This window comes from Streptomyces sp. NPDC107454 (genome assembly GCF_055582885.1).
The window spans coordinates 57672-113171 of record NZ_JBVJPA010000016.1 but is presented as its reverse complement, the minus strand read 5'-3'; the positions used below and the strand labels follow the sequence as shown (position 1 = coordinate 113171).

The 55500-nt window shown below is 71.0% G+C and carries 53 protein-coding genes, 3 tRNA genes and 1 other RNA gene (1 of these 57 cut by a window edge); 23 read left to right on the top strand and 34 right to left on the bottom strand.

Features of this window, described 5'->3' with window-relative positions:
* On the top strand, positions 1 to 334 hold the end of the coding sequence (locus ACZ69M_RS36560) for a calcium-binding protein (protein ID WP_470056809.1). Its footprint begins 365 nt before the window's first position; only the last 334 of its 699 coding nucleotides appear in the window; its start codon lies off the left edge, out of view; its stop codon occupies positions 332 to 334.
* A gap of 166 nt (positions 335 to 500) precedes the next feature.
* Here the strand turns inward: ACZ69M_RS36560 and ACZ69M_RS36555 are convergent, their stop codons facing one another.
* Positions 501 to 1163, bottom strand: a complete 663-nt coding sequence (locus ACZ69M_RS36555; protein WP_470056808.1) for a hypothetical protein — start codon at positions 1161 to 1163, stop codon at positions 501 to 503.
* Between the two features lie 334 nt (positions 1164 to 1497).
* On the opposite strand from ACZ69M_RS36555, the gene ACZ69M_RS36550 reads away from it, so the two are divergent.
* Positions 1498 to 2598 carry a BRO-N domain-containing protein gene (locus ACZ69M_RS36550; RefSeq protein WP_470056806.1) on the top strand — a complete coding sequence of 367 codons (1101 nt, stop codon included), beginning with the start codon at positions 1498 to 1500 and terminating at the stop codon, positions 2596 to 2598.
* A 108-nt stretch (positions 2599 to 2706) separates the two neighbouring features.
* On the opposite strand, the gene ACZ69M_RS36545 is transcribed toward ACZ69M_RS36550, so the two are convergent.
* Positions 2707 to 3186 carry a MarR family winged helix-turn-helix transcriptional regulator gene (locus tag ACZ69M_RS36545; protein WP_352050461.1) on the bottom strand — a complete coding sequence of 160 codons (480 nt, stop codon included), beginning with the start codon at positions 3184 to 3186 and terminating at the stop codon, positions 2707 to 2709.
* A 111-nt stretch (positions 3187 to 3297) separates the two neighbouring features.
* On the opposite strand from ACZ69M_RS36545, the gene ACZ69M_RS36540 reads away from it, so the two are divergent.
* The 10 genes from ACZ69M_RS36540 (at position 3298) to ACZ69M_RS36495 (ending at position 14949) form a co-directional block, all read left to right on the top strand.
* A complete protein-coding gene (locus ACZ69M_RS36540) occupies positions 3298 to 3666 on the top strand; it encodes an HGxxPAAW family protein (RefSeq protein ID WP_470056804.1) in 369 nt (122 codons plus the stop codon).
* An 85-nt stretch (positions 3667 to 3751) separates the two neighbouring features.
* Positions 3752 to 4621 carry a DUF2797 domain-containing protein gene (locus ACZ69M_RS36535; RefSeq protein WP_470056802.1) on the top strand — a complete coding sequence of 290 codons (870 nt, stop codon included), beginning with the start codon at positions 3752 to 3754 and terminating at the stop codon, positions 4619 to 4621.
* A gap of 149 nt (positions 4622 to 4770) precedes the next feature.
* Complete coding sequence (locus ACZ69M_RS36530) at positions 4771 to 5124, top strand: antibiotic biosynthesis monooxygenase family protein (protein ID WP_470056800.1); 354 nt, start codon at positions 4771 to 4773, stop codon at positions 5122 to 5124.
* A gap of 127 nt (positions 5125 to 5251) precedes the next feature.
* Positions 5252 to 6193 (top strand): amidohydrolase family protein, encoded by a 942-nt coding sequence (locus tag ACZ69M_RS36525; RefSeq protein ID WP_470057040.1) that lies wholly within the window; start codon positions 5252 to 5254, stop codon positions 6191 to 6193.
* A gap of 135 nt (positions 6194 to 6328) precedes the next feature.
* Positions 6329 to 7069, top strand: a complete 741-nt coding sequence (locus ACZ69M_RS36520) for a response regulator transcription factor (protein ID WP_054235077.1) — start codon at positions 6329 to 6331, stop codon at positions 7067 to 7069.
* Positions 7066 to 8676, top strand: coding sequence for a sensor histidine kinase (locus ACZ69M_RS36515; protein ID WP_470056798.1), 1611 nt, complete (start codon positions 7066 to 7068; stop codon positions 8674 to 8676). Before ACZ69M_RS36520 ends, ACZ69M_RS36515 begins: the two co-directional genes overlap by 4 nt.
* Positions 8677 to 8690: 14 nt before the next feature.
* Complete coding sequence (locus ACZ69M_RS36510) at positions 8691 to 10223, top strand: bifunctional glycosyltransferase family 2/GtrA family protein (RefSeq protein WP_470056796.1); 1533 nt, start codon at positions 8691 to 8693, stop codon at positions 10221 to 10223.
* Entirely contained in the window at positions 10220 to 12496 is a 2277-nt protein-coding gene (locus ACZ69M_RS36505) for an ArnT family glycosyltransferase (protein ID WP_470056794.1), read from the top strand. Before ACZ69M_RS36510 ends, ACZ69M_RS36505 begins: the two co-directional genes overlap by 4 nt.
* Positions 12497 to 12618: 122 nt before the next feature.
* Positions 12619 to 14124 carry an MFS transporter gene (locus ACZ69M_RS36500; RefSeq protein ID WP_470056792.1) on the top strand — a complete coding sequence of 502 codons (1506 nt, stop codon included), beginning with the start codon at positions 12619 to 12621 and terminating at the stop codon, positions 14122 to 14124.
* Positions 14125 to 14175: 51 nt separating this feature from the next.
* Positions 14176 to 14949, top strand: coding sequence for a TetR/AcrR family transcriptional regulator (locus ACZ69M_RS36495; protein ID WP_470056790.1), 774 nt, complete (start codon positions 14176 to 14178; stop codon positions 14947 to 14949).
* Between the two features lie 33 nt (positions 14950 to 14982).
* Here the strand turns inward: ACZ69M_RS36495 and ACZ69M_RS36490 are convergent, their stop codons facing one another.
* From ACZ69M_RS36490 to ACZ69M_RS36475, 4 genes are all read right to left on the bottom strand, one after another.
* Positions 14983 to 15453: a PPOX class F420-dependent oxidoreductase gene (locus ACZ69M_RS36490; RefSeq protein ID WP_403700401.1), complete on the bottom strand. Its 471-nt coding sequence runs from the start codon at positions 15451 to 15453 to the stop codon at positions 14983 to 14985.
* 41 nt (positions 15454 to 15494) lie between these two features.
* Positions 15495 to 16316 (bottom strand): YceI family protein, encoded by an 822-nt coding sequence (locus ACZ69M_RS36485; protein WP_470056788.1) that lies wholly within the window; start codon positions 16314 to 16316, stop codon positions 15495 to 15497.
* Between the two features lie 106 nt (positions 16317 to 16422).
* On the bottom strand, positions 16423 to 18882 hold the full coding sequence (locus tag ACZ69M_RS36480) for an MFS transporter (protein ID WP_470056786.1): 2460 nt from the start codon (positions 18880 to 18882) through the stop codon (positions 16423 to 16425).
* Between the two features lie 90 nt (positions 18883 to 18972).
* On the bottom strand, positions 18973 to 19464 hold the full coding sequence (locus ACZ69M_RS36475; RefSeq protein ID WP_352050472.1) for a MarR family winged helix-turn-helix transcriptional regulator: 492 nt from the start codon (positions 19462 to 19464) through the stop codon (positions 18973 to 18975).
* A 462-nt stretch (positions 19465 to 19926) separates the two neighbouring features.
* On the opposite strand from ACZ69M_RS36475, the gene ACZ69M_RS36470 reads away from it, so the two are divergent.
* Complete coding sequence (locus tag ACZ69M_RS36470) at positions 19927 to 20124, top strand: hypothetical protein (RefSeq protein WP_352050473.1); 198 nt, start codon at positions 19927 to 19929, stop codon at positions 20122 to 20124.
* Between the two features lie 45 nt (positions 20125 to 20169).
* Here ACZ69M_RS36470 and ACZ69M_RS36465 read toward each other — a convergent pair whose 3' ends face one another.
* The 9 genes from ACZ69M_RS36465 to ACZ69M_RS36425 all read right to left on the bottom strand — a co-directional run bounded on the left by ACZ69M_RS36465 (position 20170) and on the right by ACZ69M_RS36425 (position 25667).
* Positions 20170 to 20460, bottom strand: coding sequence for a hypothetical protein (locus ACZ69M_RS36465; protein WP_308435117.1), 291 nt, complete (start codon positions 20458 to 20460; stop codon positions 20170 to 20172).
* 495 nt (positions 20461 to 20955) lie between these two features.
* Entirely contained in the window at positions 20956 to 21864 is a 909-nt protein-coding gene (locus ACZ69M_RS36460) for an RNA polymerase sigma factor SigF (protein WP_470056784.1), read from the bottom strand.
* 244 nt (positions 21865 to 22108) lie between these two features.
* Positions 22109 to 23008 carry an RNA polymerase sigma factor SigF gene (locus ACZ69M_RS36455; protein WP_470057039.1) on the bottom strand — a complete coding sequence of 300 codons (900 nt, stop codon included), beginning with the start codon at positions 23006 to 23008 and terminating at the stop codon, positions 22109 to 22111.
* A gap of 195 nt (positions 23009 to 23203) precedes the next feature.
* Positions 23204 to 23497: a Dabb family protein gene (locus ACZ69M_RS36450; protein WP_470056782.1), complete on the bottom strand. Its 294-nt coding sequence runs from the start codon at positions 23495 to 23497 to the stop codon at positions 23204 to 23206.
* 40 nt (positions 23498 to 23537) lie between these two features.
* Complete coding sequence (locus tag ACZ69M_RS36445) at positions 23538 to 23717, bottom strand: hypothetical protein (RefSeq protein WP_067377012.1); 180 nt, start codon at positions 23715 to 23717, stop codon at positions 23538 to 23540.
* A gap of 183 nt (positions 23718 to 23900) precedes the next feature.
* Positions 23901 to 23985: transfer RNA gene (locus ACZ69M_RS36440), tRNA-Ser, on the bottom strand.
* Between the two features lie 62 nt (positions 23986 to 24047).
* Positions 24048 to 24479 (bottom strand): tRNA adenosine(34) deaminase TadA, encoded by a 432-nt coding sequence (tadA, locus tag ACZ69M_RS36435; RefSeq protein ID WP_352050509.1) that lies wholly within the window; start codon positions 24477 to 24479, stop codon positions 24048 to 24050.
* A 175-nt stretch (positions 24480 to 24654) separates the two neighbouring features.
* The gene (locus ACZ69M_RS36430; protein WP_168501149.1) at positions 24655 to 25197 is read right to left on the bottom strand and encodes a tRNA adenosine deaminase-associated protein; all 543 of its coding nucleotides are present in this window, start codon (positions 25195 to 25197) and stop codon (positions 24655 to 24657) included.
* Between the two features lie 311 nt (positions 25198 to 25508).
* Entirely contained in the window at positions 25509 to 25667 is a 159-nt protein-coding gene (locus tag ACZ69M_RS36425; RefSeq protein WP_470056779.1) for a hypothetical protein, read from the bottom strand.
* A gap of 291 nt (positions 25668 to 25958) precedes the next feature.
* Here ACZ69M_RS36425 and upp point away from each other — a divergent pair, with 291 nt between their 5' ends.
* Positions 25959 to 26594 carry a uracil phosphoribosyltransferase gene (gene upp / locus ACZ69M_RS36420; RefSeq protein ID WP_054235115.1) on the top strand — a complete coding sequence of 212 codons (636 nt, stop codon included), beginning with the start codon at positions 25959 to 25961 and terminating at the stop codon, positions 26592 to 26594.
* A gap of 167 nt (positions 26595 to 26761) precedes the next feature.
* On the opposite strand, the gene ACZ69M_RS36415 is transcribed toward upp, so the two are convergent.
* Positions 26762 to 27406, bottom strand: a complete 645-nt coding sequence (locus tag ACZ69M_RS36415) for a LytR C-terminal domain-containing protein (RefSeq protein WP_470057036.1) — start codon at positions 27404 to 27406, stop codon at positions 26762 to 26764.
* A gap of 198 nt (positions 27407 to 27604) precedes the next feature.
* Entirely contained in the window at positions 27605 to 27901 is a 297-nt protein-coding gene (locus ACZ69M_RS36410; RefSeq protein ID WP_003999914.1) for a type II toxin-antitoxin system VapB family antitoxin, read from the bottom strand.
* A gap of 105 nt (positions 27902 to 28006) precedes the next feature.
* On the opposite strand from ACZ69M_RS36410, the gene ACZ69M_RS36405 reads away from it, so the two are divergent.
* Positions 28007 to 29611, top strand: a complete 1605-nt coding sequence (locus ACZ69M_RS36405) for a helicase HerA-like domain-containing protein (protein WP_470056777.1) — start codon at positions 28007 to 28009, stop codon at positions 29609 to 29611.
* Between the two features lie 164 nt (positions 29612 to 29775).
* Here ACZ69M_RS36405 and ACZ69M_RS36400 read toward each other — a convergent pair whose 3' ends face one another.
* From ACZ69M_RS36400 to ACZ69M_RS36380, 5 genes are all read right to left on the bottom strand, one after another.
* A complete protein-coding gene (locus ACZ69M_RS36400) occupies positions 29776 to 29922 on the bottom strand; it encodes a hypothetical protein (protein ID WP_470056775.1) in 147 nt (48 codons plus the stop codon).
* A gap of 71 nt (positions 29923 to 29993) precedes the next feature.
* On the bottom strand, positions 29994 to 30335 hold the full coding sequence (locus ACZ69M_RS36395) for a hypothetical protein (RefSeq protein WP_470056773.1): 342 nt from the start codon (positions 30333 to 30335) through the stop codon (positions 29994 to 29996).
* A 126-nt stretch (positions 30336 to 30461) separates the two neighbouring features.
* Entirely contained in the window at positions 30462 to 31106 is a 645-nt protein-coding gene (locus tag ACZ69M_RS36390; protein WP_470056771.1) for an HdeD family acid-resistance protein, read from the bottom strand.
* 139 nt (positions 31107 to 31245) lie between these two features.
* Positions 31246 to 31830 (bottom strand): HhH-GPD-type base excision DNA repair protein, encoded by a 585-nt coding sequence (locus tag ACZ69M_RS36385; protein ID WP_470056769.1) that lies wholly within the window; start codon positions 31828 to 31830, stop codon positions 31246 to 31248.
* 36 nt (positions 31831 to 31866) lie between these two features.
* Complete coding sequence (locus tag ACZ69M_RS36380) at positions 31867 to 32592, bottom strand: siderophore-interacting protein (protein WP_470056768.1); 726 nt, start codon at positions 32590 to 32592, stop codon at positions 31867 to 31869.
* Positions 32593 to 32670: 78 nt separating this feature from the next.
* Here ACZ69M_RS36380 and ACZ69M_RS36375 point away from each other — a divergent pair, with 78 nt between their 5' ends.
* Complete coding sequence (locus tag ACZ69M_RS36375; protein ID WP_470056766.1) at positions 32671 to 35421, top strand: GNAT family N-acetyltransferase; 2751 nt, start codon at positions 32671 to 32673, stop codon at positions 35419 to 35421.
* Between the two features lie 133 nt (positions 35422 to 35554).
* Positions 35555 to 37513: a copper resistance CopC/CopD family protein gene (locus ACZ69M_RS36370; protein WP_470056764.1), complete on the top strand. Its 1959-nt coding sequence runs from the start codon at positions 35555 to 35557 to the stop codon at positions 37511 to 37513.
* A gap of 56 nt (positions 37514 to 37569) precedes the next feature.
* On the opposite strand, the gene ACZ69M_RS36365 is transcribed toward ACZ69M_RS36370, so the two are convergent.
* The 7 genes from ACZ69M_RS36365 to ACZ69M_RS36335 all read right to left on the bottom strand — a co-directional run bounded on the left by ACZ69M_RS36365 (position 37570) and on the right by ACZ69M_RS36335 (position 42513).
* Positions 37570 to 38673, bottom strand: a complete 1104-nt coding sequence (locus ACZ69M_RS36365) for a CU044_5270 family protein (protein ID WP_470056762.1) — start codon at positions 38671 to 38673, stop codon at positions 37570 to 37572.
* Positions 38670 to 39326 carry an RNA polymerase sigma factor gene (locus ACZ69M_RS36360; RefSeq protein ID WP_470056760.1) on the bottom strand — a complete coding sequence of 219 codons (657 nt, stop codon included), beginning with the start codon at positions 39324 to 39326 and terminating at the stop codon, positions 38670 to 38672. Before ACZ69M_RS36360 ends, ACZ69M_RS36365 begins: the two co-directional genes overlap by 4 nt.
* Before the next feature lie 58 nt (positions 39327 to 39384).
* Entirely contained in the window at positions 39385 to 40320 is a 936-nt protein-coding gene (locus tag ACZ69M_RS36355; RefSeq protein ID WP_470056758.1) for a phosphorothioated DNA-binding restriction endonuclease, read from the bottom strand.
* Between the two features lie 70 nt (positions 40321 to 40390).
* Positions 40391 to 40993 (bottom strand): GtrA family protein, encoded by a 603-nt coding sequence (locus ACZ69M_RS36350; RefSeq protein WP_470056757.1) that lies wholly within the window; start codon positions 40991 to 40993, stop codon positions 40391 to 40393.
* Between the two features lie 146 nt (positions 40994 to 41139).
* On the bottom strand, positions 41140 to 41817 hold the full coding sequence (locus ACZ69M_RS36345; protein WP_470056756.1) for a hypothetical protein: 678 nt from the start codon (positions 41815 to 41817) through the stop codon (positions 41140 to 41142).
* A gap of 127 nt (positions 41818 to 41944) precedes the next feature.
* Complete coding sequence (locus ACZ69M_RS36340) at positions 41945 to 42310, bottom strand: hypothetical protein (protein ID WP_470056754.1); 366 nt, start codon at positions 42308 to 42310, stop codon at positions 41945 to 41947.
* A gap of 115 nt (positions 42311 to 42425) precedes the next feature.
* Positions 42426 to 42513, bottom strand: a tRNA-Ser gene (locus ACZ69M_RS36335).
* A 71-nt stretch (positions 42514 to 42584) separates the two neighbouring features.
* Between ACZ69M_RS36335 and ffs the strand changes: the two genes are divergently transcribed.
* From ffs to ACZ69M_RS36305, 6 genes are all read left to right on the top strand, one after another.
* Positions 42585 to 42683, top strand: an RNA gene (ffs, locus tag ACZ69M_RS36330) — signal recognition particle sRNA small type.
* A gap of 94 nt (positions 42684 to 42777) precedes the next feature.
* Positions 42778 to 45099, top strand: coding sequence for a DNA polymerase III subunit gamma and tau (locus ACZ69M_RS36325; protein ID WP_470056752.1), 2322 nt, complete (start codon positions 42778 to 42780; stop codon positions 45097 to 45099).
* Positions 45100 to 45197: 98 nt separating this feature from the next.
* The gene (gene purD, locus ACZ69M_RS36320) at positions 45198 to 46475 is read left to right on the top strand and encodes a phosphoribosylamine--glycine ligase (protein ID WP_470056751.1); all 1278 of its coding nucleotides are present in this window, start codon (positions 45198 to 45200) and stop codon (positions 46473 to 46475) included.
* Between the two features lie 329 nt (positions 46476 to 46804).
* A complete protein-coding gene (locus tag ACZ69M_RS36315; protein WP_470057034.1) occupies positions 46805 to 48661 on the top strand; it encodes a hypothetical protein in 1857 nt (618 codons plus the stop codon).
* Between the two features lie 186 nt (positions 48662 to 48847).
* Entirely contained in the window at positions 48848 to 50401 is a 1554-nt protein-coding gene (locus ACZ69M_RS36310; protein WP_470056749.1) for a N,N-dimethylformamidase beta subunit family domain-containing protein, read from the top strand.
* A 74-nt stretch (positions 50402 to 50475) separates the two neighbouring features.
* The gene (locus ACZ69M_RS36305) at positions 50476 to 51375 is read left to right on the top strand and encodes a phosphoribosylaminoimidazolesuccinocarboxamide synthase (RefSeq protein WP_470056747.1); all 900 of its coding nucleotides are present in this window, start codon (positions 50476 to 50478) and stop codon (positions 51373 to 51375) included.
* Between the two features lie 61 nt (positions 51376 to 51436).
* On the opposite strand, the gene ACZ69M_RS36300 is transcribed toward ACZ69M_RS36305, so the two are convergent.
* From ACZ69M_RS36300 to ACZ69M_RS36280, 5 genes are all read right to left on the bottom strand, one after another.
* Positions 51437 to 51509: transfer RNA gene (locus tag ACZ69M_RS36300), tRNA-Gly, on the bottom strand.
* A 22-nt stretch (positions 51510 to 51531) separates the two neighbouring features.
* Positions 51532 to 52134 carry a response regulator transcription factor gene (locus ACZ69M_RS36295; RefSeq protein ID WP_060898434.1) on the bottom strand — a complete coding sequence of 201 codons (603 nt, stop codon included), beginning with the start codon at positions 52132 to 52134 and terminating at the stop codon, positions 51532 to 51534.
* Between the two features lie 89 nt (positions 52135 to 52223).
* On the bottom strand, positions 52224 to 53540 hold the full coding sequence (locus ACZ69M_RS36290) for a sensor histidine kinase (protein WP_470057032.1): 1317 nt from the start codon (positions 53538 to 53540) through the stop codon (positions 52224 to 52226).
* 20 nt (positions 53541 to 53560) lie between these two features.
* On the bottom strand, positions 53561 to 54397 hold the full coding sequence (locus ACZ69M_RS36285) for an ABC transporter permease (protein WP_470056745.1): 837 nt from the start codon (positions 54395 to 54397) through the stop codon (positions 53561 to 53563).
* Entirely contained in the window at positions 54394 to 55476 is a 1083-nt protein-coding gene (locus ACZ69M_RS36280) for an ABC transporter ATP-binding protein (protein ID WP_470056743.1), read from the bottom strand. Before ACZ69M_RS36280 ends, ACZ69M_RS36285 begins: the two co-directional genes overlap by 4 nt.
* Positions 55477 to 55500 lie beyond the last annotated feature (24 nt).

Here is a 55500-nt window from a genome sequence, read left to right as displayed (position 1 = left end):
CGACCTGCCCAACGTCCTGATCGGCACCCCGGCACGAGACGCGATCTTCGGGCTCGGCGGTGGCGACACCATCAACGGGCTGGGCGGCGACGACCTGCTGTGCGGCGGTGACGGCAGCGACGCCCTTACCGGGGGCGACGGCAACGACCGCATCGAGGGCGGCAACGGCAGTGACGTCCTCCAAGGCGCCGCCGGAAACGACACCCTCCTCGGCCAGAACGGCAACGACGCCCTCGACGGCGGACCCGGCACGAACACCAACGACGGTGGGCCCGGCATCGATTTCTGCGTCCGCCCCTCCACCGGTGCAGGCGCCACCCAATGCAACCCCTAGCGCAAACCGTTTGAAGGCAGCCGCCGGGCGTGTCGTACCCAACGGGGCCAGATGCGCAGACGGCGCGCAGGCGGTCCAGAGGCCCCGGAGGGATCCGGGGCCTCCGGCGTTCGGGGAGTACGGGCTGTCGGTTCGGTCGTGGTCGGAGCGCTCGGTCTTGCGGGGGTCAGTCGGCACGGGGGGCGTGGGTGTGCGGGTTGTGGACGCTCGCGAGGAGTTGCCGGTACGTCTCCTGCATGGGCTGCTCCTTCCCCTTCGGGCTGAGAGAGATCATCTGGACGAAGTGGGCGTCGCCGGCGATCAGGCGGGCGGAGCCCGTAGCGCCGTCAGGGGCGGACAGACGCGCGTCGAGGCCCGGCTGGCCGTCGACCTTGATCTTGTGGACGCCGGTGCTGGAGAGCTTGTGCTCGGGGGACCGGGCGACCGTGTTGAAGCCGTCCACCAAGCCCTGAAGAGCGTCGTCGAGCTCCCCCTTGGCGCAGGGCAGGTCGAAGACCGCGAAGACGATGACTCCGTTATCGGTCCTCACCTTGTAAAGGCGGCCGTTCATTCCGTCCACGGCCTGGGTGAACCGCATGACCTTGGGCTTTCCGGGGAGCCGGAACTTGATGCCGCTCACGGCGTCGGTGGTCTCCACCCACTGCTCGGCGGAGGCGGGGCCGCCGTGCTGACGGTGAACGTCGTGATCGGAGGCGACCGTGGTGACGGTGGCCGTGTGCGGTGCCGCCGTGGCGGCCATCGCGGTGCTGGGCAGCACCGCGCCTCCGGCGATCACGGTGGTCGAGGCGGTGAGCAGCAGAAGTCGCTGGAAAGGGGAACGGCGAGTCATGGAAATTCACATCCCGTGGAATTGGGGAGGGGGGGACAGCAGGTTGATGAAGGGTCTGCGAATTACGGGTTTCCAGCCGCGCATCGCATATGTCCATTAGGCCCGGCCCTTGGAATCGGGTCATGCCCCTGAATCACGTGACGCGAGAAGTCGGGACTTGACCGATGCCGTCGGTCCGAGCACAATCCCCGGCCCGCACGCCGTCGCGCCGGGCTTTCCGTGTGAGGGCGCTTGCGGGGAATCGATCCTGCTGTCGCCCATCGAGTGAACGTCATTGATTTCTACGGGAGTTGCATGCTTCCTCGCCTATTTTCCGGCGTGGAGGTGATGCTCGATGTACGAGCAGGACGCGATCGACGTCAATGACTTCGTGTTCGCGGCGACGGGGGCGCGGGTGCGGAGGCTGACGCCGGCCGAGGGGGAGCACTGGTTCCCGGCGGCGGACGTGGCCAAGGATCTCGGCTACGCCAACACCCGCCAAGCCCTTCTCTGGCATGTTGCGGAAGATTGCCAGCAGAGCCTCGAGGATCTTGCACGAAGCGTCTATGGAGTAGACGCATTGAGCAAGATTGCAGGTCACGGGCTCAAGAAGTCGATGAAGATGGTGAATCTGAAGGGGCTCGTCAGACTGGTCAACGGGTGCACCAAGCCCGAGTGCGAGCCCTTCAAGGCCTGGGTGGCCGAGGTCGTCGTGACCATCCAGCGCGACGGCTGCTACGAACTCGAGCAGGCCCCCGTACAGCCCGCCTCCGGCGGTGGCGTCGCCTATGTCGTGCCCCAGGAGGTCGCCGATGCCATTGTGCGGCTCGAGGAGCGGAATATTCGGGCGGACGAGGAGTTCGCGGCACGGGCCGCGGCCCGGAACGAAATGCTGGCCGAGCGCAATGCACTGATGGCCGAGAGTAATCGGCTGGCGGCTCAACGGGAGCAGTTGATGGCTGAGAGGAATCAGCTGTTGCGGGAGTCGAACGGCGACCGGAGCGCCATGGCCCGGAGCCGGGGCGCGATGGCGCGCAGTCAGGAAATGATCATTCGGGGTCAGGAGGTGATCGCTCGCGGCCAGGAGGCGATTGCCCGGAGTCAGGACGCGATGGCGGCGGCCCTGGGACGCGTGGCCGAGTCGTTGGACCGGATCGCGGGGCGGATGGGGGCGGCCGACGGGGGCGGGAAGCCGCCGGTGATGACTCCGCAGGAACTGCTGGCGGGGTGGCAGGCGAGGAATCTTGTCGTCACCGCGGATGTGCACGCCGTGGCGGCGTATCTCGCGCCCGCCCTTGTGCGGGGGAAGGCGCAGTACCGGCTGGAGGACATCGCCGGGCGAACCGGGCTGACGGTGGAGCGCGTGCACGACAGTGTGCGGATGCTGCTGAAGCGCGGATGCATGAAGCAGAGCGGGTGCGCGGCGGACGGGGCGCCGGTGTACGTGCTGCCTTAGGAGGACGCCGGGGGATGCCGGGGGCGTCGGACGAAGGAGAAGGGCCCGAAGTCGCATCCCATACTTGCGGCTTCGGGCCCTCCCCACGTTAGGTGAAGGCGCGCCGGCTCATTCGCCCTTCCGTAGCTCCTCCAGGTATTCGCCCATCAGCCTTCCCGTACGGGTGAACCAGTCGTACAGGACCGCGATTTCGGCGGGCGAGTAGTCGGAGAAGAGTTCGGTGACACGGGCGTAGTGCGGCTCGTAGAGGGCCTTGACGCGGGCGACCGCGTCCGGGTTCGCGGCCACGCGGACGCGACGGCGGTCGTCGGGGTCGGGACGGCGGGTGACGTAGTCGGCGCGTTCGAGGCGGTTGAGGATCCCCGTGACCGCGCCCGTCGTGACATGGGCCCGCTCCGCGAGGTCGCCGGCCGTGAGCAGCGTGTCGCCCGCCTCCAGGACGAAGCCGAAGCACGTGAGGTCGGTGACGTTCAGGTTCAGCCGCTGGGCCATCTCCTGCTGGCCGATCATGCCCGTCGCGATGAGGTGGTCCATGGCGCTCAGCGCCTGGGCCGGAGTCGCGGGTGGGCGCGGCGTGCCCTGCTGCATGGGCATTTCCCTTAGTGCGTGAGATGTTTCTGGGGTAGATTTCTTAGCGTATGAGGGATTCTAGTCCCTCACATCACGAAACTCCGCTGTTCGGACAGAGGGAGGCAATACGTGAGCAAGCATGACGAGGGGCACACCCTCGCGGGCTGGATCGGATTCGGGATCGCCACGGTGGGGGTGGCGGGCATCGGGCTGGGGGTCTGCGCCGACAACGCCCTCGGCGAGTGGGGCGGGCTGGCGGTCGTGGCCGCGAGCGTGCTGGTCACCTGGGTGCTCCATCTCGCCGGGTGGGGCAAGCCGCCCGGGCGACGGCCGACCTCGGAGTGGGGACTGCGGGTCAGGGACCGAGGCGCGCGGCAGGGGCACCCCGGGTGTGTGGGGTGCCGGCTGGCGGGGCGCGGGCGGCCCGCGAACAGGTCGGACGTGGCTGTCGGCGGTAGGCCTGTGAGTGGTGAACCCGTGACCGAGTCCGCCACCTAGACGGCTGCCCGCATCCAGACGGCGGCCCGGGAGGCGGCGTGATCACCGGCCCCGTTGTCGGTGGCAACGCCTACGCTCGTGAGTGATGGCACAGACGTGGAGATGTTCGGGTCTGCGATGGTCGCCGGACGGCCCCGTGCTGATGTGGGGCGGCGGGCGCGGCAGTGCGCTGTCCCGGGGGAAGCGGGTGGCCTTTGGGGTGGTGGACGGGGGCGTACGGACCTGTGTGGGAGCGCGGGGGAATGCGTGTCCCGTGCGGGCGGTGGTGTCGGCGCGGAGTGCGGGGGCCCGCTGTGAGGAGTGCGCGCGGCTGGACCGTGCGCACTCCGTGGCCGCCGACACGATGCCCGACGACCCGCGGCCCTACCGCGTGTACCTCGCCTGGTTCGGGCCCGGCATGGTCAAGGTCGGGATCACCGGGGCCGCACGCGGGTCGGCCCGGCTGCTGGAGCAGGGGGCTGTCGTCTTCAGCTGGCTGGGGCAGGGGCCGTTGATGGCGGCGCGGCGGACCGAGGAGCTGCTGCGGGCGGCGCTGCGGGTGCCGGACCGGATCCCGTACGCCGAGAAGCGGGCGGTGCGGGCCGCGCTGCCGGGGGCGGCCGGGCGGCTCGAGGAGATCCGGGAGCTGCACGCGCGGGTCATGGAGCTCGAAGGGTGGCCCGAGTCCCTGGAACGGGCGCCCTTCCAGGCCGTCGATCACACCAGGGTGTTCGGGCTCGAAGGGCTCCCGCCCGCCGTCGGTGCCGTGAGCGAGCTGGTCGCGGGCGGTGCGGTGAGCGGGGAGCTGGTCGCCGCGGCCGGGCCCGATCTGCATCTGGCGACCGGGCGCGGGGTCGTCGTGGTCGATACGCGGCTCATGACCGGGTGGGAGCTGACCGCCGTCACGGGTGAGCAACTGACGTTTCCTGTAAGGGAGTGGGAGGACAGGAGTGTGCGGCAGGACGGGCTCTTCTGAGTGCCCGGGTCGGAGTGCCCGCCTGTGGGTGCCCGAGTCCGAGTGTCCGAGCGGATGCCGTTCTCCGCGGGTCAAGAGATGGATCCCTCTTGGATCCCGTTCGGAAAGGACCTGGACGAATGGGGACACGCGGCCCGACAGTGGATCACATGAGCGATCACTCCGTCACACCTGTCGCAGCCTACGAACCCCCCTACTACGCCGCCGTGTTCACCTCCGTCAAGACCGACAACGACGGAGGGTACGGAGAGACCGCCGAGCGCATGGAGGAGCTGGTGAAGGACATCCCGGGCTACCTCGGCATGGACCAGGCGCACACGCCGGGCGGCCTGTCGATCACCGTCGGGTACTTCCGGGACGCGGACGCGATCAGGGCGTGGAGCGGGCACGCCGAGCACCGTGCGGCGCAGCGGCGTGGCCGCGCCGAGTGGTACGAGCGCTACACGCTGCACATCGCCAAGGTCGAGCGGAGCCATGGGTTCGAGCGGACTCCCGGGGACTGAGCAGAGCATCGGGACCGAGCAGGCACGGAGGTAGGGCGGAGTGGCGGGAGCGAGCGTGCGGGCGACTGACGGGTCCGGCGGGACTGGCGGGACTGACGGGTCCGGCGGGACTGATAGGACTGATGGGATTGGCGGGTTCGGCGGGACTGATGGGACTGACGGGTCCGGCGGGACTGGCGGGACTGACGGCTCCGGCGGGGAAGACGTACGGCGGTTCTGGGAGCGGCTCGGGCTTCCGGGGCTCGTCGATGTCCACACGCACTTCATGCCCGAGCGCGTCCTGCACAAGGTGTGGGACTACTTCGACGCGCTCGGGCCGCTGACCGGCGGCGTCGAGTGGCCCATCACCTACCGCGCGGAGGAGAGCGAACGGCTCGCGATGATCAGGGAGTTCGGGGTGCGGGCCTTCACCGCGATGCTCTACCCGCACAAGGCCGGCATGGCGCAGTGGCTGAACTCCTGGGCCGTCGACTTCGCCCGCCGGACGCCCGACTGTCTGCACACCGCGACCCTGTTCCCCGAGCCGGGCGTCGAGGGGTATGTGCGGGAGGCCCTGGAACAAGGGGCCCGCGTCTTCAAGGCGCACGTCCAGGTGGGGGCGTACGACCCGAGTGATCGACTCCTCGACTCCACCTGGGGGCTGCTCGCCGAGGCCGGGGTCCCTGTCGTGATCCACTGCGGGTCCGGTCCCGCGCCCGGCAAACACACCGGGCCCGAGCCGGTCGCCCGTGTCCTCGCCCGGCATCCCCGACTGCGGCTGATCGTGGCGCACATGGGGATGCCCGAGTACGAGGACTTCCTCGCCCTCGCGGAGCGCTACGGGGAGGTGCGGCTGGACACGACGATGGCGTTCACGGACTTCAGCGAGCGGTTCGCGCCGTTTCCGCGGGAGGCGAGGGCCCGGCTCGCCACCCTGGGTGACCGGGTCCTGCTGGGGACCGACTTCCCGAACATCCCCTATCCGTACGCACACCAGCTGCACGCCCTCGAACGGCTCGGGCTGGGACACGACTGGCTGAGGGCCGTCTGCTACGAGAACGGCGCTCGTCTCTTCGCGATCACTCCCTGAACGGGGCGCCCTGGAACGCCCTTCGGGAACTTCGTGATCTTCCCAGGAGTTCCCTGAGAGGCACCTGTGTGTTTCTCAGGGAAATCACAGGTTCCCGAAAGCGTGCTCTCAGAGGACCCCGACAAGGTGTCCGCTATGACCACGACCTCGCCCCAGGGGCGCACCGAACTGCTGAGGCCGGACGGGAGCCCCGTCCGAGTGCTGGTAGTGGACGACGAGCTGTCGATCACCGAGTTGCTCTCCATGGCCCTTCGCTACGAAGGCTGGCAGATCCGCAGCGCGGGTGACGGACAGGGTGCGGTGCAGACCGCGCGCGAGTTCCGGCCCGACGCCGTCGTCCTCGACATGATGCTGCCGGACATGGACGGCCTCGCGGTCCTGGGGCGCCTGCGCCGCGATCTGCCCGACGTGCCCGTCCTCTTCCTCACGGCCAAGGACGCCGTCGAGGACCGTATCGCGGGGCTGACGGCCGGCGGTGACGACTACGTCACCAAGCCCTTCAGCCTCGAGGAGGTCGTGGCCCGGCTGCGCGGACTGATCCGCCGTTCCGGTGCCGCCGACCGGCGTTCCGACTCCGTGCTCGTCGTCGGCGACCTCACCCTCGACGAGGACAGCCACGAGGTTTCGCGTGCCGGGGAGAACATCCACCTCACCGCGACCGAGTTCGAACTCCTGCGGTTCCTCATGCGTAATCCCCGGCGTGTACTCAGCAAGGCACAGATACTCGACCGCGTGTGGTCGTACGACTTCGGCGGCCAGGCCAACGTCGTCGAGCTCTACATCTCGTACCTGCGCCGCAAGATAGACGCCGGACGTGAGCCGATGATCCACACCAGGCGTGGGGCCGGCTACCTGATCAAGCCCGCGGCGTCATGAGCGGACGACGACGGCCGCGTAAGCAGGGGCGAGGACGACAGCCGCGCACGCTGCGGACGCGGCTCGTCGTCGCGTCCGTGGTGCTGATCGCCGTGGTCTGCGCGGTGATCGGTACGGTGACGACGCTTGCGTTGCGATCCCACCTTTACGACCAGTTGGACAGGCAGCTGAACGAGGTCGCCTCGCGCGCGTCCGGCTCGTTCGGTCCGCCCGGCGACCAGCCCAAGGACGGCATCGGCGTGCCTGGTGGGCAGAGGGCGCAGTCACGCCCGCCCGAACTCAAGGATTTCGTCACCAAGGGTCCGCAGCCCCCGGGCACCATCGCGGCCAAGGTGGTGAACGGTTCCATCACCGACGCCCAGCGCGGTGAGAAGTCCACGAGCGACCTCGAGATGAACGCGAAGACTCTCACCAAGGCGCAGCTCGCGGCCCTCGGCTCCGTTTCCCAGGACGGCGAGAAGCACACCGTGGACATCCCCGGCGAGGGTGAGTACCGCGTCGAGTACAAGAGCGGCGACAACGGCAACTACTACGTCGCCGTGCCGACCTCGGACGTCAACAACACCGTCAACACCCTGATCCTCGTCGAGGTCAGCGTCACCGCTGCCGGTCTCATCGCGGCGTCCCTCGCGGGCGCGACCATCGTCGGTATGGCCCTGCGCCCCCTGCGCAAGGTCGCCTCCACCGCCACCCGTGTCTCGGAACTCCCCCTGCACACCGGCGAGGTCACCCTCTACGAGCGGGTGCCGGAGTCCGAGGCCGACCCGCACACCGAGGTCGGCCAGGTCGGCGCCGCGCTCAACCGCATGCTCGACCACATCCACAGCGCCCTGCACGCACGCCAGCAGAGCGAGATGCGCGTACGGCAGTTCGTCGCGGACGCGAGTCATGAGCTGCGTACACCGCTGGCGTCGATCCGCGGTTATGCCGAGCTGACCAGACGCGGTCGCGAGGAGACCGGGCCCGACACCCGGCACGCCCTCGGCCGGATCGAGTCCGAGGCCGGGCGCATGACCCTGCTCGTCGAGGACCTGCTGCTGCTCGCGCGGCTGGACGCCGGACGCCCGCTCCAGTACGACCAGACCGACCTCGTACCGCTCGTCATCGACGCCGTGAGCGACGCCCGGGCGGCCGGACGCGACCACAACTGGCGGCTCGAACTGCCGGAGGAGCCCGCGCTGGTCCTGGCGGACGCAGCACGGCTGCAACAGGTCATGGTCAATCTCTTCGCGAACGCCAGAACGCACACCCCGCCCGGTACGACCGTCACCGCACGCGTGCACCGGCACGGACCATGGCTGTGCGTGGACGTCCAGGACGACGGGCCCGGCATCCCGCCCGACCTGCTTCCGCGCGTCTTCGAACGCTTCGCACGCGGTGATTCCTCGCGTTCCCGGTCCTCCGGCTCGACGGGCCTGGGACTGGCCATCGTGCAGGCCGTCGCGGCCGCGCACGGCGGTGCCGTCACCGTGGACAGCATGCCCGGACGGACGGTGTTCACCCTTCATTTGCCCGCGATCGCCGTCGATCCGTTCGTGGAAACAAAGGCGCAACTGTTCTCACAGGCACAGCACAGCGCCACCACATGGGTGCAACAGGGCGTTTGACGAGAGTCGTTCGCATGCGAACCGACTCTTCTCCCGGCAACCTGCCGGCGCGGGAGCACCTCCCGGCCGGGTCCGCCGGTACGCCTGTCCTGGACGTAGTGATCCCCGTTTACAACGAGGAGAAGGATCTCCAGCCGTGTGTGGTGAGACTGCACGAGCATCTCAAGCGCACCTTCCCGTACGCGTTCCGCATCACGGTCGCGGACAACGCCTCGACGGACACCACCCCTCAGGTGGCCGCACGGCTGGAGTCGGAGATACCGGAAGTCAGGTCCTTCCGGCTTGAGCAGAAGGGCCGTGGGCGCGCACTGCGCACCGTGTGGTCGGCCTCGGACGCTCCGATCCTCGCCTACATGGACGTGGACCTGTCCACCGACCTCAACGCCCTCCTCCCGCTGGTGGCCCCGCTGATCTCGGGCCACTCCGACCTCGCGATCGGCTCCCGGCTCGCCCGCAGCTCGCGCGTGGTGCGCGGTGCCAAGCGGGAGTTCATCAGCCGCACCTACAACCTGATCCTGCGCGGCTCGCTGCAGGCCCGCTTCTCGGACGCGCAGTGCGGCTTCAAGGCGATCCGCCGCGATGTCGCCCAGGCACTGCTGCCGCTGATCGAGGACACCGGCTGGTTCTTCGACACCGAGATGCTGGTGCTCGCCGAGCGCGCCGGACTGCGCATCCACGAGGTGCCGGTCGACTGGGTCGACGACCCGGACTCGACCGTGCACATCGTGAAGACGGCGACCGACGACCTGAAGGGCGTGTGGCGCGTGGGGCGCGCTCTCGCCACCGGTTCGCTCCCGCTCGACCGGCTCGCGCGCCCCTTCGGGGACGATCCGCGCGACCGCGACCTGACGGACGTACCCAAGGGCCTGGCCCGCCAGCTCGTCGGCTTCTGCGTGGTGGGCGCCCTGTCCACCCTCTTCTACCTGCTCCTGTACAGCGGCTTCCGCTCGTTCTCCGGCTCGCAGATCGCCAACGCGCTCGCCCTGCTGGTGTCGGCCGTCGCCAACACCGCGGCCAACCGCCGGCTGACCTTCGGCGTCCGCGGTCGCGGCAGCGCGGTCCGGCACCAGGCGCAGGGCCTGGTCGTCTTCGGTATCGGCCTCGCCCTCACCAGCGGCTCGCTCGCCGCCCTGAACGCGGCGACGAGCAGCCCGGCGCACTCCACCGAACTCGCGGTGCTCATCGCCGCCAACCTCGCGGCGACCGTGCTGCGGTTCCTGCTCTTCCGCGCCTGGGTCTTCCCGGACCGGCGTGACGAGACGGCGGCCTCGACCGTCGTCGCCTCGCACAACCCGTCCTCGCCCACCTACGGCACGACGACGGCCGCGCACCAGCAGCACCCGCACCAGCAGCACCCGCACACGCCGCTGCCCCAGCGCCCGAACGCGACGGCGCCCCAAGCTCCGTACATCCACTACGACCACAACCAGACCACCGAGTTCCGCGCCGGTGAAGCCGCGGACCGCACCTGGGGGGACGCAACCATGCAGCTGCAAGCGGTGCGCCCGCACGATCACGACCCGAGGGACACGAGGGACGCACGATGACGACTCAGTCCGATACGAGCCATCAGGGGGGCGCGAGCCCCTCCGGGGGCGCCGAGCTCTCCTGGGGAGCGCCGAGCTCGACGGCTCTGCAGGAGCCCGTGGCGCCGCCCACCGCGGCCCCCCGGTCCGGTGAGCCCAAGCAGCCGTTCTTCCACCGCGTCTGGCGCGGCCGGCCCGAGGACCCGCGCTGGGTGCGCCCCGCCTTCCTCGCCCTGCTCGTCGCCACCGGCCTGCTCTACCTCTACAACCTGAGCGCCTCCGGGTACGCCAACTCCTTCTACTCCGCGGCCGTCCAGGCCGGCAGCCAGAGCTGGAAGGCCTTCTTCTTCGGCTCGCTGGACTCGGCCAACGCCATCACCGTCGACAAGCCCCCGGCCTCCCTGTGGCCGATGGCCCTGTCGGTACGGATCTTCGGTCTCAACTCGTGGGCGATCCTCGTCCCCGAGGTGCTGATGGGCGTCGCCACGGTCGGCGTCCTGTACGGGGCCCTGCGCCGTCGCTTCAGCCCAGCGGCCGGTCTGATCGCGGGTGCGGTGCTCGCGCTCACTCCCGTCGCCGCGCTGATGTTCCGGTTCAACAACCCGGACGCGATGCTCGCGCTGCTGATGACCGTCACGGTCTACTGCGTGGTCCGCGCTCTGGAGGACGGCCGGACGAAGTGGCTGGTCTGGGCGGGTGTCGCGGTCGGCTTCGCGTTCCTCGCGAAGACCCTGCAGGCCTTCCTGATCCTGCCGCCGCTCGCGGTCGTGTACGCGGTCTGCGCGCCGGTGCAGCTCAGGAAGCGGTTCGCCCAGCTGGGTCTTTCGGCGGTGGCGATGGTCGTCGCCGGCGGCTGGTGGGTGGCGATCGTGGAGCTGTGGCCCGCGTCCTCCCGCCCGTACATCGGCGGCTCGCAGAACAACTCCTTCCTTGAGCTGACCTTCGGCTACAACGGCCTCGGCCGTATCAACGGCGACGAGACCGGCAGCGTCGGTGGTGGCGGCGGTGGCGGTGGCACCGGCCAGTGGGGCGAGACCGGCTGGAACCGGATGTTCAACTCGGAGATCGGCAGCCAGATCGCATGGCTGCTGCCCGCCGCGCTGATCCTGTTCGTCGCGGGGATCGTGCTCACCCGCAAGGCCAGGCGGACCGACCTGACGCGCAGCTCGTTCCTCGCCTGGGGCGGCGCGCTGCTGATGACGGCGGTCATCTTCAGCTACATGGCCGGCATCTTCCACCAGTACTACACGGTGGCCCTGGCCCCCTACATCGCGGCCGTCGTCGGCATGGGCGCGACGGTGCTGTGGGAGGAGCGGAGCAAGGTCTGGGCCTCGCTCACCCTCGCCGGCGCGGTCACCGCGACCGCCGCCTGGGGATACGTCCTTCTCAACCGCACCCCCACCTACCTCCCCTGGCTGAAGTGGCTGGTCCTCATCGGCGGTCTGGCCGGCGCGCTCGGTCTGATCTTCGCGGCCAGGCTGGGCCGTCAACTGGCCCTCGCGGCGGTCGGACTGAGCTTCGTGGCCTCGGTCGCGGGCCCGACGGCGTACACGCTGTCCACGGTGAACACCGGGCACACCGGTTCGATCGTCACGGCCGGTCCCGCGGGCGCCAGCATGATGGGGGGCCGGGGTGGTCCCGGTGGCGGTGGCGGCGGCATGCGGGGCGGCTTCCCCGGTGGCGGCAACACCCAGGGCCAGAACCAGCAGGGCGGCAACGGCACCACCCAGCAGGGCGGCGGCATGGGCCAGCCCCCGACGGGCGGCACGGGCGGCACCGGTGGCACCGGCGGCTTCCCTGGTCAGAACCAGCAGGGCAACGGCAACACCCAGGGCCAGAACCAGCAGGGCGGCATGCCCGGCGGTGGCGCGATGGGCGAGGGCGGCATGGGCGGTGGCGGCGTGGGCGGTCTGCTCAACGGCGCGACCGTCAGCTCCGCGGCCAAGAAGCTGCTGGAGACGAATGCGGACGACTACACCTGGGCGGCCGCGGCCATCGGTTCCCAGAACTCAGCGAGCTACCAGCTCGCCACCGGCAAGCCGGTGATGGCGATCGGCGGCTTCAACGGCACCGACCCGTCCCCGACACTGGCCCAGTTCAAGAAGTACGTGACGGACGGCAAGATCCACTACTTCATCTCGGGCGGCAGCATGGGCGGCGGCATGGGCGGCGGCAACTCCTCCTCCACCACCACCTCCACGTCCTCCCAGATCAGCACATGGGTCACGGCCAACTTCAAGAAGGTGACGGTCGGTTCGGCCACCTTCTACGACCTGACGCAGTCGGCCAAGTAGCTGACGGCAGGTCCTGTACGCAGGCCGGTGTCCCGGAGCGATCCAGCTCCGGGACACCGCCCTTTTCGTACGCCGGAAAACCGCGTTGTACGCCGTATGGGAACTGTTCTACGGTGTACAGCATGTCGACGACTCCCCCAGGGCGCCCCGAGGACCAGCCACAAGGCCACCCCCAGCGCTGGCTGATCCTCGGCGTCATCTGCCTCGCCCAACTGACCGTGCTGCTCGACAACACCGTCCTGAACGTCGCGATCCCCTCCCTCACCCGGGAGCTGGGCGCGGCCACCTCCGACATCCAGTGGATGATCAACGCCTACTCGCTGGTGCAGTCCGGGCTGCTGCTCACGGCGGGCAGTGCCGCCGACCGCTACGGCCGCAAGAAGATGCTGATTGCGGGGCTCGTCCTCTTCGGGATCGGCTCGGTGGTGGCCGGACTCGCTGACTCCACAGGCCAGCTGATCGCCGCACGGGCCGGGATGGGCGTCGGCGGCGCGCTCCTGCTGACCACCACGCTCGCCGTCGCCATGCAGGTCTTCACCCCCGCGGAGCACCCGAAGGCCATCGGCATCTGGAGCGCCGTCAACGCCCTCGGCTTCGCGGCCGGACCGCTCCTCGGCGGCTTCATACTGAACCACTTCTGGTGGGGCGCGATCTTCCTGATCAACCTGCCGGTGGTGGCCCTGGGCCTCGCCGCGGTGGTGGCCCTCGTACCGGAGTCGAAGAGTCCGCGCGGGGACCGCCCCGACCTCCTGGGAGCGCTGCTTTCCACGATCGGCATGACCGCACTCGTGTACGCGATCATCTCCGGCCCGGAACACGGCTGGACGTCGGGCCGGGTCCTGGCCACGGACGCGATCGCCGTGCTGGTGCTGGCCGCCTTCGCGTACTGGGAGAGCCGGATCCCGTACCCCATGCTCGACCTGCACTTCTTCCGCGACCGGCGCTTCACCGGAGCCGTCGCGGGAGCCGTCCTCATCACCTTCGGCATGGGCGGGGCCCTCTTCCTCCTCACCCAGCACCTCCAATTCGTCCTGGGATACGGCCCCCTGGAAGCCGGACTGCGTACGGCGCCGCTCGCGCTCGCGGTCGTGGCGCTGAACTTCTCGGGCCTCTCGGCGAAGTGGACGGCGAGACTCGGCACTCCGGTGTCGATCGCGCTCGGCATGACGCTGATGTCGGCCGGACTGGTGTCGATCGCCATGCTCGCCGCGCACGGCTACGGCGGCACACTGCTCGGGCTGTTGCTGATCGGCGCGGGCGCCGCCGTGGCCAACCCGGCCATGGCACACGCCATCATGAGCGCGATTCCGCCGGAGAAGGCGGGCGTGGGCGCGGGCATCAACGGCACGCTCGCCGAGTTCGGCAACGGCCTCGGCGTGGCGGTGCTCGGGGCGATCCTCAACTCCCGGTTCGCGGCGCTGATTCCGGTGGCGGCGGCCTCGCTCCCGGCGGCGCTGGCCTCGGCGGGTTCGCAGGAGGAGCGCGGGCGGATCACCGACGCGTTCTCGTCGGGGCTGGAGACCAGCCAACTGGTGGGCGCGGCGGCCGTCCTTCTCGGTGGACTGCTGGCCGCGGCGTTGCTACGACGTGCGGAGAGGGCAGACTCCGCGGTGGCGGTGTCGGTGTAGCGCCCGCTTAGCATCAGAGTTTCGAGTTCCGAGTTCCGAGGAAGGTGCGCCATGGTGAGGGCAGCCGACCGTGCCGAGCGTCCGGCGCGGACCAGTGTCTGGCTGGAGGGCAGGGCTCCCCGGGGCGCTGCGGCGCGCGGAGGCGGGCAGCCGTCGGGACTCGACCGGGACCGGATCACCGAGGTCACCGTACGGCTGCTGGACGCCGAGGGCATGACGAAGTTCTCCATGCGCCGGCTGGCCGCCGAGCTGAACGTCACCGCGATGTCCGTGTACTGGTACGTCGACACCAAGGACGACCTGCTCGAACTCGCCCTCGACGCGGTCTTCGGTGAACTGGAGCTGCCCGACGCGGAGTCGGGAGAGGACTGGCGCGACCAGCTCCGCTCCCTCGCCACCGGCTACCGCGCGCTGCTGGTCCGCCACCCCTGGGTGTCCCCGCTGATCGGGACCTTCCTGAACATCGGCCCGCACTCCATGGCCTTCTCGCTCTGCGTCCAGCAGGTGATCCGCAACACCGGCCTGCCCCGGCACGGCCAGATGGGCGCGCTCTCGGCGGTCTTCCAGTTCGTGTACGGGTTCGGCACCATCGAGGGCCACTTCGTGCAGCGCTGCGCCTCGGCGGGGATGACCCAGGACGAGTACTTCCGTCAGGCCATGAGCACGATCGGCGAACAGCCGCAGTTCTCCGCCAACTTCGAGAACGCCGCGGACCTCATGGAGGCCCGCGGCGGTGACACGGTCGAGGAGATGCGGGAGCGGGACTTCACGTTCGCGCTGGAAACGCTGATCGCGGGGATCGAGACGATGGTGGCCCGGGGTTAGGGCCCGTCCCGCTCCTCCTCGGCCGTTCCTGGGTCACTCCTGGGGTGTCAGTCGGGCCGGGAAGCCGCCTGTCGCGACCGGGCCCCACTTCACCGGCGTGACCCGGATGATCGACTTGCCCTGCTTGCGCATGGCCTCCCGGTACTCGTCCCAGTCCGGGTGTTCGCCCGCGATGTTCCGGTAGTACTCGACGAGCGGCTCGACGGATTCGGGGGAGTCGACGACCTCGGCCGTGCCGTCGATCTGGACCCAGGGGCCGTTCCACTCGTCGCTCAGCACGATCAGGCTGACCCGCTCGTCCCGCTTGGCGTTACGGGTCTTCGCGCGTTCGGGGTAGGTCGAGACGACGATCCGCCCGGCGTCGTCGACCCCGCAGGTCAGGGGGGAGCCCTGGGGGCTGCCGTCCGCCCTCCGGGTCAACAGGATGGCGCGGTGGCGGGGGCGTACGAAGTCGAGCAGTTCGTCCAGGGACACGGCGGTGTTCGTAGCGATGTTCGGTGCCATGTGACTCAGCCTAGGCCGCCCGCCGGGAAGGCGCGCTCACCTCACGCCTGCGGGAGGGGCACTCCCTGTACCGCCTGGATGTCCAGTTCCACCTTCAGCGTGGTGCCGATCGCCGAGATGCCTGCCTGGATGACCTGGTTGTAGTTCATGGCGAAGTCCTCGCGGTGGAGTTCGGTCGTCGCCCGGAAGGCGGCCCGCGTGCCGCCCCAGGGGTCCCCGCCCGTACCCAGGTAGGCGAGGTCCAGGTCGACCGGGCGGGCGATGCCGCGCATGGTGAGTTCGCCGTGGACGGTCCAGCGGTCGGAGCCGGCCGGGGTCAGGCCGGTCGAGCGGTAGGTGATCTGCGGGTACGTCTCGACGTCGAGGAAGTCGGGGGACTTCAGGTGGGTGTCGCGCATGCCGTTGCCGGTGTCGATCGAGGCCGCGGAGATCACGGCCTCGACGCGGGACTTGGACACGTCGTCCGGGGCGATCTCGATCGTCGCGGAGAAGTCCGTGAAACGGCCGTGCACGCTGGAGATGCCCAGGTGCTGCGCGACGGCGCCGACGGAGGAGTGCGCCGGGTCGACGGTCCAGGGTCCGGGCGGCGGCAGTTCGTTGCCGCCCTGGCGGGCGAGGGTCACGTTGCCGATCTCGGCCCGGCCGCTCACCGTGACGATCGCGCTGGAGGCGGCGGGCGCGTACCCGACCGCGGTCACGATCACGGTGTACGCGCCGGGTGTGAGGGGGGTCTGGTCGTGCACGGCTCCTTCGGTGTCCGCCTCGGCGCGCAGCACCTGCGTCCCGGTCATGTCGGTCACCGTGACGACCGCGTGCGACACGGCCCATCCGTCCCGCGTGCGAATCCGTGCGGTCAGTCCCATCCCGTTTTCTCCCTGCAAAGCACTAAAAATTGGTCGCAATGAAGCCGGCCCGTGGGGGGCGCACCTCCGCTCAGAGTGCGCGCGTCCCCACGGGCCGGGGTATCGACTACTCGCCGGGGTGGGCGAGGGTGATGTCGTGGTCGTCGACGCCACGGCCGGTGACCGTGAGAGCCGTCGCCACCGGGGGGTAACCCGTCGCGATGACGGTGTACTCGCCACCGTCCAGGTCGGTGAAGGCGTACGCGCCGTCCGTGCCGGTCCTGGCGGTGCCGATCACGTTGCCGGCCGCGTCGACCAGCGTGACCCGGGCGTCGCCCAGGGGGCCGCCGGGGGCCCGTACGACGCCCTGGAGCTGGGCGCCCGCGCTGAGCTCGATCTCGACCCGGGTGACCCCGGCGCCGCCGACCTCGACGGTGAGGGCCTGCGGGCGGTGGCCGGCCGCGTTCACCGCGATGGTCACCGGGCCCGGAACCAGTTCGGCGAAGGTGAACTGGCCCTGCTCACCGGTGGTCCCGGTGGCCAGCACGTCACCGCGGACGTCGGTCACGATCACCATGGCGTCCTTGACCGGGGTGGCGGTCCCGGCGGCCCGGACGAATCCGCTCAGCCCGCTCGTGCCGCTCAGCAGGATGTCGTACGCCACCGGCTCGTCGTTGACGATGATCGTCGAGGCCTGCGGCTGGAAGCCGTCGGCGGAGGCGATCAGGACGTACGAGCCCGTGCCGGGCGCGTCCACCGTGTAGAAGCCGTCGGCCTGCGCCACCGACCGGCCCAGCTGCCGTCCCGCGAGCGAGATCAGCGTGACCGCGGCCTGCGGGACGGGGGCGCTCTCGGCGCCGCGGACGTGACCGCGGACGGGGATGCCGCCGGAGGCGGGCAGCGGGGCGCTCTCCCGCGTCGCGGTGGCGACGGCGGCGAGCTGCTGCGTGCCCTCGGGTCCGGTCGCGAGGCTCGTCTCGGCGACGGCCGCCCAGCTCGGGATCCTCTCGTCGGCGGCGGGTACCTCGGCGGCGGCCGAAGCCTCCGGCGCGGTGGCCTCCGCCTTCGCCTCCGCGGCCTGGGCCAGCGCGCCCGAGGTCCGCAGCGGGACCTCCTTGATGAAGAGGACGATGAGGAAGGCGAGCAGCGCCAGGGCGGAGCCGATCATGAAGACGTCCGCGATGCCGTGACCGTAGGCGCTCTCCAGGACGGTGCGCAGCGGGGCGGGCAGCGCGTCCATGTTCGGGATGGTGCCGGAGCCGGAGCCGGACGCGGCGGCCGCGTACTTGGGGTCGATGCCGGCCAGGCCGTCCTTGACGTAGTCCGAGATCCGGGTGGACATGATCGCGCCGAGCGCGGAGACGCCGATCGCACCGCCGAGGGAGCGGAAGAACGTCACCGTGGAGCTGGCCGAGCCGAGGTCGGACGGGGCCACCTGGTTCTGCGTGGACAGCACCAGGTTCTGCATCGTCATGCCGACGCCGAGACCGAGCAGCGCCATGAAGATCGCGACGTGCCAGTAGGCCGTGTCGTAGCGGATGGTGCCCAGCAGGCCCAGGCCCGCGGTGATCAGGACGGTGCCGCTGACCAGCCAGTACTTCCACCGGCCGGTCTTGGTGATGACCTGGCCGGAGACCGTGGAGGCGATGAACAGGCCGCCGATCATCGGGATGGTCATGACGCCCGACATCGTCGGGGACTTGTCCCGGGCCAGCTGGAAGTACTGGCTGAAGAAGACGGTGCCGGTGAACATCGCGACGCCCACGAAGAGCGAGGCGAGGGAGGAGAGGGTGATGGTGCGGTTGCGGAACAGCCGCAGCGGGATGATCGGCTCGCTCGCCTTGGACTCGACGAGCACGAACAGCAGGCCGAGGACGATCGCGCCGCCGACCATCGCGTACGTCTGCCCCGATATCCAGTCGTACTTGTCACCGGCGAAGGTGACCCAGACCAGCAGCAGCGAGACCGCGGCGGAGATGAAGAACGCGCCGCCCCAGTCGACCTTCACGTCCCGCTTCACGGTGGGCAGGTGCAGGGTCTTCTGCAGCACGATCAGCGCGATGACCGCGAACGGCACGCCGACGTAGAAGCACCAGCGCCAGCCGAGCCACGAGGTGTCGGTGATGACACCGCCGAGCAGCGGGCCGCCGACCGTTGCGACAGCGAAGGTCGCGCCGAGGTAGCCGGAGTAACGTCCGCGCTCACGCGGGGAGATCATCGCCGCCATGACGATCTGGGCGAGGGCGGACAGACCGCCGACGCCGACGCCCTGGACGACACGGCAGGCGATGAGCATGCCGGGGTTCTGGGACAGACCGGCGGCGGCCGAGCCCAGCACGTATATGACGAGGGCTATCTGTACGAGCGCCTTCTTGCTGTACAGGTCGGAGAGCTTGCCCCACAGAGGCGTGGTCGCGGTCATGGCCAGCAGCGAGGCCGTGACGACCCAGGTGTAGGCGGACTGGCCGCCGCCCAGGTCGCCGATGATCTCGGGGAGTGCGTTGGTGACGATCGTCGACGACAGGATCGCGACGAACATACCGAGCAGCAGCCCGGAGAGGGCCTCCATGATCTGGCGGTGTGTCATCGGAGCGCCGTCGGAGGGTCCACCTCCGTGCTTGGCGTGAGCCCGCACACCGGCTGGTGTGGTCGTTGCCATGGGCTTCCTTCTCTTGTCTTACGCGGGTGTACGGGTGGTCAGTTCGGTTGCTTCCGGCACGTAGGGCGGCCGGGGTACGGCACGGCAGTCGCCGAAGCTCTCGCGCAGCCGGCCCATCAGGTGGATGAGCAGGCCGACCTCGTGGTCGGACCAGTCGCTCAGCCGGTCGGCGAACAGCCGCGAGGAGCGGTGGGAGAGCTCGGTGAGCTGCTCGCGTCCCGCGTCGGTGAGGCGCAGGATGCGGGAGCGTTTGTCGGCGGGGTCGGGGAGGCGTTCGATCCAGCCCCGGTCGGCGACGTGGGCGACGTGGCGGCTGGTCACCGACATGTCCACGGCGAGCAGCTCGGCGAGCTTGCTCATCCGCATGTCGCCGTGCCGGCCGAGGAGGGTCAGTACGGCGGCGGAGCCCGCGGGGCAGTCGTGCGGCAGGATCCGCCCGAGCTCCCGCTTCACGGCACCGATGGCACTGAGCTGACGAGCCAATTCCTCGTACTGCGCCTGCTCGGCCATCACCCCTCCTGGTTTCGTTGCTTGGGGCAACCATAAATCCAGTTGGTTGCTGCAGGCAAACGATATCGCCGCCGCTGGGCTAAAAAGATGGCAAAGGCAAGTATTGGCGAATGTAAACCTGCTGGTGAGTGGCGTGTGTGGCTTTGAAGCCGCTGTGGATCGACGGAACGTGTCCTTCGCGGGGCGGGGCGGGGCGGGGCCGGGCCGGGCGGGATGGGGTGGGCGGGGTGGTGGCCGGACTGTCCGGCCCTGCGCCTTGCCTGCGCCTGTGCCTTGCCGGCGGCTGGGAATCCGATCCTTGACCGGCACTGTGCTCCGGCGGCCGGTGAGGCTTCTTGCTGCCTGGTGGGTGGGGCGGGTGTCCTTCGGGTCGATGCGCTGGGCGTCCGGAACCGGGGAACGGGAGGGCGAGGGGAACCCGGCACTTGGGTAGGGGGCAGGTATTCGCTAGGGTCCTGGGCCATGGCAAACACCCAGGGCCCCGAGGGCAACTACGACCCCGCGGGTAGCACCCAGATGTTCCGCGCTTTCGTCGACGAGGGCCCCCAGGCCCGGCAGCAGCAGGCGGCCGCCCCGGCGGGCCCCCGCATCGGCCTGATCATCGGCATCGTCGTCGCCGTGGTGGTCGTCGCCGCCGTGGCGTGGCTCGCGCTGGCGTAAGGGCAACAACCCGCCCGCCCCGCCGGTAGGACCGGTGGAGGCGGGTCACTTCCACTGGACGGACACGTCCCGCGTCTCGATGTGCATGCCGAGCGGCACGCGCCAGTCGTCGACGCACACCGTCCAGGTCTTTGTGCTGCCCGCTCCGGCCGCGATCGGCACGGGCAGATCCCGCGTCGAGTCGATCGTCGCCCAGTCGATGCCGAGCGCCCCGATGATGTGCGTCCCGAGGGTCACCGTGCCCGAACGCACGGCGCTGCCACCGGTGTTGCGGAAAGAGACCGTCACCTTCTCGCACCAGCGCTTGTCCGTGGCCTCCCGCGCGGGCTCGCTCACGTCGAGAACGGCGGGACCGGGAGGGCCGGGGGTACTGGGGAGGCCGGGGGGACCGGTACCTGCTGTGGAGCCCGCGGTCGGTCGAGCGGAGGGCGCCGACGCCGCGCCCGAACCGGCGCCCGTAGGGGGCGAGTTGTCGTCACCGGGGCCCGTCGCCGTGCCGGGCGAAGCGGAAAGCGCGGACTGCGAGGGTGAACCGCCCTGCCGAGAGGCTCCCTTGGCGGCTTCCGCGGGTGGCGTGGACTCCGGCAGTGGGGTCAGCGAGACGTCCCCGGTCGGGGCCGCCACGGGCCCCGAACCGGCCGGCGCCCCCACCGCCACGTATCCGCCACCGCTCCCCCCGTCCCCGCACGCGGCCAGAACCGCACCCAGGCAGACAACAGCCGTCGAGGCGCCCACCAGGGCGCCTCGACGGCCATGGAGCCAAGTCGCTCGACGCATCGCGCCAGTGTGGCTGACGATCCGTCAATTATGAAGGGTTGAGCGCGGGAGGTCTCAGTCGGAGATCAGGCCCTCGCGGAGCTGGGCCAGGGTGCGGGTGAGAAGGCGGGAGACGTGCATCTGCGAGATGCCGACCTCCTCGCCGATCTGCGACTGGGTCATGTTGGCGAAGAAGCGCAGCATGATGATCCGGCGCTCGCGGGGCGGGAGTTTGGCGAGCAGCGGCTTCAGCGACTCGCGGTACTCGACGCCCTCCAGGGCCGTGTCCTCGTAGCCGAGGCGGTCCGCGAGGGAGCCCTCGCCGCCGTCGTCCTCGGGGGCCGGGGAGTCGAGGGAGGAGGCCGTGTAGGCGTTGCCGACCGCGAGGCCGTCGACGACGTCCTCCTCCGACACGCCCAGGACCGCGGCGAGTTCGGCGACGGTCGGCGAGCGGTCGAGCTTCTGGGAGAGCTCGTCGCTGGCCTTGGTGAGGGCCAGGCGCAGCTCCTGGAGGCGCCGCGGGACGCGGACGGACCACGAGGTGTCACGGAAGAACCGCTTGATCTCGCCCACGACCGTCGGCATCGCGAACGTCGGGAACTCCACACCGCGTTCGCAGTCGAAGCGGTCGATCGCCTTGATCAGGCCGATGGTGCCGACCTGGACGATGTCCTCCATCGGCTCGTTGCGGGAGCGGAAGCGGGCTGCCGCGTACCGCACGAGCGGGAGGTTGAGCTCGATGAGGGTGTCCCGGACGTAGGCACGCTCGGGGCTGTTCTCGCCGAGTGCGGCGAGCCGCAGGAACAGGGAGCGGGACAGGGTGCGGGTGTCGATGGCTCCCGATGTCTCGGGGGCCGCCGGGACGGCTTCGATGGCCGGAGCGGCATCGGGGGCCGGGAGGGCCGGGACATCGTGAAGCGCGTCGGGCGCGGATTCGCTCTTCGTGAGCGTGAGCACCTTCGAGCTGCCCTGGTCTGCGGACATGCCACCCCCTTTGGGTCGCGGACGGTAGCGGCGGACGCTCCCGTCGGAGGAACGCAGCCTCCACCTGAATACCGGAGGCGGGGCTGCGCCAAACGCTCTTCCGGCAGAATGTCACATGTCGGCAACACGCTGTAGTGACATGTCGACATGGAGGGGGTGAATCGGCCCTGGAAAAGGGGGGTCTGGCGGTTTTTCGACGCTGAACTGTCGGAAAAGGAGACGTTGAGCGATTCGCTCTTACCGGTTACGCCTCGATCCTGTTTGCGGATCGAAGTCGTGCGAAGCTCCGGGCGAGCAGCCTTGACACATGCATCTGGGAGACTCCCAGCTCGGCACTGATCTGTGACTGCGTCAGATTGCTGTAGTAGCGAAGGAGAAGGATCCGCTGCTCGCGCTCGGGCAGTTGTACGAGGAGATGGCGGACGAGGTCGCGGTGTTCGACCCCGTCGAGGGCCGGGTCCTCGTAGCCGAGCCGGTCGAGCAGTCCGGGCAGCCCGTCACCCTCCTGGGCGGCTTCGAGGGAGGTCGCGTGGTACGAGCGTCCGGCCTCGATGCAGGACAGCACCTCCTCCTCGGTGATGCGCAGCCGCTCGGCGATCTCGGCGGTCGAGGGGGAGCGCCCGAAGGCCGTCGTCAGGTCCTCCGTCGCGCTGTTCACCTGCACCCACAGCTCGTGCAGCCGGCGGGGTACGTGGACGGTGCGGACGTTGTCGCGGAAGTACCGCTTGATCTCGCCGACGACGGTCGGCATCGCGAAGGTCGGGAACTGCACGCCCCGGTCGGGGTCGAAGCGGTCGATCGCGTTGATCAGGCCGATCGTGCCGACCTGGACGACGTCCTCCATCGGCTCGTTGCGGGAGCGGAAGCGGGCGGCCGCGTACCGCACGAGCGGCAGGTTCGCCTCGATGAGCGCCCCGCGTACGCGGTCGTGCTCCGTGGTGCCCGGCTCCAGCGTCTTGAGCTGGCCGAAGAGCAGCTGGGTGAGGGCCCGGGTGTCGGCGCCGCGGCGTCGCTCAGGGGTGGCCTGCTCGGGGGTGACGCGCTCGTGGGCGATGTGCTCCGGGGCGAGGGGTTCCGTGGCGATGTGTTCCTTGGGGATTTCCTGTGGCGGTGCTTGAGGCGCAGTACTGGCCGGCACGGTCAACTCCACCTCTATGATCCGTCAGATCCATCAACTCATCCGTCAAAAGCGGTCATAGCATCACAAGACATGTGCACTGTGTGCAAGCACCGCATAACCCCGTGTTGAACAGGATTTAGGGAGAGTTGGGGCATACGAAACGCAAAAGCCCCCGCCGGATTCCGGCGAGGGGCCCAGAGCGTGTCGGCTCGGATCGGTTCAGAACGGATAGTCGGCGATCACCCAGGTCGCGAACTCGCGCCACAGCGCGACGCCCGCCTGGTGCGCCGGATGCTCCAAGTACCGCTTCAGGGCGTCGGCGTCGTCGACCGCGGAGTTGATCGCGAAGTCGTACGCGACGGGCCGGTCGGTGATGTTCCAGCCGCACTCCCAGAACCGCAGCTCGGGGATCTGGTCGCCGAGCGGGCGGAAGGCGGCCACGCCCTCGACGACGCGGGGGTCGACACGCTCGACGCCTTCGTCGAGCTTGAAGAGGACCAGATGGCGGATCACAGGTACTCCCTGGTGGTACGGGCCGTGCGGGGGCGGCCGATCAGTTCTTGGCCCCGTCGGCGATCCACGTCATGAAGTCGCCGATGGACCGGGCGGCGGTCGAAATGCCCTCGAACCCTATCTGGACGTAATCGGCCGCCTTCGCCGGATCCGTGATGATCACGTAGAGCGCGAAGACCACGAGTATGTAGACGGCGATCTTCTTCGAATTCACCGCCATCGCGGCCTCCCCTGTGACTGCTGCGCCCACTGGGCCCCGTGTGCCGGCGGCGAGTGTAACCTTCACCCCGCTTTTTTGGACCAACGGCCCGCTGGCCGAGGTCCTTTGTCGTACGCGCGGATGCCGTACACGCGCATGCCGTACGCACGAAGGGCCCCGTCTTGCGACGGGGCCCTTCTCAAGCGGTAGCGGAGGGATTTGAACCCTCGGTGACTTGCGCCACACTCGCTTTCGAGGCGAGCTCCTTCGGCCGCTCGGACACGCTACCGAGGGAGACCCTACCCCAAGGTGGGCCGTGGTCTGAAATCCGTTTCCCGCCGCCCCATGGAGTCAGCGGTCGCGGAAGAAACGCGTGAGCAGACTCGCGCACTCGTCCTCGAGTACGCCCCCGATCACCTCGGGGCGGTGGTTGAGCCGGCGGTCGCGTACGAGGTCCCAGACGGAACCGACCGCGCCCGCCTTCTCGTCGCGGGCACCGTAGACCACCCGGTCCACCCGGGACTGGACGAGCGCGCCCGCGCACATCGTGCAGGGCTCCAGAGTGACGACGAGCGTGCAGCCGGCCAGCCGCCACTCGCCGAGCCGCTGGGCGGCCCCGCGGATCGCGAGCACCTCGGCGTGCGCCGTCGGATCGCCCGTGGCCTCGCGCTCGTTGTGCGCCGTCGCGAGCACCGTCGTACCGTCCGTGGACAGCACGACGGCGCCGACGGGAACATCCCCGCCCTGGACGGCCCGGTGGGCCTCGTCCAGGGCGAGCCGCATCGCGGCCCGCCAGCGGTCGCGTACCGGATCTGCCGGATCTGCTGGAAAGGTCTCTTTTGTCGGGCTCACCCGGGAAATCTATCGGGCTCGCCAGGGAAACCGCCTCCCCCGTAACCGCGGGACCCGGGCCCTGCCTTCCGGATCGGGCCCTGGGGCCCGTCCGGCGGATCAGGCTCTAGCGGACGGTCTCCAGGACCTCTGCCGCTCCCAGGGCTTCGGCGATCGTGCTGAGCGCGTCGCCTTCGTCCAGGGCGAGCAGTTCCTTCTCGCTCACACCGAGGTCGGCGAGGATCTCGCGGTCCCCGACGGGGCTGTGCGAGACGATCTCGCCGGAGACGCTCTCCTCCTCGTCGTCCTCGGAGTCGTTTGCGTCGTCGGGTTCACCGTCCTCGGTGCCGTCCAGGTCGAGGGAGTCCAGGTCGGCGTCGTCGTCGCCGGGCTCCCGTCCTAGTAGTTCGTCCGTGAGCAGGATCTCGCCGTACGAGCTGCGGGCAGCGGCTGCGGCGTCCGAGACGTAGATGCGAGGGTCCTCCTCACCGTCCACGCGGACGACGCCGAACCACGCGTCCTCCTGCTCGATGAGTACGAGCACCGTGTCCTCCTCCGAGGCTTCACGGGCCAGATCGGTCAGATCCGACAGGGTCTCCACATCGTCGAGCTCTGTGTCGCTCGCTTCCCACCCGTCTTCGGTGCGCGCGAGCAGTGCGGCGAAGTACACCGTGACTCTCCCACTGGTCATAGGCGTGCCGGTTGGGGGTCCCCCCGGCGGAGGTCGATTGGGCGGGGAGTGCTGCTCCGAGACCCCACCCACTCGGAATCGTGGCAGAAACAGAGCGTTCAGGGGACGTCTTCGGCCTGCTGTGTCTGCCTCTTTTGATCGCTAACAGCGGATCGTACGCGGCCCTCGGCGTCGTGTGTGCATGTCCCCGCCTTCACGGCGTGGACGGGACACCAAGGAGCTACCGAAGGACTACCAAAGGACTACCAAAGGAGCCACCGGAGGAGCTGCCGAAGGAGCCACTGGAGGAGCTACCAACGGAAGGTGCGCATGCGCATGGCGTGACGGAGGCGGGCGACCTTGGCGCGGCGGGGCTGGACGCGGTCGCGCAGCTCGCGCGCCTCGGTGAGGTCCCGGAGGAACTGGGCCCGGCGCCGCCGGCGCTCGGCGTCCGTCTCCGGCTGCCCCATCCGTTCGGCCCGTTCGGCCCGTTCGGCCCGTTCGGCCCGTTCGGATTGTTCGACGCGGCGAAGTCGTTCCGTCCGTTCGGCCCCATCGGCCCCATCGGCCCCATCGGCCCCATCGGCCCCATCGGTCCGTTCGGCCCCCTCGGCTCGTCCGAGTCGGTCCAGCTGCTCCGGGGACTCCTTTTCCCGGTCCGGCATAGGCCCACCACCCCAGGTACGTCCCTACCGCCTTCCCTCTGACGGGCGGTTTGATGCCAGCGCGAGGGACACGGGGGCACGGCTACTGTTATGGGCATGCGTCTCCACGTCGTCGACCACCCCCTGGTCGCCCATAAGCTCACCACCCTGCGCGACCGGCGCACCGACTCCGCGACCTTCCGGCGGCTCGCCGACGAGCTGGTCACCCTGCTCGCCTACGAGGCCACCCGCGACGTGCGCACCGAGCAGGTCGACATCGTGACCCCGGTCGCCCCCACCACGGGCGTCAAGCTGTCCTACCCGCGCCCGCTGGTCGTGCCGATCCTGCGCGCGGGCCTCGGCATGCTCGACGGCATGGTGCGGCTGCTGCCGACCGCCGAGGTGGGCTTCCTGGGCATGGTGCGCGACGAGGAGACGCTCCAGGCGTCCACGTACGCGACCCGGATGCCTGACGACCTCTCCGGGCGCCAGGTGTACGTCCTCGACCCGATGCTGGCCACCGGCGGCACGCTCGTCGCGGCGATCCAGGAGCTGATCAAGCGCGGCGCCGACGACGTCACCGCCGTGGTGCTGCTCGCCGCCCCGGAGGGCGTCGAGGTCATGGAGCGCGAGCTGGCGGGCACGCCGGTGACGGTCGTGACCGCGTCGGTCGACGAACGGCTCAACGAGCACGGGTACATCGTGCCGGGGCTGGGCGACGCAGGGGACCGGATGTACGGGGCGGCCGAGTAGGTTCCCGTTCCCGCACCTGCGCGGGACCTGCGATCGCCCCTCGTGGCCCTCAGCGGCCTTGCCCGGGCCGTCCAGGGGTTCAGGGGCCCAGCGGTCGGTTCCGAACGATCAGCGGTCTCACGAAGGCTGTCTGCGGTCCCTACGGGGCTGCCGACAGCCTTCGCCGTTCAGCAGCTCTTCGGAGAGGCGGACGCGGCCGGCCGGGGCCCGGACAGGGTGGCCAGGGCCTTGTCGGCGTCCTCCTTCTTCGTGAGGCTCTTGAAGGTGTTGCCGATGATCAGGTCGACCCGGTCGGCCTGGGCGCGGCCGTCCGTCTTCACCTCGGCGCCGGACAACTGCGTGCCCAGCACCGGCAGCGCGGCCTGCGCGGCCCCCTTGGCGCCGAGCAGTATCCCGGCGCCGTTGACCTTCTTGTCGTACGTGGCCGTCGCGTTTCCCACGTCGCCGATGCGGAACCCGCGCTTCTTCAGCTCGTCCGCCGTCTGCTTGGCGAGCCCGCTGCGCGGCGTGGCGTTGAGGACGTTGACGGTGATCTGCCCGGGCCTGGGCAGTGTCCCGGCGGCGGTGGACGTCGTGGACGCCGTGCTCGCCTTGGCCGACGGGCTGGTCCTGGACGTGCAGTCGCCCTTCGTACCGGCGGCCGTGGCCTTGTCGCCCTTGCCCGTGAAGACGTCGATGAGCTGCAGGGTTCCCCACCCGATCAGCCCGAGCGCGGTGACGGAGGCGACGACCAGGAACACGAGCCTGCGACGCCCCCGGGGTCGGCGCATCCGTGGGTATTTGTCCCCCGTGATCCGGTACTGGCCGCCCATGCCAGGGGGAGTGAGCATGCTCATGGGCGCAGCGTAGTGTGCCGCGGCGGTGATTCCTACTAAATGATCATCGGCCGAGGTTCAGTCCAACCCAAAAGGGTCAACGAGCGGGGATCTTGGGCCTCGAGGAGGCCCTCGCGTCCCAGGCACCCGGTCCCGGCCGAGTCCATCCAGGACGAGTCGGCCGAGTCGCTCGATTCAGTCGAGTTCGAGCACGCGTGCGTGGAGCACCTGGCGCTGTTGCAGCGCGGCGCGTACGGCGCGGTGCAGGCCGTCCTCGAGGTACAGGTCGCCCTGCCACTTCACTACGTGCGCGAACAGGTCGCCGTAGAACGTGGAGTCCTCGGCGAGGAGGGTCTCCAGGTCCAGCTGACCCTTGGTCGTCACGAGCTGATCGAGGCGGACCGGGCGCGGCGCGACATCCGCCCACTGCCGGGTGCTTTCCCGGCCGTGGTCGGGGTACGGCCGTCCGTTTCCGATGCGCTTGAAGATCACACGGAAAGCCTACCGGCCCAGACCTTCCGGGCGCAGCCATGGCGACGTAGTGCGACGCTGGAAAAGACGCCGTAAATCAGTGCAAACCGGGAACAGGGGCCTGATATGAGCGACAGCGAAGCACCTCCCGTGGTGGCACCCGAAGGTGTGAGCGGCGCCCGCGGGCTCCCCCAGGAGGCCCTGGGGATCGCCTCCGGTTACGCGTTCGCCGGACCCGCGCTCGACCTGGGCGCCCTGCTCTGGGACGGGAGGTGTCTGCCGGACGCCCGGATCCGCATTCCGCTGCCCGTGCTCAACCGGCACGGGCTGGTCGCCGGAGCCACCGGCACCGGCAAGACCAAGACGCTCCAGCTGATCGCCGAACAGTTGTCCGTGCAGGGCGTGCCGGTGTTCCTCGCCGACATCAAGGGTGATGTCTCCGGGATCTCGGCGCCGGGCGTGTCGAACGACAAGGTGCTGGCGCGTGCCCAGGAGGTCCACCAGGAGTGGACGCCGACCGCTTGCCCGGCCGAGTTCTACGCGCTCGGCGGCATGGGCAAGGGCATCCCCGTACGGGCGACGGTCACCAGCTTCGGCCCGGTGCTGCTCTCCAAGGTGCTCCAGCTGAACCAGACGCAGGAGCAGTCGCTCGGCCTGATCTTCCACTACGCCGACCAGAAGGGTCTTGAACTGTTCGACCTCAAGGACCTGCGGGCCGTCGTCGCCTTCTTGACCTCGGACGAGGGCAAGGCGGAGCTGAAGGGCATCGGTGGCCTGTCGCCCGCGACGGCAGGCGTGATCCTGCGCTCCCTGACCGCTTTCGAGGCGCAGGGCATGAGCCCGTTCTTCGGGGAGCCGGAGTTCGACACGAGCGAGCTGCTGCGGACGGCGTCGGACGGACGCGGGACGGTGTCCGTCCTCGAACTCCCCGAGGTCCAGGACAAACCGCAGCTCTTTTCGACCTTCCTGATGTGGATGCTCGCCGATCTCTTCCACGACCTCCCGGAGGTCGGCGACATCGACAAGCCGAAACTGGTCTTCTTCTTCGACGAGGCGCACCTGCTCTTCACCGGCGCGTCGAAGGCCTTCCTGGAGTCGATCACCCAGACCGTGCGGCTCATTCGTTCGAAGGGGATCGGTGTCTTCTTCGTGACGCAGACCCCGAAGGACGTGCCGTCCGACGTCCTCGCCCAGCTCGGCAACCGCGTCCAGCACGCGTTGCGCGCCTTCACCCCGGACGATCAGAAGGCCCTGAAGGCCACGGTGAAGACCTTTCCCAACTCCGCGTACGACCTGGAGGAGGTCCTCACCGGCATCGGCACCGGAGAGGCCGTGGTGACCGTGCTGAGCGAGAGGGGCGCGCCGACGCCGGTCGCGGCGACCCGGCTGCGGGCCCCGCAGTCCCTGATGGGCCCTGTCGATCCGGCCGCGCTGGACCGGGCGGTGCAGGCGTCCCCGCTGTACGGGCGTTACGCGCAGGCGGTCGACCGCGAGTCCGCGTACGAGAAGCTCGCGGCGCGGGACGCGGCAGCCGCGCAGTCCGCCGCCCGGGGGGCCGCGGAGGCCGGGCGGGCGCCCGCGAAGGGCGGCGGCCGGGCGAAGGAGGAACCCTCGGTCGTCGAACAGGTCGTCGGCAGCGGGATCTTCAGGTCCCTGGCTCGGTCGATGGGCACGCAGATCGGCAGGGAGATCACCCGCTCCCTCTTCGGGACGGCTCGGCGCAGGCGGTAGCCGGTAGCCGATAGCCGGTAGCCGGTGGATGCCGGTCAGTTTTCGATATCTGTCATCTGTCATCTGTCATCTGATAGTTGTCAGTTGTCACCTGCCAGTTGTCATCTGTCACGCGGTGAGGCGACCGCCCCGCCCACGAGCGGGACGGCCGCCTCACCGTTCCCCTAGTTGTTTCCGTGCTCCTTGGGCGGGGGCGCCTGCATCTGCCGTGCGTCCGGTGCGGGCCTGGGCTCGGGCTGCGGCTTGGGCGTGTTGCGGACGGCTTCCGCGCGCAGGAGTGCGCGCAGGACCGCGTACGGGTCGGTGGGCATGGCTGTGTCCTTGCGTTCGCTCGGTTCGCTGACTGGCTGGTGGGGACGGTCCGGAGGCCGGGCCGGGCCTGTCAGCAGCGCAGGACCACGGAGCGCAGGGCGTGCAGCGTGCGGGAGTGCGACGGCGGTACGTGACGGGGGCGGGGCGCCGGCTCCGGGCAGTCGGGAGCGGTCGGCGCGGGGTGCAGCGGGGCGAGGGGGCGGTAGTCCTGCCGGGCGGGCGGGCGAAGGGCCGTGTCGAGTACGTCGTGTTCGGCGCCGCAGCCCGCTTCGGCGGAAGCCACGACGGAGGTCGGGGCCAGGGCGTCGACGTGGGCGCCCGCCGCGAGGATCGTGACGACGAGGAGCGTGAGAACCCGCATCCACGCGTGCCGGTGCGGCGGGCGCGGCCGGCGGTGCGGAGAGGAGCTCATGGAAGGTCGTCTCCCCATCCGGAGTGGGTGGTTCATCGGGTCGGCGCCGAGATCCGCCCTCATGGGCTACGGGAGAGGCGCGGAGTTGACGTACGGCGTGGATTCGGCGTGAGGTCGGGCGTGCGGTCAGACGACGGCAGGGATGTGCTTGGCCCGGCCGCGGATCACGAACGCCGTGACGATTTCCGTGACGCCCACCGCGATGAGCCAGCAGCCGCCGACGAGGGTGAGGACGGCGACCGAGGTGAACGGGGACACGATGAGGACGATCCCCGCGAGGAAACTGACGATCCCGAGGAAGATCTGCCAGCCGCGGGCCGGCACGGTCGGGTCGGACGCGGCGGCCAGGGTCTGGGTGATGCCGCGGAACAGCCAGCCGATGCCGATCCACAGGGCGAGCAGGAGGGTCGACTGCATCGGTCCGCGGAAGCAGAACAGGCCGAGCAGGATCGAGAGGGCGCCGCTGATGAAGGCCATGACGCGCAGCGAGGTCGCGACGTGGGTGCCGAACGCGGCGACGAGCTGGAGTACGCCGCTGAAGAGCAGGTAGAGGCCGAAGAGCACGCCTGCGGCCAGCAGGGAGGCGCCCGGCCAGACCAGCACCAGCACGCCGAGGACGAAGGCCGCGATGCCGGCGAGCAGGACGGCTTGCCAGGCGCTGCGGGCGATGAAGTGCAGGGGGCCTTCGGGGGTGACGCGTGGCTCGCGGTCGTGGACCTGGCGGTCGTCGTACTGCGGGCCTTGGTGGGGGGCGTTCGGTACCTCGCTCATGTTTCATGCTTTGGCCGCGTGGGGCCGCTCTGCCACCGCGGTGACCCATCCGACGGACCCACGCCCCCGCCGCCCCTGCCCTCCGCGCAGTTCCCCGTGCCCCTCAGGAGCGGTGCGGCGGGGGTGGGGAAGGGGCGGGCTACTTGCCGGAGGCCTTCGCCTGGGCCTTCATTTCCTGTTTGTGGGCGCGGACCTTCGCCAGGGACTGGGGCCCGGTGATGTCGGCGACGGAGCGGAAGGAGTCCGGCTCGCCGTACGCCCCCGCCGCCTCGCGCCAGCCCTTGGGCCGCACACCGAACTGCTTGCCGAGCAGGGCCAGGAAGATCTGGGCCTTCTGGGCGCCGAACCCGGGCAGTTCCTTGAGCCGCAGCAGCAGCTCCTCGCCGCTCTTGACGCCGTCCCAGACCTTGGCCGCGTCCCCGTCGTAGTGCTCCACGAGGTACTGGCACAGCTGCTGGATCCGCTTGGCCATGGATCCGGGATAGCGATGCACGGCCGGCTTCGCCGTGAGCAGCGCGGTGAACTTCTCCGGGTCGTACGCGGCGATCTCGTGCGCGTCCAACTCGTCCGCCCCCATGCGCGAGGCGATCGTGCGCGGTCCCTTGAACGCCCACTCCATCGGCACCTGCTGGTCCAGCAGCATCCCGGTCAGGGCGGCGAGGGGACTGCGGCTGAGCAACGCGTCCGCTTCGGGATCCTGGGCGATGTGAAGGCTGACGTCCATGCCTCGATGATCCCGCGTGAGGGTGCGGAACGCCTCTCAGGCCGCCGTGCGCCAGTAGCCCATCGCGTTCACCCGCTGCCTCGGGACGGAGAGTTCCTTGCGGACGTACGCCGTGAGGGCGCGGGTCGTGGTGGTGTCGCAGGCGATCCAGACGTAGGGGGCGGACTGGTCCTTGAGGAGGTCGGGGAGGGACTCCTTGACCCGGGGGACGAGAGGGGCGCCCCGGCGCGGGACCGGGCGCAGGTCGTGGAGCGAGGGGCGGGTGCGCAGCGGGAGTCCGTCCGTGCCGTGGTCCGTCTCGAACCAGATCGTCGCCGGGGCCGTGCCCACCGCGTCCAGGAGGGAGTTGAGGGCGGGGAGGGAGGCCGAGTCGGCGACGGCGAAGACGTGGGACGGGGCCGGGTCCGGCTCCGTGAACGCGGTGCCCTGGACCGTGGCCGCGATGGTGTCCCCGGGTTTCGCCGCCCGCGCCCAGTCGCTCGCGCGCCCCTCGTGCAGCGCGAACTCCAGCCCGAAGGTGCCGTTCGCGGGGTCGGGGTCGACCAGGGTGTACGCCCGCTGGTGCGGCTTGCCCGCGTTGTCGAACCACAGCCGGACCCACATGGTCGGGTGCACCCCGGTCGCCGCGAGCATGCCGCCGCCGGTCAGGCGCAGGCGCCGGTAGCGCGGGGTGATGTCTTCGGCTCGGGTCACCGTGAACTCGAAGTCCTTGCCGCGCAGCAGCTTGAGTACCGCGCCTTCCCAGCCATGCCCCTGGCCCACCGGCCCTCCACCCCTCACGTACGATTTCGCCACAGCGAAAGTTAGGTTAGCCTAACCTGACAAAAATGGGGATGGATTGTGACCGCCGAGCTCTACCGTGACCCTTGGGGGATCCCCCACCTGCGCGCCACCGACGCCCGCGCCCTCGCCCGCGCCCAGGGCCGTGTCACCGCCCTCGACCGTGCCTGGCAACTGGAGGTCGAACGGCACCGCGCGCAGGGCACCTCCGCCGCGTTCCTCGGCGCCGAGGCCGTCGGCTGGGACCGGTTCGCACGCCGGGCCCGGCTCGACGACACCGCGAGACGTTGCTTCGCGGCGCTGGAGAGACGGGATCCGGAGACCGCCGACTGGGTCGTCGCATACGTCGACGGGGTCAACGAGGGGCTGGCCGAAGGCGCCCGGCGCACACCGGAGTTCGCGGAGACCGGGCTCGCCCCGGGGCGCTGGGAGCCCTGGACCCCGCTCGGCGTCTGGCTCGGCGCGCACATCCTCTTCGCCGGCTTCCCCACCAAGCTGTGGAGGGAGGAGGTCGTCCGCCGGATCGGACCGGAGGCCGTGGACCTCTTCGCCGCCGACGGTCCCGGCACCTCCGGCAGCAACGGCTGGCTCGTCACGGGCGAGCGGACCGGCACCGGTCGCCCGGTCATCGCGGGCGACCCCCACCGCTTCATCGAGGACCCCGGCGTCTACCAGCAGATCCACCTCTCCTGCCCCGAGTTCGACGTCGTCGGCCTCGCCGTCCCCGGCGTCCCCGGCATCGCCCACTTCGCCCACACCGGCACGGTCGCCTGGGCCATCACCAACGCGATGGCCGACTACCAGGACCTGTACCGGGAACGACTGCGACGCGTCGGGCCCCAGGGGCCGGAAGGACCGGAGCGACCGGAGGGATGGGAGGCGCTCGACCCCGACGGGGAGTGGCGGGCCGTCGCCCGGCATGTGGAGACGGTCGAGGTGGCGGGCGGTGAACCCGTCGAGGTCGAGGTCGTCGAGACCCCGCGCGGCCCGGTCGTCATCGGGGGAGCGGAACAGACCGAGGGTGTCGAAGCCATCAGCCTCCGCTACCCGCCCCGCGTCACCGAAGACCTCGGCTTCAGCGCGCTCCTCCCGCTCCTCCGGGTCCGCGAAGTCGCCGACGTCGACCGGGCGTTCGACCACTGGGCCGAGCCCGTGAACGTCGTCCAGGCCGCCGACACCGAGGGCGGCGTACTGCACCGGGTCGCCGGCCGGGTCCCGCTCCGCGACGCGGACAACCGCATCCGGATCGTCGCCGCCTGGGAGCCCGGGCACGAATGGCGGGGCTGGCACGAGATGCCGTACGGGACGGTCGAGGACGGCGTCGCCGTGATGGCGAACCAACGCGGCCCCGCCGGCCCGCTCGGTGTCGAGTTCGCCCCGCTCCACCGGGCCGCCCGGATCCGGCAGCTCCTCGACGAACGGCCGAAGTGGTCGGCCAAGGACATGGCGGACATCCACATGGACACCCATCTCGCCTCCGCCGCGCCCCTGATGGACCACCTCGCCGCGCTCGACGGACTCAGCATCGAGGCGACCGCCCTGCGCGACCGGCTGCTCGGCTGGGACCGCCGGATGACGGCGGACAGCATGGCGGCGGCCGCCTACTCCGCGGTACGCGGCGCGGTCGTACGGCGGCTCGCCGCGCACCCCGCCTTCGCCGCGCTGGCCGACCCGCCCGCGTACCCCGAGGTCTTCCGCCCCTGGCTCGCCCTCCTCCCCCGTGTCGCCTTCGCCCTCGAACACCTGCTGAAGGCCGAGGAGTTGTACGGCATCGACCGCGCCGCCCTCGTCCGCGAGGCAGTCGAGGAGGCGGCCGCCGGGCCGCTCGGCGTCTGGGGCGACACCCACCGGCTCGCGCCCTGGCGCGCGCTCCCGACCACCTCGTACGACGAACCGGGTCTCTCCGGAGACCACGACTGCGTGCTGTGCACCTCGGCGGTCCCCGGCCTGACCGACCTGAGCGCGCGCGGCCCGGCGGCCCGTTACGTCTGGGACCTCGCCGACCGCGACCAGAGCCTCTGGGCGGTCCCCTTCGGCGCCTCGGGCGTCCCGGGCTCGGCCCACCACCGCGACCAGCTCCCCCTGTGGCTCAAGGGAGAACTGGTCCCGGTCAGCACCGACTGGAGCCGGCTGACACCGGAACAGGAGACGGAGAAGGCCGAGGACACCATGAGCAGTGAGCCGTACGCCGCCGACCGCGAGGCCGTGCACGAGCAGAACATCGACGGCTTCGGGACCGTGCGCGTCCTGCCCGTCGACCCGCACGCCGACCTGGACGTCATCCACCGCTGGGTGAGCGAGGAGCGTGCCGTGTTCTGGGGCATGAACGGACTCACGAAACAGCAGGTGCTGGAGACGTACGTCCATCTGGACTCCCTCGACACCCACCACGCCTTCCTCGCGGTCAAGGACGGCGAGCCCGCCGCGCTCTTCCAGACGTACGAGCCCGAGGCCGACCGGGTCAGCGAGTGCTACCCCGTCGAACCCGGTGACATCGGCGTCCACCTGCTGATCGGCCCCGCGGGGTCCGGAGGTGGCCGGCCGGGCTGGTCGTCCGCGCTGCTGACCGCGTTCACCCGGTACGTGCTGGTCGGCCTCGACCGGCAGCGGGTCGTGGTCGAACCCGACGCGCGCAACGAGAAGGCGATCGCGCGGCTGCTCCGACAGGGCTTCGTAGCCGGCCCGGAGATCGTGCTTCCCGAAATCGACCTTCCCGGGGTCTACTTGCCCGAGAAGCGGGCCCGGCTGGCCTTTCTGACACGGGAGACGGCCCTCCCAGAGGCTTCCTCGGCGGGTTCCCCAGTGGGCTGATCGGTGGGTTCCTCGCCGGGGGAGTGAGCACGGCGCCGGATTCGTCCGTACGTATCGGTGACTCTGGAAGCGCGGACCGGGCGGAACCGGAATGCGGAGACCGCAGGGACGACGGAGACGACGGAGACGGCGTGTGAGTGGACGTGGAGGCGGACAGCGGGAGCGACGGCGGATCGCCCAGGGGCTGGCGCTGCTGGGCACGGTACTGGTCCTGGTGCTGTTCGGCGGTGTCGGCGGCGCGTCCGCCCACGCCGCGCTGACCGGCACCGATCCGCAGGACGGCAGCGTGCTGAAGACGGCGCCCACCGAGGTGACGCTGTCCTTCAGCGAGTCCATCGGGCTCCTCGACGACTCCTTCCGCGTGCTCGACCCGGACAACCGACGCGTGCACACCGGTGAGCCGGGGCACGCGGGCGACCGTTCCGACACCGCCCGTGTGACCCTGCCGAAGGGCCTGGGCACCGGCACCTTCACGGTGGCCTGGCGGGTCGTCTCGGCCGACAGTCACCCGGTCTCCGGCGCCTTCACCTTCTCCATCGGCAAACCCTCCGCGACCCCCCCGCCCGTTCCCGTGGACCCCTCCGGGAACACCGCCGCGGGCACGCTCTACGACGCCGCCCGCTACTTGGCGTACGGCGGTCTGGCCCTCCTCATCGGCGCGGCCACCTTCGTCCTGGTCTGCGGGTTCCCGGGCCCGGTGCGGCGACTGCTGCTCACCGGCTGGTGGATCCTGGCCGGGTCCACCGTCGCGCTGCTGCTCCTGCGCGGACCCTACGAGCGCGGCAGCGGACCGGCGGACGCCTTCGACCCGTCCGTCCTCAGCGAGACCCTGACCAGCAGGCCGGGACTGGCCCTGCTGGCGCGGCTGGTGCTGCTCGGGGCGGCGGTGTTCTATCCGGTGAGCGAGCAGGTGAGGGGGCGGCTCGTCCTCGCGTCCGGCGGGCTGCTCACCGTCTCCCTCGCCGTCACCTGGGCCGTCGCCGAGCACGCGTCAGCCGGGATCCAGGTCCCCGTGGCGATGGTCTCCTCCGTACTGCACCTGCTGTCGATGGCGGTCTGGCTGGGCGGCCTCGCGGCCCTGCTCACCGCGCTGTACCGGTCGGCCGAGCCGCTCCCCGCGGCCGTCGTCAACCGCTTCTCCCGCCTCGCCCTCGCCTCGGTCACCGTCCTGGTCGTCACCGGCGTCTACCAGTCCTGGCGCGGCCTCGGCTCCTGGGACGCGCTGACCTCCACCTCGTACGGCAGGCTCCTCCTCGCCAAGCTGGTGGCGGTGCTGGTGCTGCTGGCGGGGGCGGGGGCCTCGCGGCGCTGGACCGGGCGGCTGATGCTCGCGGCGGAGGAGGCACGGACAGCGGCGGCGGTGCTGGTGGAGGAGCGGGTGCCGCAGACGGTGGGGGCCTCGGCCGCCCCCACCGACGTACGGGTCGGGAGGGCGGACGGCCCGTCGGACGGTGCTCCCTCGGACGGCGGTCCCTCGGACGACGGTGAATCGGACGACGGCGCACCGGATCCGGATCACACGCCCTCGGACAAGGCTTCCGACAAGAGCTCGGGCAAGATCTCCGACAAGGCCTCGGGCACGGCCTCCGACGAGGCCGACCGGTACCGGCGGGCGCTGCGCCGTTCGGTGCTGGTCGAGGTCGTCGTCGGCATCGTCGTGCTGGTGATCACCACCCTGCTCACCGGTACCCAGCCGGGCCGCGCGGCCACCGAGGCCGCGGCGGCCTCCGCCACCGCGGCCGCCGGAGAGATCACGGCCTCGACGACGACGATCCCGTTCGATGTCGGCACGCAGGGCGGACACGGCAAGGTGCAGATCCAACTGACACCGAGCCGGGTGGGCGAGAACTCCGTGCAGGCCGTGATCTACGGCTCCGACGGCGGCTTCGCCACCGTGCCCGAACTGCGCCTCACCTTCACTCTGGAATCCCAGCAGATCGGCCCGATCGACGCCGGGCTGACGGACAAGGGCGGCTACTGGACCGCGGACGGCGTCACCCTCCCGGTGGCCGGCACCTGGACCATGAAGGCCACCGTCCGCACCACCGACATCGACCAGGTCACGGTGTCGAAGACCGTGAAGATCGGCTGACGGGACCACCGCGTCGGCTCAGGGGGCCTGCGTCGGCTCACGGGGTCCGCGTCGGCTCAGGGAGTCTGCTTCATGCCGTCGACGACGGCCCGCTTGAGGATCGCGCTGGTGAAGGTCACGGTGCCGGGCGTCATCAGGGCGTCCTCGCCGGTGCCCTGCTTCACCTGGACCGAGCGCTCGCCCAGGAAGACGTGGGTCTTCTTGTCGAAGATCCACTCCTCGCGCTGGCCACTGGTCTCGTCCAGGCGCGCCACCGCGACCCCCTGCCGGCCCACCGCGTCCACCGCGTCGTCGACCACGACGACACCGGGGATCTTCGCGGCGGCCTTGAACAGCACCGGGTAGAGGTTCGCCGGGGGGTAGCTCTCGCCGAGCAGGTCGCCGATGGTGGTGAACGCCTCCTGGTCGGGTGAGTTGCCGTGGCCCTTGGTCTCCTTGTAGATCGTGGCCAGGAGCCGGTCGGGGTCGGTGGCCAGCTTGGCCAGGTAGTCGTACGTGGGGTGGTTCACGCCGCCGACCAGGGCGTTCCCCTGCTCGTCGGGCAGGCTCAGGGTCTCCCCCGCGGGGTCGTCGCTGGAGGCCGGGTCGATCAGCCAGCCCTTGGTGCCGTCGGGGGACTGCCAGATCTTGCGGGTGTGCAGCGCGTGGCTGGCGAGGCTGCTCTTGTCGCCGACGGTCTTCACGAAGGTGTCGGCCGTCTTGGACTCTATGTAGACGTACTGGCCGGGCTTGACGGCCGGGTGGCTTCCCTCGGTCTCGGCCGCCGCCAGTGAGATCTGGCTCAGCAACTGGGGGACGCCCTTGGTGGTCGCGGCACCGATGTGGGTGGTGAGGGCGGGTCCGGTGGCGACGCCGCCGTCCCTGACCCCGCCGCCGTTGTTCATCGTCACTACGGCGACGACCGTACCGGCGAGGGCGGCGGCCAGCGCGGGCAGCGCGATCGCCGGACGCGGCAGCCGGAAGCGCCGGGTCCGCGCCGCAGCCACCGCCTCCGCGGCCGCCGTGCGCTCTTCCTGCTGGATCTGGTGAATCTGGGCCATCAGGCGCTCCTTGTGGAACTGGTGACGGCCCGCCGGGAGGTCGCGCGCCGTGCGGGACAGGAGCTGCTGGGCGCTCTCGTCCTGCTCGGCCGGACTCTGCCGGGGCATGTTCGCGTTCATCGGTTTCCTTCCTGTGCGGGCCGGATCACTTGGGTGCGATCGCCTGTTATCTGTCGGGCGCGGCGGCTGCCTTCCCGTCTTCCGCGAACTTTTTTCAGCGGCGGTTCGGGTTCTTGGCGCGCCGGTCCGGGGCCGGTGAGGGTGCGCAGCTTTTTGCGGGCGCGGGAGAGCCGGGAGGCGACCGTGCCGACCGGAATCCCCAGCGCCTCGGCCGCGGCCTCGTAGTCCAGGCCCTCCCCCAGGCAGAGCGCGATGACCTCGCGCTCCGGGGGACGCAGCGTCGCGAGGGCGGTGAGGGCGGTCGCCAGGCGGCCCCGGTCGTCGACCCGCCCTGCCACGTCCTCGGCGTGGTCGGGCACCGACAGCTCGGCCGCGGCGGCGGCCTGGGCCGCCTGCCGGTAACGCCGGTTGCTCCGGTGCTGGTTGCGCGCGGTGTTGGTGGCGATGCCCAGGAGCCAGGGCCGCAGCGAGCCGCCCTCGGGGTCGACCCGGTCACGCAGCCGCCATGCCTCCAGGAAGGTCGCGGCCATCACGTCCTCGGCCGTCGACCAGTCGGCGGTCAGCCGGAAGGCATGGTTGTAGACCGCGCGCGCATAACTGTCGAAGAGCTCCGCGAAGGCGCTCGATTCCCCGGCCCGTACCCGGGTACGCATATCAATGCTCACCCCTATGAGCTGTCCGGCATCCGACACCGACTTCCCGTGACCTGCGTCACACGTCTCCGTGTGCGCTGGGAACCGGCGCGGCAGGGCGCGGAGCTCCGTGGAACACCTGCCGGGTGTGCCAGGTCCGATGGCGTGCGGCGACGGGCGCGGTGCCCGGCTGGGGACCGGTCAGCGGACGGCCCGCCAGCGCGATGACGTGGTCGCGGGCCGCCGGGCTCCGTCCGACGAAGCGCTGCGACACCAGGATGCGGTGCCCGTCCCCGATACCGAGGACGCCCTTGTCGAACAGCTTGTGGTGCAGCGAGCACAGGCACAGACCGTTGTCGATGTCGTCCGGCCCCTCGAACGCCCACCAGCGCACATGCGCGGCCTCCAGCCCGACCGGCACCGCCCCGATCCGGCCGTCGTACCCGCAGAACGCGCATTGGTACTCGTACGCCGTCAGGACCAGCTCCCGCATCCGCCCGTCGCGTCGGCGCCGGTCCCGCGGTCCCGCGTCCGGCAGGTGCACCGACCCTTCCGGCTCCCACTCCCACTCCAGGCCCACGGCCTCGCACAGTTCGTCGTGGAGTGAGGGCGGGAAGTGCAGGTCGAGCAGGATCCGGGCCATCCGGCCGAGGAGCGCGGGATCGCGTCGCAGCGCCGCCCGCAGGTCCGGCGCCAGCCGTCCCGCCGCGCCCGTCGACCGCAGTTCCCGCACCCCGCTGCCGGGGCTGCCGGGCCCGCGATCGGTCCGCACCTCCCACACCCCGTCGCCGACCAGATGGTGGAAGGGGTACGCCGGTGTCGTCCGGTTGGCCGGACCGTACTCGGCCAGCAGCCGCTTCAGATCGTCCTCGACCGCGCTGTAGCGCAACTCGCCGTCGGCGTCCCGCTGGAACCGGCCGAGGGCGTAGAGGAGGAGCAGGGGCTTGTGCGGGGCGCGGACCCCGTTGCCGGTCCACTGCCTCAGCCTCGCCGCGCGCTCCAGCCAGTCCTCCATGACGGGTGATCGTACGGGTGCGGTCGGGTGATCGGACTGGTGGCTTGAGGGGAAGGGCGGACGGGCCGGCCTAGGCCCAGGCCAGGGCCCGGTGCGGGGGGCGTGCCGGGCTGCTCACCCGTACCGGCTCCGTGGCCCTGGTCCGTCCGCCGGCGAAGACGTAGAGGCGCAGCAGGAGGAAGCGTCCGATGCCGGCGAGGCCGGAGGCGCTGAGGTAGACGATCTGTTCGGTGAGCATGCCCGGGGAGGTCTGGAGAGTGTGCAGGATGAGGATCGCGACGGAAGTGGCTGCGTAGGCGGCCGCGGCTGATCCCGCGGACTGCCAGTGCCGGCGCCATCCGGCGTGCTTCCCGCTGCCGAAGGTGAAGCGTGCGTGCAGCTCGGTGCAGAGGATGGTCGACGCGACGGTGACGACCGCGTTGGCCACCGCCCAGGGCATCGGTCCGGCGAGGAGGGGGACGGCGAAGCTGGAGAGGATGCCGATGCCGCCGCCGCAGAGGACGAACCGGGCGAAGGAGGCGAGCGGACCGGGAGCGGCCGGGGCCGCCGGTATCCGGCGCGCGTCGTGGGCGCCGGTCCCGGTCGACTCCGCACCCCGCACCGCGGACTCCGTCTCCGTGCCCGTCTTCGTGCCCGTCTCCGTCTCCGGCTTCGACGAGAGCAGCGCGTTCATGGGCTTTCCTTCCGGACGGGGGAGCTGTGAACCTCTGGGACCAGCTGGGTTCAACGATGCCGTCGTCCGTGCGCCGAAACGATGAGGCGCACTCCCGGACCGGGGGTGTAGCCAGCTGTACCCCGCCCCGGGGGAGAGCGGGGTACTCAGAAGGGGGAAGCGTCCGGATGGGTGGGTGAACGATCGGCGCCCTTCAGCAAGTTGACGACGCGCTCGTGGACATCGCCGACCCGGTCCACCACCCGCACCCGCACGTATACGCTCTCCAGCTCGCGCATGGCCTTCTCGGTGAACCAGCCCAGAAACAGCTGCCCCTGCCCCTGCCCGGGGATGGGGTAACCGCGTCCGACGAGGTTCAGCTGGAAGTCCTGGCGCTCCGCCAGCCCACGGCTCACGATCGCCGCTGTCGCCTCCGGCTGGCCCGTCCACTCCGACGAGTCGACGGCGCCGGCGGCGCGTCCCGCGGAGGTGTACTCGATCCAGTAGCCGGTGTCCGCGGTGATCGCCACCTCCTGCCCGCCGTTGAGGAGCTTGCACAGCCAGGCCAGCCGCTCGTTCGGAGCCGTGTTCGCTACGACGCGGCCCCCGTATCCGATGGCGGGCCGCACCGTTCGCGCGTACTGGGCCCGGGCCAGCGCGGCTCCTCCCGTACCGAGCACCGCCGTGACGGCGCTCTGTATGTCCAGCAGTTCGAGCTTCCAGGGCCAGTCATGGGTCAGCCGTGCCGGCAGGTTCTCCCTGAAGAGGCTGTAGCCGAGCAGCAGGACCGCCACGCCCACCAGCACGACCAGCAGCCGTGAGAACAGCCCACTCCGGTGGATCACACGCTGCGCCGACTCCATACCCACCCATCCCACCCCGCTCGCCCGTCACTCCGACGAGACTGTAGGCGCAGAGAGTTGACGAGGCGACAGGGCATCGGCTCCCACCAGGAGGAAGCCGGCACAGCGCTCACCGATCATGACCGAGACGTCCGCGACGCGCAGGCCCGGCGGGGCTCAGTGGGACTGGCGCATGATCCAGTCGCGGATACCGGGGGACGGTGTCGGCGATCTGCCCGGTGGCCATGCGCGCGCTGGTGGTGGATCCCGACGGTACGACGCTGCCGGTCTCGAAGCCGGTCTCGAAGCGGGTCTCGAAGCCGGTCTCGAACGCGGCGAAGTTCGCCGGGGCCCGCCGCGCCTTCATGCTCCGGACGTCCGCGGAGACGAGGATCCCCAGCTTTTTCCGGGCCGGCGGCGCGGTCTGGGGCCCGGGCTTCGGCAAGGGGAAGCGCTCGGGCTCCCCCGGGAGGACGTCGACCTCGACGCGGGACACGTCCGCATCCGGAAGAACCGGCTTCGGCCCCAGCACGCGCACAGCCGAGACGGCCAATGTCGAAGGGCCCCACCGCAAGCGGTGGGGCCCTTCGACATCGTGCCCGGTGAGGCACTGGCGGAGGATACGAGATTCGAACTCGTGAGGGGTTGCCCCCAACACGCTTTCCAAGCGTGCGCCCTAGGCCTCTAGGCGAATCCTCCGCGGCAAACAATACAAGACGTTGAGGAGTGCTCGCGAACTCGTTCCCCCCTCCCGGATCAGGTACTCTGTGCGGAGCCCCTCACGTGGCGCTATCTGACTGAACTCCCCCAGGGCCGGAAGGCAGCAAGGGTAGGTTGGCTCTGGCGGGTGCGTGGGGGGCGCTTGCGTTCCCGGGACGGGATGCGGCTCGAGGCCCGGCGGCCCGGGGTCTGGGGGCCGGTGAGCGGTCCCTGTTGTCAGTGGGCGCCTATAACCTCGTATGTGTGTCGTCTCTCGCGCTGTACCGCCGCTATCGCCCGGAGTCGTTCGCCGAGGTCATCGGGCAGGAGCATGTCACCGACCCGTTGCAGCAGGCGCTGCGGAACAACCGGGTCAATCACGCGTACCTGTTCAGCGGGCCGCGCGGATGCGGGAAGACGACCAGCGCGCGGATTCTGGCCCGGTGTCTGAACTGCGAGCAGGGGCCGACGCCGACTCCCTGCGGGGAGTGCCAGTCGTGCAGGGACCTCGCGCGGAACGGACCGGGGTCGATCGACGTCATCGAGATCGACGCCGCCTCGCACGGCGGTGTCGACGACGCTCGTGACCTGCGGGAAAAGGCCTTCTTCGGGCCCGCGAGCAGTCGGTACAAGATCTACATCATCGACGAGGCCCACATGGTCACCCCGGCGGGCTTCAACGCCCTGCTGAAGGTGGTCGAGGAGCCGCCCGAGCACCTCAAGTTCATCTTCGCCACGACCGAGCCCGAGAAGGTCATCGGGACGATTCGGTCGCGGACCCACCACTATCCGTTCCGGCTCGTGCCGCCGGGGACCCTGCGGGGGTACCTGGGCGAGGTCTGCGGGCGCGAGGGCATTCCCGTCGAGGACGGCGTGCTGCCGCTGGTCGTGCGGGCAGGCGCCGGTTCCGTGCGTGACTCCATGTCCGTCATGGATCAGCTCCTCGCGGGAGCGAGCACCGACGGTGTGACGTACACCATGGCCACCTCGCTGCTGGGGTACACGGACGGGTCGTTGCTCGACTCCGTGGTCGAGGCGTTCGCCGCGGGCGACGGCGCCGCGGCCTTCGAGATCGTGGACCGCGTCATCGAGGGGGGCAACGATCCCCGGAGGTTCGTCGCGGACCTGCTGGAGCGGCTGCGCGATCTGGTGATCCTGGCCGCGGTTCCCGACGCCGCCGAGAAGGGGCTCATCGACGCCCCGTCGGATGTCGTCGAGCGCATGCAGGCCCAGGCCGGGGTCTTCGGCGCCGCCGAGCTGAGCCGCGCCGCCGATCTCGTCAACGAGGGACTGACGGAGATGCGCGGCGCCACCTCGCCGCGACTCCAGCTCGAGCTCATCTGCGCGCGCGTGCTCCTGCCCGCGGCGTACGGGGACGAGCGCTCCGTCATGGCCCGCCTGGACCGCATCGAGCGCGGGGTGAACTTCTCCGGTGCCGGCGCGGGCGCCCCCACCATGGGGTACGTACCCGGCCCCGAAGTACATGGAGGAGCGCCGGCCGCGGCCGCTCCGATGGTTCCGCCGGGCGGCGGTGTCGCCGCGGCCCGGGCCGCCGTGCGGGCCCCGGGCCCCGGCGGACAGGGACCGGCGAACGAGGGGTACGGGGCCGGTGGCGCGGGGGCTACCGGCGGGGTCGCTGCGGCGCCGGATGCGGGGGCCGCCCCTGCTCCTGCCTCGGCCCCGGCACCCGCTCCGGTTCCCGCCGCTGCCGCGCCCGCGGCTCCTCCGGCTGCCGCTACGGCCCCGCCCGCGCCCCCGTCCGGAGCGGCGCCCGGCGCCTGGCCCACCGCGACGGCCGTGGGCAGCGGTCGGCGTCCGGGCGGCTGGCCGACCGCGACACCCGCGGGCGGGGGACAGGCCCCCGCCGCTCCCACACCCGCCGCTGCGCCTACGGCGTCCACCCCCGCCCCGGGCCCCGGGCCCGCCTCCGCACCGGCCCCCGCCGCCGGTGGCGTCGACCCCCGCATGCTCTGGCCGAACATCCTGGAGGCCGTGAAGAACCGCCGCCGCTTCACCTGGATCCTGCTCAGCCAGAACGCGCAGGTCACCGGCTACGACGGCACGACCCTGCAGATCGGCTTCGTCAACGCGGGCGCGCGCGACAACTTCGCGAGCAGCGGCAGCGAGGAAGTCCTGAGGCAGGCGCTGGCCGAACAGTTCAATGTGCAGTGGAAGATCGAGGCGATCGTCGACACCTCCGGTGGCTCGGCACCGCCACCGATGTCGGCCTCCGGCCCTGGTCCCGGGTTCGGTGGTGGCGGCAGCAGCGGCGGTGGCTATGGCGCTGGTGGCGGTGGTGGTGGCGGTTACGGCGGAGCTCCGGCCGGTTCGCGCCCCGCCCCCCAGCAGCCCCCGGCTCCGCGCCCCGCCGCGTCGCAGGGCTCGCCCGCGGGCCAGGCCTCGGCCGCGCCCGCCTCGACGCCCGCCCCGCCACCCCCGGTCGCCTACGAGCCGCCTCCGGTGGCCCCCGAGGACGACATCCCCGAGGACGACGACCCCGACCTCGACGAGTCCGCCCTCTCGGGCCACGACCTGATCGTCCGCGAACTGGGCGCGACGGTGGTGGAGGAGTTCTCCAACGAGTGAACACCCGGGCCCCTCTCGGAGGATCGCACCAACTCTCTCCACCCCTCGCTTCGGAAGCCCCCACAAAGGCACCCGGCCCCGACGGTTAGGCTGACCCCGTGAAGGTCCTCGTCATCGGTAGCGGCGCCCGCGAACACGCCCTGTGCCGTTCCCTGTCCCTCGACCCCGACGTCACCGCCCTGCACTGCGCCCCCGGGAACGCAGGCATCGCGGGGACGGCCGAGCTGCACCCGGTCGACGCCCTCGACGGCGCCGCCGTGGCCGCGCTGGCCACGGAGCTCGGCGCCGAGCTGGTGATCGTGGGCCCGGAGGCGCCGCTGGTCGCCGGGGTCGCCGACGCCGTGCGCGCGGCGGGCATCCCCTGCTTCGGCCCCTCCGAGGAGGCCGCGCAGCTGGAGGGCTCCAAGGCCTTCGCCAAGGATGTGATGGCAGGGGCGGGCGTCCCCACGGCACGTTCGTATGTCTGCACGACGCCCGAGGAGGTCGACGAGGCGCTCGACGCCTTCGGCGCCCCGTACGTCGTGAAGGACGACGGACTCGCGGCCGGCAAGGGTGTCGTCGTGACCGACGACCTCGCGAAGGCCCGCGCGCACGCCGTCGCCTGCGACCGCGTGGTCATCGAGGAGTTCCTCGACGGCCCCGAGGTCTCCCTCTTCGCGATCACCGACGGCGAGACGGTCGTCCCGCTCCAGCCCGCCCAGGACTTCAAGCGCGCGCTGGACGGCGACGAGGGCCCGAACACCGGCGGCATGGGCGCGTACTCGCCCCTCCCGTGGGCGGACCCGAAGCTGGTCGAGGAGGTCATGGAGACCGTCCTCCAGCCGACCGTCGACGAGCTGCGCCGCCGAGGCACCCCGTTCTCCGGCCTTCTCTACGCGGGTCTGGCGATCACGAGCCGCGGCGTACGGGTGATCGAGTTCAACGCCCGTTTCGGCGACCCGGAGACCCAGGTGGTCCTGGCCCGGCTGAAGACCCCGCTCGCGGGCGTCCTGCTCGCCGCCGCCGAAGGCACCCTCGCCGATCTCGCGCCGCTGCGCTGGAGCGACGACGCGGCGGTCACCGTGGTCGTGGCCTCCCACAACTACCCCGACACCCCGCGCACCGGCGACCCGATCACCGGGCTCGACGAGGTGGCGGCGCTGGACGCCCCGTACGCGTACGTCCTGCACGCCGGGACGAAGCACGACGGCGACGCGGTCGTCAGCGCGGGCGGCCGGGTGCTCTCGGTCACGGCGACCGGCACAGACCTCACCGAGGCCCGCGCCCGCGCCTACGCGGCCGTCAGCCGCATCCGCCTCGACGGTTCGCAGCACCGTACGGACATCGCGGCGAAGGCGGCGGCGGACGCCACGACCGACGTCACGACCGAGGCGTAGAGCCCCTGACGGAGGCTTAGCCCCCACCCCCGCACGCACCACTGGGCCCCGGATTCTGTACGGAATCCGGGGCCTGATCCTTGCCCACGGTCATCCACCTTTCCCCAAAGCCATTCCATCGAGTGAGCGATGCCCCATCCGGCTGACGGGGGCCGAGGCCCCAACTAGGGTGCGGCGAAAGCGTTCCGGCACTTGGCCCACCGGCATTGCGATGTCGGTGGCGGGTGCCACAGTGGGGGAGTGAGCAACACCAGGGCATCCTTCGGCGCGGGCTGCGAGACAGCTCGGGCCGGGCCGACAGCAGGGGGTGACATCCGGTCGTGACCGGTATGGGTGTGGAGGTGGGCGCGCAGGCCGCGCGCTCCCGGGCGCTCGCCGTGCTGCGGATACGCAGCAGGGCGCTGGCCGTCGCCCTGCTGCCCGCGGCCGTCGCCGTCGTGCTGCTCGTCGGCGGCTCGACCGGGCACATCACCGGCGGAAGCTGGCCCGTCACTCGCTGGATCGTGACGGTCCTCGCCGCCCTCGTGCTGCTCGCCGCCGCGGGCATCGCGCTCGTCGTCGCCCGCGCGCGGCCCGCCGTGAGCCCCACGGTCCCGATCGCGGAGGCGTCCGCTCCCGACCTCTACCGCCTGGTCCGGGACCTGGCCGACCGCCTCGACGTCCCGCCGCCCTCGGCGATAGCGCTGACCCCGGACTGCGACAGCTGGCTGGAGGACCGCACCCACCCGGCGCACGGCCCGCCGCCGCCCGAGTACCGCGACGAAATAGCGGGCGCACGAGGCTTGAGCGGCGGAGCCGGGCGAGCCCGCCGAGCCCCCGCGGCTCCCGTCCTCGTCATCGGCTCGCCCTTCTTGTGGTGGATGCGGGTCGGGGAGCTGCGCGCGGTCCTCGCCCCGGTCGTCGCCGGTACGGGACCTTCGGCGCACCCCGACATAGCCGCGGCGCGCCGTTTCGTACGGGGTCTGGACGCGGCCGTGGCCGTGACCTCCGAGCCCGCCCGCGGCCCCCTGGTCCGCACGGTCCTCGCCGGTGTCGGCTGGGTGACCCGCCTGCTGCTGCGCAGCTGCCGGGGTCATGCGGCCGAGATGGAACGGGGAGTGGCGGCTGCCGCGGCCGAGCGTGCACAGGCTGTGGACTACGGTCTGCGGATCGTCGCCCAGGAACAGGTCGGCCTGGCGTACGCGGGCTGGGACCGGCTGTTGACCCGGGTCGCGCTGCCCGCCTGGCGGATGGGCCGCTGGCCTGCCCGGCTGGACGTGGGTGTCGTCGCGGCCCTCACCGAGCTGTCGCGCCGTGACCGGCTGGCCGAGGGCTTCGCGTCCCGCCTCGGCGAGCGTCCCGCCTGCGACCTGCTCGAAGAGCCCGGTTCGGTGGACGAGGCGGCCTCGCTTCTCGCCGCGCGCCTCTTCCACGGCGGGCCCGCGGAGCCCGGGCCCGACTGGGCGCCGGTGGACTGGCAGGAGTATCCGGACGAGGTCGTCGACCGCACATGGCGCACCGAAGCGGCCCGGCTGCACCGGGTGCTGGACGCGCTGGGCGTCCGCCACCCCACGGATCCGACCCAGCCCGACCAGGGCGGTCCGACGCTGGCCCGCGTGCTCGACCATCTGACCGCACCTGCGACGCCGGCCACGGACGACGCCGGCCTTTCCGTCGATCGGTGCGAGGCGTACGGGGAGAGGGGCACGGGCGTGAGTCCGAACGAGACGGATACGGATACGGAGACAGAAGCCGAGGTCGAGGTCGGGGAGGACGGCGAGCCCGTGCTCGGGAGTGAGCGCACGGCGGCACTCGCGGCCGGGCTCAGCGCGGAGCTGGCCCGTGAGGAGGCGGCGGCGCCGGCCGTGGCGTCCGGGCCGGGCGGGGGTGCGGAGCAGCCGGGCCCCGACTGGTCGTTCTGGGACGACGGGATGCTGCCGCTCTTTCCGCTCCAGCCGCCGCGCAGTGGGCGTGAGCTGTTGGCCGACCATGTCACCGCGATGGTCTGTTGTGCGGCGATGGACACCGCCGGGGCGGCGCCGGGGCTCGACTGGCTCGATGGCCCCGCCCTTCTTGTCGACGGGGTGCGGGCCGCCGATCTGGGGCCGCGGGTGCTGACCCTCGTCGAGGACGGTGACCCGGAGCCGCTCCGGGACTGGCTCCGCCACCTCGGCGTTCGTCCCGAGAAACCGGTCCGCCTGGTCTGACGCCGTCACCACCGTCGCTGCTCCCAGCCGTCGATATCCGCCTCTTCAACCGGAGAGCCGCGTTCCGTTCACGTCAATTCGCGACGAACGGTGACGGAGTGCGTGCGTAATGTGATGTGCTGGGACCGATCGCGCGCGGGGCGGGGGCTTACAGAACCGACGGGGGCACGAGGGAGGGGAGCAGGCATGGGGTCGGAGCAGATCCGCCGCTGGGAGTCGGGCGCACTCGCGCACGCCGTGACGGACCCCTTCGGCCAGGGCCCCGTTCCCTGGCTCAGGGGCGACGAGCAGTACTTCGACGACACGGGCCATGTCGTCCCGTGGTACATCGACCACATTGATCACGTCGATCAGGCAGGTCGGGCCGGTCAAGCCGGTCAAGCCGGGGGTCCCGGTGGGTCCGCCACCCTCCAGGGCTCCCGCAAGCCCCCGATCCCCCACCCGCGCGCCGGCGGCCCCCGCCCGGCCGACGACGTGCACCGCCAGATCAAGGGCTTCGCCTCCAACGGCGCGGCCGCGCCGGGCGAGGCCATCGACTTCCACGTCACCGTCGACCCGCCCCAGGAATTCAGCGTCGACATCTACCGCATCGGGCACTACGGAGGCGACGGGGCCAGCAAGATCACCACCAGCCCCCGCCTGTCGGGCATCGTCCAGCCGCCGCCCCTCGCCGCCGACAGAACCGTTTCCTGTCATCACTGGTGGCTCTCCTGGCGCCTGCAGATCCCGAGCTACTGGAACATCGGCGCGTACGTGGCCGTACTCACCACGGCCGACGGCTACCGCTCCCACGTCCCCTTCACCGTCCGCGACAACCACCCCGCGGATCTCCTCCTCCTGCTCCCGGACATCACCTGGCAGGCGTACAACCTGTACCCGGAGGACGGGCACACCGGCGCCAGCCTCTACCACGCCTGGGACGAGAACGGCCGTCTGCTCGGCGAGTCCGAGGCCGCGACGACGGTCTCCTTCGACCGCCCGTACGCCGGCGCGGGCCTCCCCCTCCACGTCGGCCACGCCTACGACTTCATCCGCTGGGCCGAGCGCTACGGCTACGACATCGCCTACGCCGACGCCCGCGACCTGCACGCCGGCCGCGTCGACCCCACCCGCTACCGCGGCCTGGTCTTCCCGGGGCACGACGAGTACTGGTCGTCGGCCATGCGCCGCACCGTGGAACTCGCCCGCGAAAGCGGCACCTCCCTGGTCTTCCTCTCCGCCAACACCATGTACTGGCAGGTGGAGTTGGCCCCGTCCCCGTCCGGCGTCGCCGACCGCCTCCTGACCTGCCGCAAACGCAGAGGCCCGGGAAAGCCGGCGCTGTGGCGCGAAATCGACCGTCCTGAGCAGCAGCTCATCGGCATCCAGTACGCGGGCAGGGTCCCGGAACCCCACCCCCTGGTCGTGCGCAACGCCGACCACTGGCTGTGGGAGTCGACCGGCGCGCACGAGGGCGACGAACTCGCCGGCATGGTCGCGGGCGAGGCCGACCGCTACTTCCCGCGCACCCCGCTGCCCGAGCACCAGGGCCGCATCCTGCTCGCCCACTCCCCCTACCAGGACAGCGAGGGCGCCACCCGCCACCAGGAGACCTCCCTCTACCGGGCTCCCTCCGGCGCCCTGGTCTTCGCGGCCGGGACGTTCGCATGGTCCCCGGCCCTGGACCGCCCCGGCCACGTCGACGCCCGTGTCCAGCGAGCCACCGCGAACCTCCTCGACCGCATCTGCAAACGCGACTGAGCAACCCCCTGGCCGAAGCCGCTCTCCGGATACGGGAGAATCGAGCCACTTGGACAGAACCACGGGGAGGAACCGTGTCCGGATTCGTCGAAAAGCCCGAGCCCCTCCAGGTCCCGGGTCTGGTACATCTGCACACCGGCAAGGTGCGCGACCTGTACCAGAACGAGGCGGGCGACCTCGTGATGATCGCCAGTGACCGTTTGTCCGCCTACGACTGGGTGCTGCCCACGGAGATCCCCGACAAGGGCCGGGTCCTCACCCAGCTCTCGCTGTGGTGGTTCGACAAGCTCGCCGACCTGGTCCCCAACCATGTGCTGAGCACCGAGCTCCCGCCGGGCGCCCCCGCCGACTGGGAGGGCCGCACCCTCATCTGCAAGTCCCTGCGGATGACGCCGGTCGAGTGCGTCGCGCGCGGCTATCTCACCGGCTCGGGCCTCGTCGAGTACGACGAGTCCCGCACGGTCTGCGGCCTCGCCCTCCCCGAGGGCCTCGTCGACGGCTCGGAACTCCCCGCGCCGATCTTCACCCCCGCCACCAAGGCCGCGGTCGGCGAGCACGACGAGAACGTGTCGTACGAGGAGGTCGCCCGCCAGGTCGGCGCCGAGACGGCGGCCCAGCTGCGCCAGACGACCCTCGCCGTCTACGGCCGCGCCCGGGACATCGCGCGCGAGCGCGGCATCATCCTCGCGGACACCAAGTTCGAGTTCGGCTACGAGGGCGAGACGCTCGTCCTCGCCGACGAGGTGCTGACCCCGGACTCCTCCCGCTTCTGGCCCGCCGACGTGTGGGAGCCGGGCCACGCCCAGCCGTCCTTCGACAAGCAGTTCGTCCGCGACTGGCTGACGTCTCCCGAGTCGGGCTGGGACCGCAGGAGCGAGCAGCCCCCGCCGCCGCTGCCGCAGCACATCGTGGACGCGACCAGCGCCAAGTACATCGAGGCGTACGAGCGCCTGACCGGCATCAGCTGGAGCTGAGGACGCGAAGGAGCACACGAAGAAGCCCCCGGCCCTGAAGGGCCGGGGGCTTCTTTCTCCGAGCGGACGACCAGGTTCGAACTGGCGACCTCAACCTTGGCAAGGTTGCGCTCTACCAACTGAGCTACGTCCGCATGCGCTGTGGTGCGAGAACAACTATACCCAACCTCGCTCCCGTGCGAGACGCACCGCCGCGTGACGGTTCTCCGCCCCGAGCTTCGAGACGGCCGACGAAAGATAGTTGCGCACCGTTCCCTGGGACAGCGCCGCCCGCTCCGCGATCTCCGCGACGGGCGCCCCGTCGGCGGCGAACTCGAGCACTTCGGCCTCGCGCGCGGTCAGCGGCGAGTCCCCGGCGGAGATCGCGTCCGCGGCCAATTCCGGGTCCACATAACGGTTTCCCGCATGCACGGTACGAATGATCTCCGCGAGCCGCTGTGCGCTCACCGTCTTCGGGACGAACCCGCGCACGCCTGCCGCAAGCGCTCGCTTCAGATGCCCCGGCCGCCCGTGACTCGTCACGATCAGCACCTGACAGCCGGGCAGTTCGGCCCGTAGCGATGTGGCGACCCTCACACCGTCCGCCCCCGGCATCTGCAGATCCAGAACGGCGACATCGGGCTCGTGAGCCAGCGCCATCGCCAGTGCCTCGGGCCCGGTCGCGGCCTCGGCGACCACCACGAGGTCGTCCTCCAGTCCCAGCAGCGCGGCGAGCGCACCCCTGATCAGATGCTCGTCGTCGGCGAGCAACAGCCGCACGGGAGGTGCGGATGAGACGGATGAGACGGATGGGATAGATGGGGTGGATGAGGTGTGTGGGGCTGGTGAGTTGGGTGGTGGGGTGGACGTCATGAGGTGACCTCGCTCACGGGGTGGGGGACGGGTCGCGGCGCCCCACCCGGTTCCGGGTCCGGAGCCCGTTCCGGGGCCGAGTCGGGGGGCAGCGGCACCTCGGCGGTCAGGCGGAACAGGTCATCCCCGGCAGGCCCGGCCCGCAGCACCCCGTCCACCTCCCTGAGCCGCTCCCGCAGTCCGGCGAGCCCGGACCCCCTTCCCGGCTCGGCGGTATCGGCATTGGTGCGGGAACCGGTGCCGGTACCGGGCGCCCCGTCGTTCTCGACGGTGAGGGTCACCCGGCCCTCCGCCACTCGCAGGGACACCGCGCACCTTCCGGCGTCCCCGTGCCGCAACACGTTCGTCGTCGCCTCCCGTACGACCCAGCCGAGCGCGGACTGGATCTCCGCGGGCAGTCCCGGCACCGGGCCGCTGACCTCGCAGTCGATGCCGGCGGCCGTCAACACGCCCTGGGCGCCCGCGAGTTCGGTCCGGAGATCGGCCTCGCGGTAGCCGCGTACGACCTCGCGGACCTCCCGCTGCGTCTCCCGCGCTATCCGCTGGACCTCGATCATCTGCTCCACGGCCTCCGGCCGTCCGCGCCGGGCCAGTTGCACGGCGAGCTCGCTCTTCAGCGCGACCACCGCCAGGTTGCGGCCCATCACGTCGTGCAGATCGCGCCCGAAGCGCAGCCGTTCCTCGGCGACGGCGAGCCGGGCCCGGGTCTCGCGGGCCTCGTCGAGTTCGTAGACGGCGTTCAGCAGCCAGACGGAGAAGGCGGAGGTGAAGGTGAAGAAACCGGCGGCGAGGACGACCGCACCGGCGGCGACGGCGGCGCTGGGTGCCGGGACACCCGCCGGGACGGCCACGGCGCCGGCAACCAGGGCGGCGCCGAGCACCCCGTACACCATGCGTCGCCACTCCCGTACCGCGAGCGCCAGGGTGCCGATCCCGAACGACAGGACGCCGACGAACACCGTGCCCGCCGCAGCCCCGTTGTCCGCGCCGCGCGGGCCGTGCAGCGCGACCACCAGGCTCACGACGGCGATCACCACGGTGGCGATGCTCAGTGCCCAGAGCAGCCGTACCGGCAGGGGGCGGCGGCCGCGGGTCCAGTCCAGGGTCAGCGAGGCGGTCACCGCGGCGGCCACGGCGTGCGCGCTCACCAGCAGGAACAGGATCCAGTTCACCGGGGCGGGCACGTATCCGAAGGTCGGCAGCGCGAAGGTGGCGACCTCGATGAACGGGAAGGTGTGGAACGACCACCGTGTGTACGTCTCGACCTTCGCCGGCGTGCTCTTGCCGTGCCACCAGCCGCCGCGCCCGCCCATGCCCATCACCACGTCCCTGGTCAACGCCGCGGCTCCCAGCGGAACCACCGCCGTACAGCAAACACCGCGAGCACGATCCAGGCCACCGCCGTCCCGAGCGCGCCCAGGGTGTCGTGCGCGGAGAGGTCGCCGGTCCAGCCGCCGCGTATCAGCGTGATCACCGGGGTCAGGGGCAGCAGTTCGCAGGCCGAGGCCAGCTGGTCCGGCATGACCTCGAGCGGGAAGAAGGTGCCGGAACCGAGCAGCGACACCAGTATCAAGGGCATGGCGGCGACCTGGGCGCCCTCCACGCTCTTGCTGAGGTTCGCGGTGATCGCCGCGAGCGGAGGCCACATCGCCAGGCCCAGGAGCAGCCCCAGGACGGCGAGGTGCGGTGCCGGTGGCGCCCCGACGTCCAGCAGCGCGGCGCACGCGACCGTCAGCACCAGGCACTGCACCAGGCCGATCGCGACCGAGGGCAGGGCCGCACCCGCGAGGATCTCCGCGTCCCGCAGTTCCCCGGTGCGCAGCCGTTTGAGGACGAGCTCCTCGCGGCGGGCCGCGTACACGCTCACCAGCGTGCTGTAGACCGCGAAGAGGAGTGCGAGGCCGACGGAGGACGGCAGGACGACCGAGCCGACCGAGAGCCCGGCGCCTTTCAGGTCCATCTGGTCGACCGTCGAGCGGAGGCTGAACGGCAAGGTCAGCGGCACGAACACGGCGGCGGCGAGGGTCGCCTTCGAGCGGCCCAGCAGGGTCAGCTCGGCGCGCGCCAGGGCGGCCATCCGCCCCGCGGCCGTCGTCGTACCCGCACCCGCACCCGCACCCGCACCCGTACCCGCACCGGTTGGCCCGGTCGCCGGGACTGTCGCGCTCATGCCACCGACCCCTTCTCCTGCTCCCGCACACCTGAGCCCCGTACACCTGAGCCCCGCATATCCGCGCCCTGCGCACCCGCGCCCTGCGCACCCGCACCCCGTACATCCGTGTCCCGCGCACCCGCACCCCGGCCCGCGGCATCCCGCGCAATCCGCAGGAACGCCTCCTCCAGGGAGGCCGACCGCACATCGAGCCCCCGCAGCTCGACCTGCTTCTGGTGGGCCCACAGCAGCAGTGCGGTGGCGGTGCGCTGGAGCTCGTCGGTGCGCAGCCTGACGGCACGGCCCGCCGTCTCGTGGTCGGTCACGCCGAGTCCGGCGAGCGGGGGCAGATCTCCGAGGAAGTAGCCGTCGGGCAGTTCGAAGGAGATCCGGGACGGTGCGGACGCGGTCACCTCGGCAGGGGTGCCGGAGGCCGCGATGTGCCCTTCGTGCAGGATCGCGAGCCGGTCGGCCAGCTCCTCCGCCTCTTGCAGGTAGTGCGTGGTCAGCACCACGGTCGTACCGCCGTCGCGCAGCTCGCGCACCAAGTCCCAGGTGTCCCGGCGCCCTTCGGCGTCCAGGCCGGTCGTCGGCTCGTCGAGGAAGAGGACCTCGGGGCGGCCGAGGAGCGCGAGGGCCAGGTCCAGGCGCCGTTTCTCGCCCCCGGACAGCTGCTTCACCCGTACCCCGGACCGCCGGGTGAGCCCGACCATGCCCAGGGCCTGAGCGGTCGGCCGGGCTCCGCTCGTGCAGCCCGCCCACATCCGTACGGTCTCCGCGACCGTCAGTTCGGAGGGGAAGCCGCCTTCCTGCAGCATCACGCCGATCCGGGGCCGGACGGCCGCGCGCTCCTCGTACGGATCGTGTCCGAGGACCCGCACCCGGCCGCCCGCCGGAGGGGCGAGGCCCTCCAGCAGCTCGACGGTGGAGGTCTTGCCGGCGCCATTGGTCCCCAGCAGCGCGAAGAGCTCACCGCGGCCCACGGAGAAGGTGATTCCGCGCACGGCCTCGAAATCTCCGCCGGCTCCCCGGTCTCCCCCGTACACGCGCCGCAGATCAGTGACCTCGATCACGTCATCCTGCTTGTTCGTGTTCATGAAATCAGCGTCCCCGTGGACGGG

Excerpts from the sequence above, each read along its gene's own strand:
- ACZ69M_RS36415 (WP_470057036.1), bottom strand. The coding sequence starts at position 27,406 with ATGGGCGGCCAGTACCGGATCACGGGGGACAAATACCCACGGATGCGC.
- ACZ69M_RS36515 (WP_470056798.1), top strand. The coding sequence starts at position 7,066 with ATGAGCGGACGACGACGGCCGCGTAAGCAGGGGCGAGGACGACAGCCG.
- ACZ69M_RS36355 (WP_470056758.1), bottom strand. The coding sequence starts at position 40,320 with ATGGAGGACTGGCTGGAGCGCGCGGCGAGGCTGAGGCAGTGGACCGGC.
- ACZ69M_RS36550 (WP_470056806.1), top strand. The coding sequence starts at position 1,498 with ATGTACGAGCAGGACGCGATCGACGTCAATGACTTCGTGTTCGCGGCG.
- ACZ69M_RS36475 (WP_352050472.1), bottom strand. The coding sequence starts at position 19,464 with ATGGCCGAGCAGGCGCAGTACGAGGAATTGGCTCGTCAGCTCAGTGCC.
- ACZ69M_RS36395 (WP_470056773.1), bottom strand. The coding sequence starts at position 30,335 with ATGAGCTCCTCTCCGCACCGCCGGCCGCGCCCGCCGCACCGGCACGCG.
- ACZ69M_RS36365 (WP_470056762.1), bottom strand. The coding sequence starts at position 38,673 with ATGAACGCGAACATGCCCCGGCAGAGTCCGGCCGAGCAGGACGAGAGC.
- ACZ69M_RS36280 (WP_470056743.1), bottom strand. The coding sequence starts at position 55,476 with ATGAACACGAACAAGCAGGATGACGTGATCGAGGTCACTGATCTGCGG.
- ACZ69M_RS36385 (WP_470056769.1), bottom strand. The coding sequence starts at position 31,830 with ATGGACGTCAGCCTTCACATCGCCCAGGATCCCGAAGCGGACGCGTTG.
- ACZ69M_RS36400 (WP_470056775.1), bottom strand. The coding sequence starts at position 29,922 with ATGCCCACCGACCCGTACGCGGTCCTGCGCGCACTCCTGCGCGCGGAA.
- ACZ69M_RS36315 (WP_470057034.1), top strand. The coding sequence starts at position 46,805 with ATGGGTGTGGAGGTGGGCGCGCAGGCCGCGCGCTCCCGGGCGCTCGCC.
- ACZ69M_RS36500 (WP_470056792.1), top strand. The coding sequence starts at position 12,619 with ATGTCGACGACTCCCCCAGGGCGCCCCGAGGACCAGCCACAAGGCCAC.
- ACZ69M_RS36510 (WP_470056796.1), top strand. The coding sequence starts at position 8,691 with ATGCGAACCGACTCTTCTCCCGGCAACCTGCCGGCGCGGGAGCACCTC.
- tadA (WP_352050509.1), bottom strand. The coding sequence starts at position 24,479 with ATGCGGCTCGCCCTGGACGAGGCCCACCGGGCCGTCCAGGGCGGGGAT.
- ACZ69M_RS36290 (WP_470057032.1), bottom strand. The coding sequence starts at position 53,540 with ATGGGCGGGCGCGGCGGCTGGTGGCACGGCAAGAGCACGCCGGCGAAG.
- ACZ69M_RS36505 (WP_470056794.1), top strand. The coding sequence starts at position 10,220 with ATGACGACTCAGTCCGATACGAGCCATCAGGGGGGCGCGAGCCCCTCC.
- ACZ69M_RS36350 (WP_470056757.1), bottom strand. The coding sequence starts at position 40,993 with ATGAACGCGCTGCTCTCGTCGAAGCCGGAGACGGAGACGGGCACGAAG.
- ACZ69M_RS36445 (WP_067377012.1), bottom strand. The coding sequence starts at position 23,717 with ATGGCGGTGAATTCGAAGAAGATCGCCGTCTACATACTCGTGGTCTTC.
- ACZ69M_RS36520 (WP_054235077.1), top strand. The coding sequence starts at position 6,329 with ATGACCACGACCTCGCCCCAGGGGCGCACCGAACTGCTGAGGCCGGAC.
- ACZ69M_RS36470 (WP_352050473.1), top strand. The coding sequence starts at position 19,927 with ATGGCAAACACCCAGGGCCCCGAGGGCAACTACGACCCCGCGGGTAGC.
- ACZ69M_RS36555 (WP_470056808.1), bottom strand. The coding sequence starts at position 1,163 with ATGACTCGCCGTTCCCCTTTCCAGCGACTTCTGCTGCTCACCGCCTCG.
- ACZ69M_RS36485 (WP_470056788.1), bottom strand. The coding sequence starts at position 16,316 with ATGGGACTGACCGCACGGATTCGCACGCGGGACGGATGGGCCGTGTCG.
- ACZ69M_RS36390 (WP_470056771.1), bottom strand. The coding sequence starts at position 31,106 with ATGAGCGAGGTACCGAACGCCCCCCACCAAGGCCCGCAGTACGACGAC.
- ACZ69M_RS36310 (WP_470056749.1), top strand. The coding sequence starts at position 48,848 with ATGGGGTCGGAGCAGATCCGCCGCTGGGAGTCGGGCGCACTCGCGCAC.
- ACZ69M_RS36360 (WP_470056760.1), bottom strand. The coding sequence starts at position 39,326 with ATGCGTACCCGGGTACGGGCCGGGGAATCGAGCGCCTTCGCGGAGCTC.
- ACZ69M_RS36405 (WP_470056777.1), top strand. The coding sequence starts at position 28,007 with ATGAGCGACAGCGAAGCACCTCCCGTGGTGGCACCCGAAGGTGTGAGC.
- ACZ69M_RS36495 (WP_470056790.1), top strand. The coding sequence starts at position 14,176 with ATGGTGAGGGCAGCCGACCGTGCCGAGCGTCCGGCGCGGACCAGTGTC.
- upp (WP_054235115.1), top strand. The coding sequence starts at position 25,959 with ATGCGTCTCCACGTCGTCGACCACCCCCTGGTCGCCCATAAGCTCACC.
- ACZ69M_RS36285 (WP_470056745.1), bottom strand. The coding sequence starts at position 54,397 with ATGAGCGCGACAGTCCCGGCGACCGGGCCAACCGGTGCGGGTACGGGT.
- ACZ69M_RS36490 (WP_403700401.1), bottom strand. The coding sequence starts at position 15,453 with ATGGCACCGAACATCGCTACGAACACCGCCGTGTCCCTGGACGAACTG.
- ACZ69M_RS36460 (WP_470056784.1), bottom strand. The coding sequence starts at position 21,864 with ATGTCCGCAGACCAGGGCAGCTCGAAGGTGCTCACGCTCACGAAGAGC.
- ACZ69M_RS36425 (WP_470056779.1), bottom strand. The coding sequence starts at position 25,667 with ATGGGGCAGCCGGAGACGGACGCCGAGCGCCGGCGGCGCCGGGCCCAG.
- ACZ69M_RS36530 (WP_470056800.1), top strand. The coding sequence starts at position 4,771 with ATGAGCGATCACTCCGTCACACCTGTCGCAGCCTACGAACCCCCCTAC.
- ACZ69M_RS36535 (WP_470056802.1), top strand. The coding sequence starts at position 3,752 with ATGGCACAGACGTGGAGATGTTCGGGTCTGCGATGGTCGCCGGACGGC.
- ACZ69M_RS36545 (WP_352050461.1), bottom strand. The coding sequence starts at position 3,186 with ATGCAGCAGGGCACGCCGCGCCCACCCGCGACTCCGGCCCAGGCGCTG.
- ACZ69M_RS36480 (WP_470056786.1), bottom strand. The coding sequence starts at position 18,882 with ATGACACACCGCCAGATCATGGAGGCCCTCTCCGGGCTGCTGCTCGGT.